Source organism: Limnohabitans lacus, from assembly GCF_030053395.1.
GTDB lineage: Bacteria > Pseudomonadota > Gammaproteobacteria > Burkholderiales > Burkholderiaceae_C > Limnohabitans_A > Limnohabitans_A lacus.
Genome location: NZ_JASGBH010000001.1, coordinates 1 through 54,770 on the forward strand (window position 1 = coordinate 1; position 54,770 = coordinate 54,770).

Genomic DNA, 54,770 nt, shown 5'->3' on the forward strand with positions numbered 1-54,770 from the left:
TTGGGAGACGAACTGGGCCGCCAAGCGCATCCACGGCACCGAGCGCCAACAGGTGCAGGCCATGTTCGAAGCCGAGCGCCCACACCTCAAACCCTTGCCCCTGCTGGGCATGCAGTACTTCACCCAAGGGGTGCGCACCGTGTGCGATGACAGCTGCGTGCGGGTCGATCACAGCAGCTACGCGGCCCGGCCTGCGGCCATTGGAGCCAAAGTGCTGGTGCGCATCTTTGAGCGGCGCATCGAGATTCGGGATCTGCAAGGCGCTTTGCTACGCACCCATGCCAAGGCCGATCGGCCCGGCTCGGTGGTGCTGCCCGCAGACGAGCGGGTGTTCAACCCATCGCGTGAGACACGGCAAATCTTGCGCCAGGCCAAAGAAATCGGCCAGCATGCCAGCCGCCTGTGTGAGCTGATGTTTGCAGCAGAGGGCCGGGTGGGCCAAAGAAAGCTCTGGGGCATCGTGGGATTGACCAAACGCTACCCGGCTGTCTGCATTGACAGCGCCTGCGCCCAGGCCTTGGAGCAAGGGGTCTACAGCTACAACCATGTCAAGACTTTGGCCGAGCGTTTGTTTGCCCAAGCCATGGAGGCCATGGACGAGGCCGCAAACGATGGCCATGCAGACCGGGTTGCCAGTGACCTCGTTCATGAAGACCCTCTGGCCCAGCAGCATGAGCTCATTCGCCAGGCTGACGAGTATGCGGATTTGTTCACCCATGCGGCCATGCTCGCCGGTGCGGCCGCGAGCCGGGCCATGGATACAGCCCAAGGAGGTCAGGCATGAACATGACCGAGATCGACAACGCTTTGCGTCAGCTGCGCCTGTCGGGCATGCAGCAAACGCTGAGCACACGCGCCATGCAGGCCCAGGCCAGCCAGGAGTCATTCCTGGAGACCTTTGCCGCCTTGCTGCAAGACGAGCTGGAGCGGCGCAGATCGGTGCTGCTCGATCGCCGCTACAAGCGCTCGGGGCTCGATGAGAAGGCCTCCTTGGTGGACTTGGACTGGCGCTTTAACCCCAAGATACCCCGGGCTGCGTGCTTTGAGTTGCACACCTTGAAGTTCATCACCGAAGGGGCCAATGCGCTCATTGTGGGCAAACCGGGCACGGGCAAGAGCCATGTGGCCAAGGCACTGGCGTACCAGGCCACGCTGCAGGGCTATGACGTACGGTATTTGGAGGCGGACACCGAGTTTGCGCGTTATGCGCTGGCGGGCAGCCAGGACAGAGCGAGTTTGCTCAGGGAGTGGGTCAAGCCGGATTTGTTGATCGTGGACGATCTGTTTCTGGCCAGGCGGATCACGGCGGAGGCGGCAGAAGTGTTGCAAGCGATTGTTCACCAGCGCTACAAGCTCAGGCGAGCAATGGTGGTGACCTCCAACAGGGTGGTGCAGGATTGGGGCAAGTATCTGGGGGATGTGACGATGGCCAGCACGATCTTGGACAGGTTGATGCACCGCTGCGTGATGCTGGAGTTTGAGGGCAAGAGCTATAGGCTCAAGGAGGCGGCGGCGCGCTTGGTCATCCAAGCTGACGCGTCATAATCTGAGGGCGCTGCCTGGGGGAATTTGGGGTGGCCACGGGTGGGGGAATTTGGACTGACCATCAGGGGAACTTGCAGGTTCCATTGGCAAATACATTCTTGCCGCTGATACGGTGAGCTTGGATCTGTCGGCTTTGCACAGTAGCAGCCCGCAAGTGGGTGATGTGGTGGCCATCAACCACATCAGCCTGTCGGGCGGCGGCTCCGTTCGGGATGCTGCTCATGTTCTGAATTTGACAACGAGCGATGTACTGGCGCTGGGTGTGAAGAACAGTTTCATCTCCAATGGACATGTGCAAATGCGCATTGATGGGGATGCGGCGGACAAAGTGGTGCTGGACGATTTGTTGGGGGGCTCAACCTATGCCTGGACCGCATCAAAACAAACAATCAATGGTTCGGCATACCATGTCTACAGCAATGCTGATCTTGGCTTGGATCTTTTGGTTCAACAAGCCGTTACAGTGACGCTGGTTTGACGCGTGCAGTGTGGACGGCATCAGATGGCTGTTCATTTGTGACTGTTGAGCGCACCCCAAAACCCTGTTTCAGCTGGGTTTATGGGGTCGTTCGGTTGGTCAGCACACTCAAATAGAATCGCCCGCACCGACACAGCTTTGAGAGTCAGTAACACGCAATAGGATCATGGGTGACTGGATTGGTTTTTACAACCACCAGTTTCCACGCCTGCCTTGTGGATTTTTCGCTGGACCAATACAAAGGTGCGCGAGATGCTGGGCGACGCGCCTCAATTGCAGGATAGGCGCGTATTCAATAGATGAAAATCAACGCCAGCGTATAAGGGCTATGAAGACACTCGCGATGCCGAATGAATGTCATTGCAGTCTGATTGATTAATTGAGATTTTGAAAGCCAGTTGACCTGCAGAATCACGGTAAACGTTCAAAAAATCTATCCCTGCTGCTAGCATGTTTTTCCGGATGGGGTCGAAGCAGGCTTGCTCTTTCAATACAAGAGCCATTTTTTGCAATATTTTTTCTTCAGAAAATTTATTTTTTTGATATTTTTTAAGCTCATACAAGTGGATAATTTTTTCATCCTTGTATTCGACGTTCAACAAAATTGTTTTGTCGTCAATGACATAAGGTAATTTTTTGTTGATATCGGGAAGCTCGGCCAAAAAACTGTTTAGAAGGTAGTCCTTGAGACTCAGTGTCACCGTTGTGCTCTTGAATTCGGTTTTTTCTTCTTTGTATTTAAAGAAAAGCAAGCAGGAGGTAATTGCCAGAAGGATTGCAACGGCTGTAAAGTGCTTTTTCATAAAAATCAGGCCGATGCCTTGAGATGAATGGGAGGAATTCATCTCAAGTTACTCATGTGCTTAGTTTGAGCCTTCTTTGATTGTTTTATCTTCACCCATAATCATCTTGATCACTGGTGGATATTGGTAGGCGCTTCCATTGTTGTGATCGATGATCGCGCCAATCCCACCGCCAAAAATGATGTTTCCAAACATATTGGCTTTTGTTTTGGAGACAACGTTGGCTCGGGCGTCAGAAAATCCGGATTTTGTACATTTGACGATCAAATCTTTGTTTGAACGATGAACCATCACGGTAGCCGGTGTAACAGCTGTCCAACTGCCTTCATCATTTTTCAATTCGCAGGCAGCGCCAACCAAGTCGTTGTTATCTGCTGAATAAGTCATCAGTGAAAGATTTTGACTGGTGCCTTCGGACGTGAGGGTCGAGCATCCTGAAGCTAAGACAGTCAGTGCAACAATGCTTGGAACAACAATTTTTAGCATATTAAAAACCCCTTTTGATTAAAAAAAGGAGTTCATTGTAACTAATTTGATGCTCCGGTTGAGCATTTGATGCCTGTTGCTGCTCGTTATTCCTGCACGTGGCGCAGCGCCGGGAACAAGATCACGTCTCGGATGCTGGCGCTGTCGGTCAGCAGCATCATCAGGCGGTCGATGCCGATACCGCAGCCGCCCGCAGGGGGCATGCCGTATTCGAGGGCGCGCACGAAGTCGTGGTCGTAGTACATGGCTTCGTCGTCGCCGTCGTCTTTGGCGGCCACTTGCGCGTGAAAGCGTGCGGCCTGGTCTTCGGCGTCGTTCAGCTCGGAAAAGCCGTTGCCAAACTCGCGGCCGGTGATGTACAGCTCAAAGCGCTCGGTCACTTCGGGGCGGGTGTCATTGGCGCGGGCCAGCGGGCTGATCTCGGTCGGGTGCTCCATGATGAAGGTCGGCTCCCAGAGCTTGTCCTCCACGGTTTCCTCGAAGTAGAACACCTGCAGGCTGGCCAAGCTGCGGGTGGACAGCTTGTTTTTCTCTTCGTTCATGCCCAGCTTTTTCAGGGCATTGATCAGCCACTCGGCGTTGTCCACGTTGTCGCCCGCTTCGGTGTGTTTCACGATGGCTTCGCGGATGGTCATGCGGGCGAAAGGCTTGTTCAGGTCCACTGGTTGGCCGTTGTAGGTCAAGTCCAGCGTGCCTGCTGCGGTCATGGCCGCGTCGCGGATCAGGCTTTCGGTGAAACCCATCAGGTCCTGGTAGTTCCAGTAGGCCGCGTAGAACTCCATCATGGTGAACTCGGGGTTGTGGCGCACCGAGATGCCTTCGTTGCGGAAGTTGCGGTTGATCTCGAACACGCGCTCAAACCCACCCACCAGCAGGCGCTTGAGGTACAGCTCGGGCGCGATGCGCAAGAACATTTCTTGTTCGAGCGCGTTGTGGTGTGTGATGAACGGCTTGGCATTGGCACCGCCGGGAATGGGGTGCAGCATGGGCGTTTCGACTTCGAGAAAGCCGTGCTGGACCATGAACTCGCGGATGCCGCTGACGGCTTTGCTGCGGGCCATGAAACGCTTGCGGGCGGCTTCGTCGGTCATCAGGTCCACATAGCGTTGGCGGTATTTGACTTCCTGGTCGGCCACGCCGTGGAACTTGTCAGGCATGGGGCGCAGGCTCTTGGTGAGCATGCGGATCGATGTGGCATGGATCGACAGCTCGCCGGTGCGGGTTTTGAACAAATGGCCTTCCACGCCCACGATGTCGCCCAGGTCCCAGTGCTTGAACAGGGCGTACAGGTCTTCACCCACGTCGTCGCGGGTCACATAGACCTGGATGCGGCCGGTGGCGTCTTGCAGCGTGGCAAAGCTGGCCTTGCCCATCACGCGCTTGAGCATCATGCGGCCAGCGACTTTGGCCGTGGTCTTGGCCACGCCTTCGCCGTTCAGTTCTTCGGCGGCTTTGTCGCCATGGGCCTGGTGCAGGTTGGCGGCGTGGTGCTCGGGCTTGAAGTCGTTGGGGAATGCCACGCCTTTGCCTTCAGCCTGCGCCTGGCGCATGGCCTTGAGTTTTTCGCGGCGCTCGGCGATCAGCTGGTTTTCATCCTGTGGGGCAGGGCTTGGGGCGGCAGCGGCGTTGGCGGTCGTGTCAGACATGGCGAGGAGCAGTTGGGACGCGGCGCAGGGGGCGCCAGATCCGGGGTTGGAATGTGCGCGAAGGCGCAAAGCCCTCTATTTTAAGAGTTTGCGGGCGGTTTCCCGTCCGAAACAGCATCAGAAGTTGGCGCGACCAGATCGCCGATCAATTCCAGCCGCATCAAGGGCTCTTGCAAGGCGAACAGTCGGTATTTCATGGCCAGGGGCAAAGGCAGCAATTCGCCATAGCGGTCAGACAGCCAGCTGCAGTCTTGCAGGCGCCAGGCTTCGTTCCAGTGCGGCACCACGCTTTGCTGGGCGCTCAGGCTTTGCAGGGCCCCGTGCATCTGGTCGGACAGGTGCTGAAGGTGCTCCGGGACGGCCACCTGAGGCTCAGGCGGCAGCGCTTGCACCTGACCTTGCCACAGACCGTCGCTGCGTTGCGCGGTGCTGTGAATCTTGAACCTTTCCAGACCTCTGCACCAGACCCGCACCAAGCCCGCTTGGGGCCGCTCGATGCGCTCAATTTGCACCCGCGTGCCGATGGGCTCGAACTGCTCGGCCGCCTGCCCGGGGCGGTGCACCTCGCGGCCCTGGGTCAATGTCACGACCCCAAAGCCGGTGCCTTGGCGCTCGCACTCGCCAATCATTTGCAAATAGCGCAGCTCAAACAGCTGCAAGGGCAAGAGGGCGCCCGGAAACAGCACCGTGCCCAAGGGGAACAGGGGCAATGCCGTCAAGGATTCAGGGGAGAGGACGTGGTTTTCAGGCATCTGGGTATCATCGCACGAGCAGGAGAAAAAGCGATGTGGTTGCAGATGGTGAACATGGTTTTGGAAGTGGTGGCCGGCCTGGTGGCGGGCACCTGTTTGTTGCGCTTTGTCATGCAGTGGCAGCGCATTTCGTTTCAGCAGCCGCTGGGCCGCTTTGTGTTTACCGTGACCGACTGGCTGGTCCTGCCCTTGCGCAAGGTCATTCCAACTGGGTCTGGTTGGGATTTGTCGAGCTTGCTGGGGGCTTGGTTGGTCAAACTCGCGCAATTCGGCGTGCTGTGGTTTTTGGCGGGCGGACGCGGTCAGCTTGGCCTCTTGCCCTTGGTCGGCTTGGTCGGCCTGGCGCAGTTGGTGGTGTCGGCGCTGGGCGCTTTGGTGTTGGTCTTGGCGCTCATGTCCTGGGTCAATCCGGGCTCGCCCATGCACACGTTGAGTGAGCGTTTGTGCAGTCCCTTTTTACGGCCATTTCGCCGTTGGATTCCTCTTGTCGGCGGTGTGGATTTGTCGCCCATCGCGCTGCTGCTGGTTTTGCAGCTGCTGGGCATCGTGCTGGCCCAGTTGCAAATGAGTTGGATGTATTGAACAGCATCGCCCCCGAAGCAAAAGGCCCTCATGCGAGGGCCTTTTGCTTCGGAGATCGCTGCGTGATCAGCTCACCGCATCGGCCGGCTGCCGCTGCAGCATGGCCAAGGTGCTGGCCACGGTTTTGCGCAGTTCGCGGCGGTCGCAGATGAAGTCCACCGCGCCCTTGGTCTGCAGGAACTCGGCCCGCTGGAAGCCCTCGGGCAGCGTCACGCGCACGGTGGTCTCGATCACGCGGGGGCCCGCAAAGCCGATCAGGGCTTTGGGCTCGGCAATCACCACGTCACCCACGAAAGCAAAACCTGCGGACACGCCGCCCATGGTGGGGTCGGTCAGCACGCTGATGTAGGGAAGGCCTTTTTTGGCCAGACGGGTCAGCGCGGCATTGGTCTTGGCCATTTGCATCAGGGACAGCAGACCTTCTTGCATGCGGGCGCCGCCGGTGGCAGTGAAGCACACAAAGGGGACTTTTTGCGCGATGGCGGTTTCCACGCCGCGCACAAAACGCTCACCCACCACCGAGCCCATGGAGCCGCCCATGAAGTCGAATTCAAAGCAGGCCACCACCAGCTCGATGTTGTGCACCGAGCCGCCCATGACCACCAGGGCATCGGTCTCGCCCGTGTTGTCCATGGCTTCTTTGAGGCGCTCGGGGTACTTGCGGCTGTCTTTGAACTTCAAAGCGTCCACGGGCACCACTTCCTGGCCAATTTCGTAGCGGCCTTCACCGTCCAGGAATGCGTTCAGACGGGCGCGTGCGCCAATGCGCAGGTGGTGCGAGCAGCTGGGGCAGACGTTTTGGTTTTCTTCGAGGTCGGTCTTGTAGAGCACGGTCTCGCAGCTGGGGCATTTGATCCACAAGCCTTCAGGCACTTGTCGGCGATCGGCCGGGTCGGTGTGCTGAATTTTTGGGGGGAGCAGTTTTTCTAGCCAACTCATGAGGGTTCTCCTTCAGGGGCGGATTATCGTTGAAACGCGGTCAGCGACTTCAGACGGGATCAGGCGTCCAGCGCTTGGCGGATGCCGCTCAAGAACTCGTAGGCCACAGCGTTGATGCGATCGGACGGTTCGGCATCGATCAACTGGATCAGGCGGCTGCCAATGACCACCGCATCGGCCACGCGGCTGATGGCTTTGGCCGTGGCGGCGTCGCGGATGCCAAAGCCCACGCCCACCGGCACACTCACGTGTTGGCGGATGCGCGGCAGCATGGTTTCCACCGCATCGATGTCCAAGGCGCCAGAGCCTGTCACGCCTTTGAGTGACACGTAATAGACATAGCCGCTGGCAACCTGGGCCACTTGCTGCATGCGCTCGTCGGTGCTGGTGGGGGCCAGCAAGAAGATCAGGTCCATGCTGTGGGCGCGCAGTTTGGCGGCAAATTCCACACACTCTTCGGGCGGGTAGTCCACGATCAGCACGCCATCCACACCCGCAGCCGAGGCGTCGCGGATGAAGCTGTCAGCACCGAATTTTTGGTCATAGCGCTCCACCGGGTTGGCGTAGCCCATCAGCACCACGGGGGTGCTGGTGTTGGTTTGGCGAAACTCGCGCACCATGGCCAGCACCTGCACCAATCCAATGCCATAGGCCAGGGCGCGGTCGCCCGCCTTTTGGATCACAGGGCCGTCGGCGGAGGGGTCCGAAAACGGAACGCCCAACTCGATGATGTCGGCACCGGCACCGGCCATGGCGTGCATCAGCGAAGGGGTGCTGTCGGCAAAGGGAAAGCCTGCCGTCACAAACGGGATCAGGGCCTTGCGGCCTTGGGCTTTGAGTTGGGAGAGGGTGGTGTCTATGCGGCTCATGGGGGATTCAGTGTGGCTGTTGTGGGAGCCAGCCCTGCTGGCGAAGGATGATCGCTTGCAGGCAAGCTCCTACAGGGGTCATTTCATGAGGATCACGGGCTGATCGCCGCCTTTGACCGATTGGCCACGGCAGCTGGGGCGGCAGTAGAAGTCGGCTTGGCTCAGGTCGGCCACGGTGCCGATGTCTTTGTCGCCACGGCCCGACAGGTTGACCAGGATCGACTGGTCAGCGCGCATGGTTTTGGCCAGCTGCATGGCGTAGGCCACGGCGTGACTCGACTCGAGCGCGGGGATGATGCCCTCGGTGCGGCACAGGTAGTGGAAGGCTTCGAGCGCTTCCTTGTCGGTGATGCCCACGTATTCGGCGCGGCCGATGTCCTTCAAGAAGGCGTGCTCGGGGCCGACGCCGGGGTAGTCCAGGCCCGCGCTCACGCTGTGGGTTTCGGTGATTTGGCCGTTGTCGTCTTGCAAGATGTAGGTGCGGTTGCCATGCAGCACGCCAGGACTGCCGAGCTGCAGCGAGCACGAGTGCTTGCCCGAATCCATGCCTTCGCCGGCGGCTTCCACACCGATCAAGCGGGTGTTCTCATGGGCAATGTAGGGGTAGAAGATGCCCATGGCGTTGCTGCCGCCGCCCACGCAGGCAATGACCGCGTCGGGTTGCTGCTCGGCCATTTGCAGGCTCTTGAACATCTCGGGCATTTGCGTGAGGCACTCTTCGCCGATCACGCTTTGGAAGTCGCGAACCATCATGGGGTAGGGGTGCGGGCCCGCCACGGTGCCGATGATGTAGAAGGTGTTGTCCACATTGGCCACCCAGTCGCGCATGGCTTCGTTCAGGGCGTCTTTGAGTGTCTTGCTGCCTGACTCGACCGGGATCACGGTCGCGCCCAAGAGCTTCATGCGGTAGACGTTGGGGCTTTGGCGCTTGACGTCTTCGCTGCCCATGTAGACCACGCACTCCAGGCCATAGCGGGCGCAGATGGTGGCGGTGGCCACGCCGTGCTGGCCCGCGCCGGTCTCGGCAATGATGCGGGTTTTGCCCATGCGCTTGGCCAGCATGGCTTGGCCGATGGTGTTGTTGATCTTGTGGGCGCCGGTGTGGTTGAGGTCTTCGCGCTTCAAGAAGATTTGCGCTCCACCCATTTCACGGCTCATGCGGGCCGCGTGGTAGACGGGGGAGGGGCGACCCACAAAGTGCGCCAACTCCGACTTGAATTCGGCGATGAACGCAGGATCGTGCTGGTACTTGGCGTAGGCCGCTTTGAGTTCGTTGATGGCGTGCGTCAGGGTTTCTGACACAAAGCTGCCGCCATAAATGCCGAAGTGCCCCTTGGCATCGGGCTGTTGGTAGTCGTACATGGTGACCTTGGAAAACGGATTTCAGGAGGCGTTGTCTGCGGCGCGGACCGCCAAGACAAACTGCCGGATTTGGTCGGCATCTTTCAGGCCCTTGCCTGCTTCGATGCCGGAGCTCACGTCAACGGCCAAAGACCGTGCCCGTGGCCGCAAGGCGCGAATGCCATCGGCCACGTTTGCAGGTGTGAGTCCACCAGACAAAACGAGGTGAGCATTGACGCTTGGTGGCAGCAGTGACCAATTGAATGTTTTTCCGCCGCCGCCGTACCCGTCGACGTGCGCGTCGAGCAAGATGGCTTGGGCTTTTTGGTGAATTTCAGCGAATTTTACCAAGTCAAAGCGGGCCGCTTCGGTCAAGGGGATTCGGGCGGCCTTCAGGTGGGGGCGGCCCGTGGCTTGGCTCATGGCCTCGCAAAACTCGGGCGTTTCGTCGCCATGGAACTGCAAAACAGCGCCTGGCACCGCTGCGCAAGCTTGGCGGATGCGCTCGGCAGAATCGTTCACGAACAGCAAGACTGGCGATACAAAGGCGGGCAGCAGCTGCGCCAGCTCGGCAGCGCGCTCGATGCTCACATGGCGGGGGCTGGGCGGGTACAGCACAAAGCCCACCGCATCAGCGCCAGCCAGGGCTGCGGCTTGAACATCGGCTTCGCGGGTGAAGCCGCACATTTTGATGCGGGTGCGCTGCACGGTCATGGCAACCAGTCAAAGGGTGGGGTGGTGTCGGGCAGGCCCCATTCTGCGCTGTAAATCGGTCCGGCAAAGTAAAGGCCATTGGGCGAGAAGGTGGGGGCCGCTGCGTCGCGGTCTTTGGCATGCAGGACCTGCAGCATCCAGTCGGGACTTTGCTGGCCTTGGCCCACCTGGACCATGCAGCCCATGATGTTGCGGATCATGTGGTGCAAGAAGGCATTGCCTTCGAACTCAAAACGCCAGTAGTGGCCTTTTTGGGAGATGTCGATTGTGCGGAGTGTTTTGACCGGTGACAGCGCTTGGCAGCTGCTGGCCCGAAACGAGGAGAAATCATGCTCACCCAGCAAATGCAAACTGGCTTGGCGCATGGGCTCCTCGGCCAGTGGGCGGTAGGACCAACCCACGCGGCCGGCATCGAGGCTGGGGCGCACGGGTGAATCGAGCAACACGTACACATAACGCCGACCCGTGGCGCTGGCGCGGCAATGGAAGCTGTCGGGGACATACTGCGCCCATTGCACGGCAATGTCGTCGGGCAAGAAGCGGTTGGTGCCACGCACCCATGAGTAAGGCGTGCGGTCGAGGTTGGTGTCAAAGTGCACCACCTGCATCAGGCCATGCACCCCCGCATCGGTGCGTCCAGCGCACAAGGTGCTCACGCGGGGGACATCCGCAAAGGCCGCGAGGGCCTTTTCGAGTTTGTCTTGGATGGTCAGTCCGGAAGACTGACTTTGCCAGCCTTGGTAGGCCGTGCCGGAGTAGCTGACACCGAGCGCCAGTCTCACGCGATTTGACCGAGCATCTGGAGCGCGCGGGCCTTGAGGTCACCGCTGGCTGTGGATGCCACAGACATGATCAGCGTGCGGGCCAACTCCTTGTCGCCGGTGTCAAGCAATTGACTGGCCAAAGCCAGTTTGTTTTGTTCGGTCACTTCGTTGACTGTGGGTGCTGTGGTCGCGTCGTTCACCGTGGGTGCCGAGGTCGCTGAAGTGTTATTCAGGTTCAAATCAATCCCAGCCATTTGTGGAGGGATTTGCCCTGTGCCTTCTGCAGCTGGCTCGGCGGGGGACGGTATGTCGTCGTAAGAAGGGGCGAAAACCGCTTGCGACTGAGCGCTCTTATTGCGGATCCAGTAGACCATGGCCATCAAACCCAACAGCGCCCCAATGACCCACATCCACATCGACTTGTTTTGGCTCAGTTGATCGAGCAGTGAGGGCTGGGGCTGGGCTGCCCCAGTGAGCGCTGGAGAGGGGTGCTTGTCTGCGTCTGGCTTTTTGTTCTTGGACAGAGCCTCAAGATCCTGAAGGTTTTGATGGAGCGCTTGAAGCTGCTCGGCCGTGTCTTTGGCTTCACGTTCCGTGGCCAGTTTGGCTTCAGCCTTGCCCTCACCCGCCTGGGCTTTGGACAATGTCAGTTTGTCTTGAGGATTGCTTGAGACGGGCTCGCTCGGTGTGGCGTTGGTCACGCTGCCAGACATCTCACGACTTTGGCCAGTAGTCACCAGCAATGGTGACTGGGCCACGCGAAGCGCGTAGGCCGCAAAGTCACGGTTTTGCGCCAGCACCATTTGACGCGCTTCTGAGCGAGAAATTTGGGTGGCTTCATTGGCCGTTGGAATGCGCAATACTGTGCCCGCGCGCACCAAGTTCACGTTGCCTTCAATGAAGGCATTGGGGTTCGCGCGTGCAAGGGCCAGCAGCATTTGATCGAGCGAGACGTTCGGTGGCAACCTCTGTGCAAGCAAATTGGAAGCTGTATCGCCAGATCTGACCGTGAGGGCATCACCACCGGCAAAAGAGGTGACGGGCGCTGACGGATGGGTCACAACGGGTACTGCGTTCACAGTGACAGGGGTAGAAGCTGTCGCCGTGGGAGCAGGCGTTGTAGGGGCAGAGCCCACGGATTCGTACCGGTAAACCGGCACCTGGTTGGCATTCAGTTCGACACTGGTGGGTTTGAGACCGCCGTCGTTTGATGGGGGGGGCGAGATCGTTGGGGTTGAACGATTTGGACTGACTGGGGACGTGATGACATCACTTGGATTGCGCTGAGTCAGTGGCGCACTGGTCTGCCGGACATCTGCGTTGAGCAACAAAGCGTAGTTTTTCACGACGCGACCCGTCGGCCACTGGGCTTCAAGGATCAGGTCGATGAACGATTCTTGAACCGGGACTCGTCCGCTCAAGACGATGAAGGGGCGACCATCACTTCGGTGATCAATTCGCGTCGCCAGATCGACCAAGGCAGGGTTGTACTCCATCCCGGCTTGTCGAAAACTGGCGACCGAACCCAATTGCGCGCGAAGGCCACGCAGCTCATCGGGTGTGAATTGTGTGATTTCCACCTCTGCCCGCAAGGGCTCGCCAATCCCTGACAAAGACTGGAATTTGCCCAAGGTCAAAGCGTGGGAAGGCAGACTCCAAGCGAGCACGGTTGCAGCAGTTAATGCTTTGAGTGTGGAGACTCTTGCTTCGATAGGTGTCATTTTTCCCATATCTCGTACCTAATTAGTTGGTAATCGAAGATATCACAACTTAGGCATCCAACAAGATGCGCAGCATGCGGCGCAGCGGCTCGGCCGCGCCCCACAGCAGTTGGTCACCGATGGTGAAGGCGCCGACGTACTCTGGGCCCATGGCCAGCTTGCGCACGCGGCCCACTGGGATGGTCATGGTGCCGGTCACTGCCACTGGGGTCAGGTCGTGGATGGTGGCTTCGCGGGTGTTGGGCACCACTTTGACCCACTCGTTGTCTGCGGCGATCATGGCTTCGATGTCGGCCACGGGCACGTCTTTTTTGAGCTTGAAGGTCAAGGCCTGGCTGTGGCAGCGCATCGCGCCCACACGCACACAGAAACCGTCCACGGGAATTGCGGAAGAGCCAAAACCCTCGCCCATGCCCAAAATCTTGTTGGTTTCGGCCATGCCTTTCCACTCTTCCTTGGACATGCCGTTGCCCAGGTCCTTGTCGATCCAGGGGATCAAGGAGCCACCCAGGGGCACGCCAAAGTTGGCGGTCTCGGCACCGGTCAGGGCGCGTTGCTTGGCGACCACCATGCGGTCGATTTCCAGAATTGCGCTCTTGGGGTCGTCCAGCAGGGCTTTGACTTCGGCGTTCAGGGTGCCGTATTGGGTCAACAGCTCACGCATGTGTTGTGCACCGCCGCCCGAAGCGGCTTGGTAAGTCTGGGTGCTCATCCACTCGACCAGCCCGGCTTTGTAAAGAGCGCCCACGCCCATCAACATGCACGAGACGGTGCAGTTGCCGCCCACCCAGTTGTTGCCGCCGTGGGCCAGGGCGTTTTTGATCACGGGCATGTTGACCGGATCCAGGATGATCACGGCGTCTTTTTCCATGCGCAGGGTCGATGCGGCATCGATCCAGTGACCGTTCCAGCCCGCAGCGCGCAGCTTGGGGAAGACTTCGGAGGTGTAGTCGCCGCCCTGGGCGGTGATGATGATCTCGCAGCGCTTGAGCTGCTCAATGTTGAAAGCGTCTTGCAGGGTGGTTTCGTTCTTGGCCATCGAGGGGGCTTTGCCGCCCGCGTTCGATGTGGAGAAGAACAATGGCTCGATCAGGTCAAAGTCTTTTTCCTGAATCATGCGGTCCATCAGAACCGAGCCGACCATGCCGCGCCAGCCGACCAAACCTACTAACTTGCTCATTTCAACGCCCTTTCAGTTTTTAAAACAGTGTCAGACCAGACTGTTTGCCCGGCTCGTCTGGCCGGGAGGGCGCACGACGAACCAGGCCGGATCAGCCCTTAATGGTCGTGGTTTTTGTGGTGATTGCACGCTCGCCAGCCGCTGCCGTGGCGGCAGTGGCGAAGTTCAAGGAGAACAGGCGGGCGTTAAACATGCGAGGTATTGTAATGGATGCTGTCTGAGCACTTCCTGACAGCATCCATGCGGGATTCAGGCCAGCGCCTTGACCACCGCATCACCCATTTCGCGGGTGCTGACCTTGGTGGTACCTTCGCTGTAGATGTCGCCGGTGCGCAGGCCTTGGGCCAACACTTTTTGCACGGCCGCTTCGATGCGCTGAGCCGCTTTTTCCTGGTTCAAGGAAAAGCGCAGCATCATGGCCGCCGACAAGATGGTGGCCAGGGGGTTGGCAATGCCTTTGCCTGCGATGTCGGGGGCGCTGCCGTGGCTGGGCTCGTACAAGCCCTGATTCTTGGTGTTCAGGCTGGCCGAAGGCAGCATGCCGATTGAGCCGGTCAGCATCGAGGCTTCGTCGCTCAGGATGTCGCCAAACATATTGCCCGTGACCACCACGTCAAAGCGCTTGGGTTCCTTGACCAATTGCATGGCCGCGTTGTCCACGTACATGTGGTCCAGCGCCACATCGGGGTACTGCTGGCCGACTTCGGTGACCACGTCTTTCCAGAGCTGGAAGGTCTCCAGCACGTTGGCTTTGTCCACGCTGGTGAGGCGCTTGTTGCGCTTGCGGGCGGCTTGGAAGGCCACATGGGCAATGCGCTCGATCTCGGGCTTGGAGTAGCGCATGGTGTCAAACGCTTCTTCAGCACCAGGGAAGTGGCCATCGGTCGCGATGCGGCGACCACGGGGCTGACCAAAGTAAATGTCGCCGGTCAGCTCGCGGATGATCAGGATGTCCAGACCCGCGATCAGTTCTGGCTTGAGGCTGGACGCGCCGACCAGCTGCTCGTAGCAAATCGCGGGGCGGAAGTTGGCGAACAGGCCCATGTTTTTGCGCAGGCCCAAAATGGCTTGCTCGGGGCGCAAGGGGCGGTCGAGCTTGTCGTATTTCCAATCGCCGACCGCGCCGAACAGCACGGCGTCACTGTCCATGGCCAGCTTGAGCGTGGCTTCGGGCAGAGGGTGGCCATAGGCGTCGTAAGCGGCGCCGCCGACCAAGGCGGTTTCCATCTCGAACTTCAGGTCGAGCGTGTTCAGGACTTTGACGGCTTCGGCGACGATTTCGGTGCCGATGCCATCACCGGGAAGGACTGCGATTTTCATGGGGGTTCTCGGGTTTTTTATGCGTTGACGGCGGTGTGTGCGAGCCAGGGCTTGGTGGCCAAGCGCTCGGCTTCATAGGCTTTGATCTTGTCGGCGTGGCGCAGGGTCAGGCCAATGTCGTCCAGGCCATTGAGCAGGCAGTACTTGCGGAAAGCCTGCACCTCAAAGGGGATCTCTTCGCCTTGGGGGCGCACCACCACTTGGCGCTCCAAGTCCACGGTGAGCTCATAGCCCGGGAAGGCGGCCACTTCGTTGAACAGCAGGTCCACAGCGGCTTCGGGCAGCACGATGGGCAGCAGGCCGTTTTTGAAGCAGTTGTTGAAGAAGATGTCGGCAAAGCTGGGGGCGATCACGCAGCGAAAGCCGTACTGGTCGATGGCCCAGGGTGCGTGCTCACGTGAGGAGCCGCAGCCGAAGTTTTTGCGTGCCAAGAGCACCGACGCGCCTTTGTAACGCGGTTGGTTCAGCACGAAATCGGGGTTGGGCTTGCGGTCAGACTCGGGCACGCCGGGTTGACCCACATCCAGGTAACGCCATTCGTCGAACAGGTTGGGGCCAAAGCCCGTCTTGCGGATCGACTTGAGGAATTGTTTGGGGATGATGGCGTCGGTGTCCACGTTGGCGCGGTCCATCGGGGCCACGATGCCTTTGAGGAGGGTGAATTTCTGCATGTTGTGATTCCTCGATCGCTTCAGGCGAATTTGCGAACGTCAACGAAGTGGCCGTGGATGGCTGCCGCTGCGGCCATGGCAGGGCTGACCAAGTGGGTTCGACCTCCCGCGCCTTGACGGCCTTCAAAGTTGCGGTTGGAGGTCGATGCGCAGCGTTCGCCGGGCTCCAAACGGTCGGCGTTCATGGCCAAGCACATGGAGCAGCCGGGCTCGCGCCATTCAAAGCCCGCAGCGGTGAAGATCTCATGCAGACCTTCGCGCTCGGCTTGTTCTTTGACCAAGCCCGAGCCGGGCACGACCATGGCCAACTTGACGTTTTTGGCCACTTTTTGGCCAAGCTTCTTGACCACGGCGGCGGCTTCGCGCATGTCTTCGATGCGGCTGTTGGTGCACGAGCCGATGAAGACTTTGTCGATGGTGATGTCGGCCAAAGCTTTGCCTGGCTGCAGGCCCATGTAAGTCAGAGCGCGTTCGATGGCGTCGCGCTTGACGTCGTCTTTTTCTTTGTCGGGGTCGGGCGTGTGGCCGTCGATGCCCAGCACCATTTCGGGCGAGGTGCCCCAGGTGACTTGCGGCACGATGGTGCTGGCATCCAGTTCCACCACGGCGTCAAAGTGCGCGTCAGCGTCCGAGTGCAAGGTCTTCCAGTAAGCCACGGCGTGGTCCCACTCCACACCCGTGGGTGAGAGCAAACGGCCTTTGACGTACTCGATGGTCTTGTCGTCCACTGCCACCAGGCCTGCGCGTGCGCCGCCTTCGATGGCCATGTTGCAGACCGTCATGCGGCCTTCCATGCTCAAGCTGCGGATAGCCGAGCCTGCGAATTCGATGGTGTAGCCGGTGCCGCCAGCGGTACCGATTTTGCCGATGATGGCGAGCACGATGTCTTTGCCGGTGAGACCTTTGGCCAAGGTGCCCTCGACCTTGATGAGCATGTTCTTGGCTTTTTTGGCCAGCAAGGTCTGGGTGGCCATGACGTGTTCGACCTCGGAGGTGCCGATGCCGTGGGCCAGTGCACCAAATGCGCCGTGGGTGGAGGTGTGCGAGTCGCCGCAGACCACGGTCATGCCGGGCAAGGTGGCGCCGTTTTCAGGGCCAATGACGTGCACGATGCCTTGGCGCTTGGACATGAAGGGGAAAAAGGCTGCAGCGCCGTATTCCTTGATGTTCGAGTCCAGCGTGGTGATTTGTTCTTTGCTGATCGGGTCGGTGATGCCGTCGTAGCCCAGTTCCCAGCCAGTGGTGGGGGTGTTGTGGTCGGCGGTGGCCACGATGGAGCTGACGCGCCAGACTTTGCGGCCAGCTTGGCGCAGGCCTTCAAAGGCTTGTGGGCTGGTGACTTCGTGCACCAGATGGCGATCGATGTACAGGACGGAGGTACCGTCTTCTTCGGTGTGGACGACATGTTCGTCCCAGATCTTGTCGTAAAGCGTGCGTGCCATGGAGCTTCCTTGCTGTGCAACCTGCCATTTTATGCGGATAGGCGGCCTTCATCTGACCGTCTGCCAAGGCCTTTTGGTCGCTGCGGGGACTTGAGCGGCCGGGGCCCGGGGCTGCCAGGCCTCATCAGTCGCTTCGCGCCCGCAAATCGGCCTAACAGTCCCGGGCCACTGCGACTCAAGTCGTCGGGACGTGACGCATCAGTGGGCTGAATTCTGCGGTCGAATGGGGGCTTGGCTGGGCCATGAAAAAAGCCCGCACTTGGCGGGCTTTTGGGGTTCGGCTGAAAACCGATCAACGCTGCACGTCGCGGCGTGGGGAGCCTGTGAACAACTGACGTGGGCGGCCGATTTTGTACTCGGGGTCGCTGATCATTTCGTTCAGTTGGGCAATCCAGCCAACGGTGCGGGCCAGAGCGAACACGCCGGTGAACAGGTTCACGGGAATGCCGATGGCGCGCTGCACGATGCCAGAGTAGAAGTCCACGTTGGGGTAGAGCTTGCGGCTGACGAAGTAGTCGTCTTCCAGGGCGATCTTTTCCAGGGCCTTGGCCAGCTTGAACAGGGGGTCGTTTTCCAGGCCCAGCTCTTTGAGCACTTCGTCGCAAGTTTCTTGCATCAACTTGGCGCGTGGGTCGTAGTTTTTGTAAACGCGGTGACCGAAGCCCATCAGCTTGACGCCGGAGTTCTTGTCCTTGACCTTTTCCATGAACTCGCCGACTTTGGAGATGCCACCCATTTTCTGGATGTCTTCCAGCATGTTCAGGCAAGCTTCGTTGGCGCCGCCGTGGGCAGGGCCCCAGAGGCATGCCACGCCCGCAGCAATGGCTGCGAAGGGGTTGGTGCCGGACGAGCCGCACAGACGCACGGTGGAGGTCGACGCGTTTTGCTCGTGGTCTGCGTGCAATGTGAAGATGCGGTCCATGGCGCGCTCGAGCACGGGGTTGACCACGTACTCTTCGCAAGGTGTGCCGAACATCATGCGCAGGAAGTTGCCCGCGTAGGACAGTTCGTTGCGGGGGTACATGTAAGGCTGACCCACGCCGTATTTGTAAGCCATGGCGACCAAGGTAGGCATCTTGGCGATCAAGCGGATCGCGGCAATGTGGCGGTGCTCAGGGTTGTTGATGTCGGTGCTGTCGTGGTAGAAGGCCGACAGGGCGCCGATCAAGCCAGTCAACACGGCCATGGGGTGAGCGTCACGGCGGAAGCCGCGCAGGAAAAACTGCATCTGCTCGTTGACCATGGTGTGCTGGTTTACCAGCTTGTGGAAGTCTTTGCTTTGCTGGCCCACGGGCAATTCGCCGTTCAAGAGCAGGTAGCAGGTGTCCAGGTAGTCGGCCTTGTTGGCCAGCTGTTCGATAGGGTAACCGCGGTACAGCAACTCGCCTTTGTCGCCATCGATGTAGGTGATGGCCGATTGGCAGGAAGCCGTGGACAAGAAGCCGGGGTCGTAAGTGAACATGCCGGTCTGTGCGTACAGCTTGCGGATGTCGATCACGTCGGGGCCGATGTTGCCTGAGTAGACGGGCATATCGACGCTGGGGCTGCCGTTGGAGAACGACAGGGTGGCTTTGTTATCGGCGAGTTTCATGGCGGGTTTCCTCAAAAATTCAGGTGTGATCCAGTTTGGATCACGCTCTCAACATGTCCAGGACTTCACGCACCTCTTCGGTGCTGATCTCGGGCTGCAGTTCCTTGCGGCGCAACAGCAAGTCCATGAGATCGTTGTCTGACAGGTCCATCAGCACATACATGCCTCGGGCTTGGCCAACGGTCAAGCGAGAATCATGCCGGTCGAAGAAGCGTTCGATGAACAGGTCGTTCTCGAGCAAGCCGCGGCGGCTGCGCCAGCGCAATTTGCTCAAGGACCGCTCGCTCAAGGGGGCGTAGCGGTCAGCGTCGAACAAGGACGCGTCTTCGAGGAGTGCTGTGGAATTCATCAGACGGCGCGACGGACCATCATTTCTTTGATCTTGCCGATGGCCTTGGTGGGGTTCAGACCCTTGGGGCAAACATCGACGCAGTTCATGATGGTGTGGCAGCGGAACAAGCGGTAGGGGTCTTCCAGATTGTCCAGGCGCTCCGAAGTGGCTTGGTCGCGGCTGTCGGCGATGAAGCGGTAGGCTTGCAACAGACCGGCTGGGCCCACGAACTTGTCGGGGTTCCACCAGAAGCTGGGGCAGCTGGTCGAGCAGCTGGCGCACAAGATGCACTCGTACAAACCGTTCAACTCGTCACGCTCTTCAGGCGATTGCAGGCGCTCTGTCTGAGGAGGGGGTGTTTCGTTGATCAGGTAAGGCTTGATCGAGTGGTACTGCTTGAAGAACTGGGTCATGTCCACGATCAGATCGCGCACGACGGGCAGGCCTGGCAGAGGCTTCAAGACGATGTCGCCTTTGAGCGTATTCAGATTGGTCAGGCAAGCCAGACCGTTTTTGCCGTTGATGTTCATGGCGTCGGAGCCGCAAACACCTTCACGGCAAGAGCGGCGGAAGGACAAAGTGGGGTCCACCGCTTTGAGCTTGACCAGTGCGTCCAGCAGCATGCGCTCGGAGCCGTCGAGCTCCACGTCGATGGATTGCATGTACGGCTTGGCGTCGGTGTCCGGGTCGTAGCGGTAGATCTTGAAGGTACGTTTTGCCATTTTTCAGATTCCTTGTGTTCGTGCGGGCCGCTCAGAAAGTGCGTGGCTTGGGAGGCACGGTTTCGGCTGTCAGGGGCTTCATGCGCACGGGCTTGTAGGTCAGGCTGTTGTCGGCGCTGTGCCACAGGGTGTGCTTCATCCACTCGGCGTCGTTGCGGCCCAGTGGGCAAGTGGGGTGGGTCACATCGTGTTCGTAGTCGCGCACCAAGTGAGCGCCACGGCACTCTTGACGGGCGGCGGCGCTCTCGATGGTCGCTTGTGCAGCTTCCATCAAGTTTTCCACTTCCAGCGCTTCGATGCGGGCGGTGTTGAACACTTTGGAGGTGTCCTTCAGACCGATGTTGGCCACGCGTGCGCGCAGTTCAGCGATCTTCTTGACGCCTTCGTCCATGACTTCTTGGCTGCGGAACACGCCAGCGTGGGCTTGCATGATGGCGCGCATGTCGTTGGCCACGTCTTGGGCGTATTCGCCGCTTTGAGCGCTTTCGAGGCGGTTCAGGCGGGCCAGCGTCAAGTCGGTGGCGTTGGCAGGCAGGTCCTGCACAGGGGTGCCGGGCTTGTTGTTGGCGATGATGTGGTCGCCAGCGGCCTTGCCGAAGACCAGCAGGTCCAGCAGCGAGTTGGTGCCCAGGCGGTTGGCGCCGTGCACCGACACGCAAGAGCATTCGCCCACAGCGTAAAGACCATTCACAGGACGGTCTTCACCGTTCACGGTGTGCACCACTTGGCCGTTGATGTTGGTCGGGATGCCGCCCATCTGGTAGTGGATGGTGGGCACAACGGGGATGGGCTCGCGGGTCACGTCCACGTTGGCGAAGTTCACGCCAATTTCGTACACGGAAGGCAGACGTTTGTGGATGGTGTCGGCACCCAGGTGGTCCAGCTTCATGTGGATGTAGTCTTTGTTCGGACCGCAGCCGCGACCTTCCAGGATTTCTTGGCCCATGCAGCGGGACACGAAGTCACGTGGAGCCAAGTCTTTCAGTGTGGGCGCATAGCGCTCCATGAAGCGTTCGCCATTGCTGTTGAGCAAGATTGCGCCTTCGCCACGGCAGCCTTCGGTCAGCAGCACGCCAGCGCCGGCCACGCCGGTGGGGTGGAACTGCCAGAATTCCATGTCTTGCAAGGCGATGCCCGCGCGGGCCGCCATGCCCAAGCCGTCACCGGTGTTGATGAAGGCGTTGGTGGACGATTGGTAAATGCGACCTGCACCGCCAGTGGCCAGCAAAACCGTCTTGGCTTGCAAGGTGTAGACCTCACCGGTCTCCATTTCGAGGGCGGTCACGCCCACGCAGTCGCCGGCTTCGTTGCGGATCAGGTCCAGTGCCATCCATTCCACAAAGAAGGTGGTGCGGGCGGCGACGTTGGCCTGGTACAAGGTGTGCAGCATGGCGTGACCGGTGCGGTCAGCGGCCGCGCAAGCGCGTTGCACCGGCTTTTCGCCGAAGTTGGCGGTGTGGCCGCCAAACGGACGTTGGTAAATGGTGCCGTCGGGATTGCGGTCGAAAGGCATGCCCATGTGCTCCAGGTCGTACACGACCTTGGGGGCTTCACGGCACATGAATTCAATGGCGTCCTGGTCGCCGAGCCAGTCGGAGCCCTTGACGGTGTCGTAGAAGTGGTATTCCCAGCTGTCTTCGCTCATGTTGCCCAGCGAAGCGGACACGCCGCCTTGCGCTGCCACGGTGTGCGAGCGGGTGGGGAATACTTTGGACAGGACGGCCACGTTCAGGCCTGCGCGGGCCAGTTGCAGCGAGGCACGCATGCCCGAACCACCGGCGCCGACGATCACGACGTCGAACTTGCGGTTGGAGATTTGATCTTTGGTGTAGCTCATGTTTATCTATCTTTGTGTGAGGTCAACGCAAACGCAGGCGCATTACACGCGCCACAGGGCTTGAACAGCCCAGCCAGCGCAGCCGATCAGCCAAACCAGTGTGAAGACGTGCAAGACCAGGCGAACGGCCACGGGTTTGATGTAGTCCATCCAAATGTCGCGCATGCCCACCCACACGTGGTAGAGCAAAGCAACGATGACCGCTAAGGTCAAGAACTTCATCCATTGACTGGCAAACATGCCAGCCCATTGTTCGTAGCCAATGGGGCCGGAGGTGAAAATCACCTGGGCCAACAAGATCACAGTGAACAGGGCCATCAGGCCGCCTGTCACGCGCTGGGCCAGCCAGTCGCGAAAGCCATAACCAGCACCGGTGACGATGCGTTTGGAGCCGTAATTCACGGACATAGGTCAGTTTCCTTTGGAGTAATGGGGGCTGATCAGTACAGGCCGAACATCTTGGCGCCGAGGACGGCGGTCAAGGCGATGCTCAGGGCCAGAGTGACGATGGCGGAAGACTTGCCGAACTCTTTGGTCACGGCATGGCACACGTCCATGTACAAGTGGCGCAGGCCAGCGATGAAGTGGTGCAGGTAGGCCCAGATCAGGGCCAGGGCCACGAGCTTCATGAACCAGCCAGGCACAAAGCCGACGCCGATGTTGAAGGCGGCCGAGAACTTGGCGAAGGAGATTTCAGAAGTGATGGAGTTGTCAAACATCCAAATGATGAGGGGCATCAACAAAAACATCAGGAAACCGCTGATGCGGTGCAAGATCGAGACGATGCCAGCCACCGGCAAGCGGTAAGTGGGCAGGTCTTTCAGGGCGTTGATGTTGCGGAATTCAGGCCGCTTTCTGGCGAGTTCAGTCATGTTGGCACTTTCTGGGAGGTAACTCGGTTGTAATTTTGAATGACAAGCCGAAGGATTCTATTGCAACGCAGCAAACTGACATGATCATTGCAGGGTCATTGCTTGAAAAAAAGTTCGAACGTGCTTTTTTCAATTCAAAGCGTTGTGATAGTGGTGGCTGTCGGTGCGGTAAAAACCGCGGCGCAGCTCCATCGGGGTGTCGTTGTAGGTGTAGGCCACGCGTTCGACGCTTAAGAGCGGTGTGCTGCCTGGAACCTTGAGCAATTCGCTCTGGCTGGCATCGGGGAGCACCGCCCGAATTTTTTCATCAGCGCGGACCATGCGCACACCAAATTCGGTTTCAAACAAGGCGTACATCGGGCCGTGGTAGTCGGCCAGCCGTTCGGCGGTCAGGCCTTTGAAAGGGCCGCCGGGCAACCACAGGTCTTCCAAAATGGTCGGCACGCCGCCAAACGACAACACGCGGCGCACCTGCAGCACGGCGTCGCCCGTGCGCAAGGCCAAGGCGCGGGCGACCTCTGCGGTGGCGCGCAGCCGCTTGCAGTCGACGATTTCACGCTGGGCTGGGCCCTCGGTGTCCAGGTCACCTTGGTCAGGCACCAGTTTGAGGAAGCGGTACTGCACGTGCTGCTCGGCGTGGGTGGCCACAAAGGTGCCTTTGCCCTGACGGCGCACCAACAGGTTGTCGCTGGCCAGCTCGTCGATGGCTTTGCGCACAGTGCCTTGGCTCACCCGGTAGCGGGCGGCCAGTTCCATCTCGCTGGGGATGGATTCGCCAGGCTTCCATTCGCCCGATTGCAGGCTTTGCAAAATCAAGCCTTTGATTTGTTGATACAGGGGGCTGAACGCGGGCGTGAGCGCCGGCGCATCGGAGGAGGGTGTATCGGCCAAGGGCGAGGTGTTGTTCATGGGGGTGAATCCGGCACGTGGTCAGCATCGTGTCAGACGCGCAATCATATCTTATATAAGACATAAGACAAATTGACGAATCAGGGTTTTCGCGGGTACACTTGAAAGCTGTTTGCTTGCCCAGAGGTTGCGCGTGCGTGAGACCGAAGGGCGGGTCCGGTGTCCCGGACAGACCTGCTGGCAACGACTGCTGGCTCAGGACTGCGACCACTTGTTTTCAACCTTCTGGAGTTATCCACCATGAAAAAGCCCGTCCGCGTTGCCGTTACCGGCGCAGCAGGTCAAATCGGTTATGCATTGTTGTTCCGCATCGCTTCTGGCGAAATGTTGGGCAAAGACCAGCCCGTCATTCTGCAATTGCTGGAAGTGCCTGTCGAAGGCCCTCAAAAAGCGCTCAAGGGCGTGATGATGGAATTGGAAGATTGCGCATTCCCATTGTTGGTGGGCATGGAAGCCCATGGCGACCCCATGACCGCATTCAAGGATGTGGACTACGCTTTGTTGGTCGGTTCGCGTCCCCGTGGCCCCGGCATGGAGCGTGCTGAATTGCTCGCCATCAACGGCGCCATCTTCACGGCTCAAGGCAAGGCCCTGAACGCCGTGGCTTCGCGCGACGTGAAAGTTTTGGTCGTGGGCAACCCCGCCAACACCAACGCCTACATCGCCATGAAGGCCGCGCCTGACCTCAAGCCCGGCAACTTCACCGCCATGCTGCGTTTGGACCACAACCGCGCTGCTTCGCAAATCGCCGCCAAGACCGGCAAAGCCGTGGCCGACATCGAAAAACTGTGCGTATGGGGCAACCACTCGCCCACCATGTACGCCGACTACCGTTTCGCCACCATCAAGGGCGAATCCGTCAAGGCCATGATCAACGACCAGGAATGGAACGCCAACGTGTTCCTGCCCACCGTCGGCAAGCGTGGCGCGGCCATCATCGAAGCCCGTGGCCTGTCCTCGGCTGCTTCGGCTGCCAATGCGGCCATCGACCACATGCGCGACTGGGCCTTGGGTACCAACGGCAAGTGGGTCACCATGGGTATCCCATCGCAAGGCTGGTATGGCATTCCTAAAGATGTCATGTTCGGCTTCCCCGTCACCTGCGAAAACGGCGAATACAAAGTCGTGGAAGGTCTGGAAATCGACGCCTTCAGCCAAGGCTGCATCGACAAGACTCTGAAAGAGTTGACCGATGAGCAAGCGGGCGTTGCCCACTTGATCTGATTCTCGAGACGAGTAACTCAGTGAGCCATCCTCGCGACGTTCTGTTGGGTGCGCAAGCCGGTCGCATTTTGCTGCCGGTTTGTGACCACTACAGCGGTGTCGAAGCGAGGATGCGCAAAAGCCTGCAGCTGCAGGCCGAGATGGCGCAGGAGTTCGGTACCTGCGTCTTCGATGTCACCCTGGACTGCGAAGATGGCGCCCCAGTCGGTGGCGAAGCCGAACACGCTGCACTGGTCACCGAATTGGCGCTGACCACGACCGCAGCGCGACCCGACGCCCGCGTGGCCGTGCGCGTCCACCCCGTAGATCACCCCAGCTTTGAGGCCGACATGGCGCTCATTGCCGGCCAGGCCGGTTCATGCTTGTCGCACATCATGGTGCCCAAGGTGGAGACCGTGGCCGATGTCGAGCGCGCCCAAGCCGCATTGCTGCAAGCGGGCGCGGCCGATCTGCCCTTGCATGTCCTGATCGAGTCGCCCGGTGCCGTGCACCGCGCTTTTGACATCGCTGCCCATCCGCGTGTGCAGTCGATCAGTTTTGGCCTGATGGACTTTGTCTCAGCCCACGCCGGCGCGATTCCTGCCGAGGGCATGGGGATCGAAGGCCAATTCACGCATCCCTTGGTCTTGCGCGCCAAGATGGACATCGCCAGCGCCTGTCATGCTTATGGCAAGGTGCCCTCGCATTGCGTGGTCACCGAATTCAAGAACACCGATGCGATCCGCATGGCGGCTCAAAAAGCCGCCCGTGAGCTGGGCTACACCCGCATGTGGAGCATCCACCCCGATCAGATCCGCCCCATCTTGGAGGCCATGGCCCCCAGCGAAGCGCAGATCGATCAGGCCAGCACCATCATCTTGGCGGCCCATGCGGCCCAATGGGCGCCCATCAGCCATGCCGGTCAATTGCATGACCGCGCCAGTTACCGTTTCTTTTGGCAGTTGCTCGAGCGTGCGCACCAGACCGGTCGCCGCTTGCCAGCGCAAATCCAGTTGTTTTTGGCAGAGGCGGGTGCATCGACCCGGTGGCCGGCATGAAGCGCTGGACACGCTCTTTCGCAATCCACATCTTGGGTGGCGTGATCGCCTGTTTGTCGCTGTCTTTGCAGGCGGCGCAGCCCCAGCCTGCGGTTAAACCGCAACCCAAGAAAGTGGCCAAACCCCAGCCACAGCTGCACAAAGCGGCAAGCCTGAAGGTTCAGGCCGCCAAACCAGCCCCTGCCAAGTCAGCGGCCTGGGTCAAGCCGGCTGCCGTGGCCTTGCCTTTGATGGCCGCGCCTGCTGCGTTGGCGGCCATGCCGTCCTTGGACAACTCTTTGACCGATGAAGCGCTGGCCATTGCCGAGCGCGTTCACAAAGGTCACTTGGCCTGCGAGTTGGGCGCCTTTGTGCGTTTGGAGTCCGACGAATCACGCCCAGGCTTTTTTCACCTCCATGGCAAAGGCTTTCGCTACCACATGCACCCCGTGAGCACTTCGACCGGCGCCATTCGCCTGGAAGACAAGAAGGCCGGTGCCGTGTGGCTGCAACTGGCCAACAAGTCCATGCTGATGGACCAAAAAAGAGGGCGCCGCATGGCCGATGAATGTGCGCACCCTGAGCAAATGGCCTTTGCGCAAGACATGAAACACAACCCACCCCCCAAGCTGTTCGATACGACCGGCATGGGCCGATAACCCTTTGATTTTGTTTGACCGGAGAAAAAACCATGTTGAAAGCCTACCGTGAACACGCAGCCGAACGCGCTGCAATGGGCATCCCAGCCTTGCCGCTGGACGCCAAGCAAGTTGCCGACTTGATCGAGCTGATCAAGAACCCGCCTGCTGGCGAAGATGCGTTCTTGATGGATTTGTTGACCCACCGCGTGCCCCCTGGTGTGGACGATGCTGCCAAGGTCAAAGCTTCTTTCCTGGCCGCTGTGGCGCACGGTGAAGTCCAAGTGGGCTTGATCTCCAAGTCCAAAGCCACCGAGCTCTTGGGCACCATGGTGGGTGGCTACAACGTGCACCCCCTGATCGAGTTGCTGGACGACGCTGAAGTCGCTGGCGTGGCCGCTGAAGCCCTCAAAAAGACTTTGTTGATGTTCGACTTCTTCAACGATGTCGCTGAAAAAGCCAAGGCCGGCAATGCCAAAGCCAAGGACGTCATGCAAAGCTGGGCCAATGCCGAGTGGTTCACCACCCGTCCTGAAGTCGAGAAAAAAATCACCGTCACCGTGTTCAAGGTGCCTGGCGAGACCAACACCGACGACCTGTCGCCAGCGCCCGACGCCTGGAGCCGTCCTGACATCCCATTGCACTACCTGGCGATGTTGAAAAACACCCGCGAAGGCGCAGCGTTCAAGCCCGAAGAAGACGGCAAGCGCGGCCCGATGCAGTTCATCGACGACCTGAAGAAAAAAGGCAATCTGGTGGCTTACGTTGGTGACGTGGTCGGTACAGGTTCCAGCCGCAAGTCGGCCACCAACAGCGTGATCTGGGCCACAGGCCAGGACATCCCCTTTGTGCCCAACAAGCGCTTCGGTGGCGTGACTTTGGGTGGCAAGATCGCCCCGATCTTCTTCAACACGCAAGAAGACTCTGGCTCTTTGCCAATCGAAGTCGATGTGTCCAAGCTCGAAATGGGCGACGTGATCGACATCCTGCCCTACGACGGCAAGATCGTGAAAGACGGCGCGACCGTGGCCGAGTTCAAACTCAAGAGCGACGTGTTGTTTGACGAAGTGCGTGCCGGTGGCCGTATCAACCTGATCATCGGCCGCAGCTTGACCGCCAAGGCCCGCGAATTCCTGGGTCTGCCAGCATCGACCCTGTTCCGTCTGCCCACAGCACCTGCTTCCTCCAAAGCCGGTTTCACGCTGGCCCAGAAGATGGTTGGCCGTGCGGTCGGTTTGCCAGAAGGCCAGGGCGTTCGTCCCGGCACTTACTGCGAACCCAAGATGACCACCGTGGGCTCGCAAGACACCACCGGCCCCATGACCCGTGACGAACTGAAAGACCTGGCCTGCCTGGGCTTCTCGGCCGACATGGTCATGCAGTCCTTCTGCCACACCGCCGCTTACCCCAAGCCCGTGGACGTCAAGACCCACCGCGAACTGCCTGCTTTCATCAGCAACCGTGGTGGCGTGGCCCTGCGTCCTGGCGATGGCGTGATCCACTCTTGGTTGAACCGTTTGTTGTTGCCTGACACCGTCGGTACTGGTGGCGACTCGCACACCCGTTTCCCCATCGGTATCAGCTTCCCTGCTGGCTCCGGTCTGGTGGCTTTTGGTGCGGCCACAGGCGTGATGCCTTTGGACATGCCCGAGTCCATCCTGGTTCGCTTCAAAGGCGAAATGCAGCCTGGCGTGACATTGCGCGACTTGGTACACGCGATTCCTTTGTACGCCATCAAGCAAGGTTTGTTGACGGTGGCCAAGGCCGGCAAGATCAACGAATTCTCTGGCCGCATCTTGGAAATCGAAGGCCTGCCCAACCTCAAGGTCGAGCAAGCGTTTGAGTTGTCTGACGCTTCGGCCGAGCGCTCTGCCGCGGGTTGCACGATCAAGCTCAACAAAGAGCCCGTGCAGGAATACCTGAAGTCGAACGTGGTTCTGATGAAGAACATGATCGCCGACGGCTACGCCGACGCACGCACTTTGGCGCGCCGCATCGAGAAGGTCGAAGCTTGGTTGGCCGCGCCCAATTTGCTCGAAGCCGACAAAGACGCCGAGTACGCCCACATCATCGAGATCGATTTGGCCGACATCAAAGAGCCGATCGTGTGCTGCCCCAACGATCCCGATGACGCCAAGTTCCTGTCGGAAGTGGCGGGCACCAAGATCGACGAAGCCTTCATCGGTTCTTGCATGACCAACATCGGTCACTTCCGCGCCGCAGCCAAGCTGCTGGGCGGCCAGCGCGACATCCCCGTCAAGCTGTGGGTGGCACCTCCAACGAAGATGGACGAGAGCGAGTTGATCAAAGAAGGTCACTACGCTGCATTCGGCACGGCCGGTGCCCGCACCGAAATGCCCGGCTGCTCGCTGTGCATGGGCAACCAAGCCCAAGTGCGCGAAGGCGCGACGGTGGTGTCCACTTCGACCCGTAACTTCCCCAACCGTCTGGGCAAGAACACCAACGTGTTCCTCGCCTCGGCCGAGTTGGCCGCCATCACCTCCAAGATGGGCCAATTCCCCACCGTGGCCGAGTACCACCAAGCCATGGGCGTGGTGAACAAGGACGGCGAAGCCATCTACAAGTACCTCAACTTCAACCAGATTGATGAGTACGTGGAAACCGCCAAAGGCGTGACCGCCTGATCAACCCCGTGTTGAATCAAGCCCTGCCGGTGCAAGCCGGCAGGGCTTTTTTCTTGTCCGCGCAGGTGACAAGCCAGTCAGGGCTTTGGGTTTAGGCTTGTGCCATCACCACATGGAAGGCCGGTCATGCAATACGCCAATCTGGGCAAGAGCCCACTCAAAGTCTCCCGCCTGTGTTTGGGCACCATGATGTTTGCCGATCAAACGCCTTTGGACGAGGCGCGCAGCATCGTGGACCACGCCCTGGACATGGGCTGCAACTTCATCGACACCGCCGACGTCTACAGCCTGGGCCAATCCGAGGCGATGCTGGGGCAGTTGTTGCCAAGCCAGCGGCACCGCTGGGTGCTGGCCAGCAAAGTGGGCAATGCCATGTCGTCCTTGCCCAACGAAGGGCAGTACTCACGCAGCTGGGTGATGCGGGCCTGTGAGGGAAGCCTGCAGCGTTTGGGCACCGATCACCTGGACATTTATTACCTGCACCGTGACTTCAACGGCATGCACCTGGAAGAGCCTTTGCGGGCCATCGAGGCCTTGCTGCGTGCAGGCAAGATCCGTTATTGGGGTGTTTCCAATTTCAGGGGCTGGCGCATCGCCGAGATGGTCCACATGGCCAAGCAGATGAACATGCCCGGGCCTGTGGTGTGCCAGCCTTATTACAACCTGCTCAACCGCATGCCCGAGGTGGAAATTCTGGAAGCCTGCGGGCATCATGGTTTGGGCGTGGTGCCCTACAGTCCCATCGCCCGGGGCGTGTTGACGGGTAAATACGCCCCCGGCCAAGCGCCCCAAGAGGGCAGCCGCGCCGCTCGGGCGGACAAGCGCATTCTGGAGACCGAATTCCGGGAAGAGTCCTTGCAGATTGCACAAACCCTGCGCCAGCACTGCGAGGGCAAAGGCGTCTCGCTGGCCCATTTCGCCACCGCTTGGGTGCTGGCCAATCGCCATGTGAGCGCCGTCATCGCCGGCCCGCGCACGCTGGCGCAGTGGCAAGACTATGCCGGTGCGCTGGACGTGGTGATCACGCCGGAAGACGAGGCGCTCGTCAACCGTCTGGTGGCGCCAGGCCATCCCTCGACACCGGGCTACAACGACCCGTCTTATCCTTTGAATGGGCGTTGATCGCCTTAAAACATCCGTGCAATCAAAGCCCCATTGGCCGGGCCATCCATCGGGATCCACACTTTGTGCGGGCTGCCCGGTGCGACTTCGATGGTTTCGCCTTTTTCATTCTTCATCTGGGCCAGGGGCACTTTGCGGTTGCCGCTGGGGTGAATGATCTCGATCGTGTCGCCCACCGAAAATTTGTTCTTGGTCTCGACCAGCGCCCAGCCGTCTTGAGCGCTGCGCACCTCGCCCACGAACTGGCTGCGGTGGCCGACCGAGTGGCCGGTTTCGTAGTTTTGGTAGTCCTGCGCGGGGCGGCGCTCCAAAAAGCCCGAGGTGTAGCCGCGTGAAGCCAGGCCGTCGAGTTCGCTGATGAGTTCGGGGTTGAAGGGGCGACCGGCCACCGCGTCGTCGATGGCGCGGCGGTAGACCTGCGCGGTGCGGCTGACGTAATACAGGCTCTTGGTGCGGCCTTCGATCTTGAGCGAATCCACACCGATCTTGACCAGGCGCTCGATCAGCTCGACCGCACGCAGGTCCTTGCTGTTCATGATGTAGGTGCCGTGCTCGTCTTCCATGATGGGCATGAGCGCACCGGGCCTGCCGGCTTCTTCGATCATGTAGACCTTGTCTGCGGCCGGGTGGCGCTGGCCGTCGCCGCAGGCCGAGAAGTTTTTCTCGGCGGCTTCTTGCTCTTGCTCGAAGCTGAAATCGCCGTCCATCTTGATGGGTTTGACTTCGCCGGAATCGGTCTCGTCGGTGGCCTCTTGTGTGCCGTAGGTCCAGCGGCAGGCATTGGTGCAGGTGCCTTGGTTGGGGTCTCGGCGGTTGAAGTAGCCCGAGAGCAGACAACGGCCCGAGTAGGCAATGCACAGGGCGCCGTGCACGAACACTTCGAGCTCCATGTCGGGGCATTCCTGGCGGATTTTTTCAACCTCGTCGAGACTCAACTCGCGTGACAAGATGATGCGGGCTACGCCCATTTTTTGCCAGAACTTCACGGCCGCCCAATTGACGGTGTTGGCTTGTACCGAGAGGTGAATCGGCATCTCGGGCCACTTTTCGCGCACCATCATGATCAGGCCGGGGTCGGCCATGATCAGCGCATCGGGCTTCATGGCGATCACCGGCTCGATGTCGCGCAAATAGGTGCGCACCTTGTCGTTGTGCGGCAGCAAGTTGCTGGTGACAAAAAACTTTTTGCCACGGGCATGCGCCTCGGCAATGCCGATACCGATCTGTTCGAGCTTGAATTCGTTGTTGCGTGCCCGCAGGCTGTAGCGCGGCTGGCCTGCATAGATGGCATCGGCGCCAAAGTCGTAGGCGGCGCGCATTTTGTCGAGGGACCCGGCAGGCAATAAAAGTTCAGGAGATTTGATCGTTGTCATAGCCTTGGATTGTCCAATTTTTCAAGCCCGATCCGGTCGGGGCACAATTGACGCATGACAAGAAATGAGCCCAAACAGGTGGTGATCGCAGGCGGTGGCATCGGCGGCTTGGCTGCGGCTTTGGCCTGTGCCCGCCAGGGCCTGCCTGTGCAGTTGCTCGAGCGCGCAGCGCAGCTGAGCGAGGTGGGCGCAGGCATCCAGATCGGCCCGAATGTGACGCGCATTTTGCAGGCCTGGGGGTTAACAGAGGCTTTGAGCCGTGTGGCGGCATTCCCCGAGCGTTTGCAAGCCCGCGATGCCCAGACCGGGCGGGTGCTGGGCAGCTTGCGCCTTGGTGAGCGTGCCCAGACCCTGTACGGTGCGCCTTATGCCACCATCCACCGCGCCGATCTGCATGGCTTGCTGCTGCACGCCGCTCAGGCGGCGGGTGCTGGCGTGGCCTTGGGGCAGTCGGTCCATGGTTGGACCGAGTCAGGTGAGGGCCTGGTTGTGCAAAGCGCCAGCGGTCAGGCTTGGCAGGCCGATGCCCTGATCGGTGCCGACGGCGTTTGGAGCGCGCTGCGCCAACAATTGCTGGGCGATGCGCCGGCCCGTTTCACGGGGCACTTGGCTTTCAGGGCCTTGGTGCCGCAGGCCGATCTGCCATCGGCCTTGCGCACACAAGAGGTGACGGTTTGGATGGGGCCGCGCTTGCACGTGGTGCATTACCCGGTGCGGGCTGGGCAAGCGCTCAACATCATCGTCATCGTGCATGGTGACAAACCCACCGATCCCAAGGATTGGGACCACGCCGGACACGCCGACACCTTGATGCAGGCCATGGGCCCTGTGGGCGCCGATTTGCGACAGCGTTTGGAGGCCATCCCCGCGTGGCGTTTGTGGGCCTTGCACGACCGTGCGCCCGTGAGCGCGGCCAGCCAGATGGCGCAAGGCCGTGTGGCCTTGCTGGGCGACGCCGCGCACCCGATGCGGCCCTATCTGGCGCAAGGCGCAGGCATGGCCATCGAAGACGCGCAGGTCCTGGCGCAATGCCTAGCGCAGGGCGCAGGCAGCGTGTCGCAGCGTTTGCATTCCTATGCCGATCAGCGTTGGACCCGTAACGCCCGCGTGCAGGCCCGGGCGATCCGCAATGGGCAAATTTTCCACGCTACCGGCCCCGTGGCTTGGGGACGCAACCTGTCGATGCGGCTCATGGGTGAACGCTTGATGGATGTGCCTTGGCTCTACAGCGGCAAGGTATAGGTCGGCACTCACAGAGTCCGACATGGGCTTTTAAACCACCAGCGGCAAAGCCCTTAGCCGTTTGCCCGTCAACGCAAACAAGGCATTGCTCACGGCAGGTGCAAGCGGCGGCACGGCCGGTTCGCCCACGCCTGCGGGCGCACGCTCGCTGGGCACGATGTGGGTTTCCACTTGCGGGGCCTGGCTGAGCGTGACCATGGGGTAGCTGGAGAAGTTGCTTTGCTTGACCACGCCGCCCACGATGTCGATTTGGCCGTACAGGGCGGCACTCAGGCCATAGAGCACGCTGCTTTCCACTTGCTGGGCCACGGTGTCGGGGTTGACCACGGTGCCGCAGTCGATGGCGCAGACCACGCGGTGCACGCGAATCTGGCCTTTGTCCAGAGACACCTCGGCCACTTGGGCGGTGATCGAGCCAAAGGACTCGTGCAGCGCGATGCCCCGCGCACGACCTGCAGGCAGCGGCTGGCCCCAGCCGGCTTTGTCAGCGGCCAGTTTCAACACCGCAGCGTAGCGCGGCGCGTCTTTGAGCCAGTTCAGGCGGAAGGCCAGCGGGTCCTGTTGGGTGGCCGCGGCCATTTCGTCGATGAAGCTTTCCGAGAAGAAGGCATTGTGCGAATGGCCCACTGAGCGCCAGAAGCCCACGGGCACGCCGGACTTCGTGAACACATGGCTCATGTGCTGGCTGGCAAAGCCGTAGGGCAGGTCGAACAGGCCTTCGGAGGCGGTCTTGTCGGGCATGTCGATGGGGCCCGACAGCATGGGCACGGCACGGGCCATCCAGCGCGGGGTGATGGCGTCACCGGCGGACTTGATGCGCAAGCTGGTGACTTCGCCTTTGTCCAGCGAGGCCTGGAACTTGGCCAGGTGCATGGGGCGGTAAAAGTCGTGCGTCATGTCTTCTTCGCGCGACCAGCTCAGCTGCACCGGGCTGCCTTCGCAGGCTTTGGCCACTTGCACGGCCTGGCCCACAAAGTCGACTTCGAGCCTGCGGCCAAAACCGCCGCCCAAAAGCGTCACGTGCACCGTCACTTGGTCGGTTTTGACACCGGCCACTTTGGCCGCCATGTCACGCGCCATTTGCGGCACCTGGGTGGGGGCCCAGAGTTCCACGCGCCCGTCTTTGAAGAGCGCCGTGCAGTTCATCGGCTCCATCGTGGCGTGGGCCAGATAGGGGGCTTGGTAGAGCGCGTCCATGCGGGTGGTGGCCGCTTTTTCGGCCTGAACGGGCACACCTTGCTCGTGGAAGGTGAAGCCGCTTTCGGTGTTCAGTGCCTTGAGCAAATTGGCTTGGATGGTGGCGGTCTCGAGCGCGCCAGAACTGGGCGCTTGCCACTGCACTTGCACCGCTTCTGCGCCCTGGCGTGCATGCCAGGTGCTTTGGCCCACCACCGCCAGACCGGCGGTGCCGCCGCCCCAAGCGTCAAGCGGTACCACTTTGGACACGCCCTTGAGGGCCAATGCCGCTTTCGTGTCCGTGGATGCGGCGCTGCCGCCCAAGATCGGGCTCATCTTCACAGCGGCAAACAGCATGCCGGGCAAGCGCACATCCAGCCCAAACTGGGCTTGACCTGTGACTTTGGCCGGGATGTCGGTGCGGGCGGTGGCTTGGCCGATCAGCTTCCAGTCCTTGCGGGCTTTGGGTGTGATGTTTGGGGGCGTGCTGCCTGCAGCACCTGAGGCCATCTCGCCAAAGTGAGCGGTTTTGCCCGAAGCGTGTTTCAGCACGCCTTGGCTGATGCCGATCTCGCTGGCGGGCACTTTCCAAGCGCCAGCGGCCGCTTGCAGCAAGCTGGCGCGGGCTGTGGCTGCGGCCATGCGCAGCGGGTCCCACAGGTCGGCGATGGTGGACGAGCCGCCGGTGGCGTTCAGACCCAATTCGCGGGCCAGCTTGCCCACGACCCATTCGGCCATTTTGATTTGGGTGGGCTTGTGCTCGCCTTCGCTGTCCAGCGGGTGGAAGGGCAGGCTGGCCACCAGCATGGCCACGTTGCCGTAAATGCTGTCGGCACCGGCTTGCTCCAAGCGCACTTTGGCCAGAGGCACATCCAGTTCTTCGGCCACCAGCATGGCCAAAGCCGTGTGGATGCCCTGGCCCATTTCGCTGCGCGGCATGGCCAAGACCACAGCGCCGTCTTTGGCGATTTTGATCCAGCCGTTCAGGGCCACATCGCCTTCGGTTTTGAGCATCAGCTCGGGCGAGCCCATGCGCGAGCGGGCGGGCATCACGCCCCAGCCTACCACCAAGGCACCGGTGGCGCCCAAGGCGCTCAAGATCCAGGTACGGCGTTTCATGCGGCACCGCCTTTCTTCATGGCAGCTGCACGGTGGATGGCGGCGCGCACGCGCTGGTACGTGCCGCAGCGGCACAGATTGCTCATGGCCGCATCGATGTCGGCATCGGTCGGCTGGGGTTTTTTGTCCAGCAAGGCGGCAGCGGCCATCAGCATGCCGCTTTGGCAGTAGCCGCATTGCGGCACTTGCTCGGCGATCCACGCCGCTTGCAAGGGGTGGGGTTGATCGGCGGTGCCCAAAGACTCGATGGTTTTGATTTTTTGATTCGCCACGGCAGACACCGGCATCACGCACGAGCGCACAGGCTGGCCGTCCACATGCACCGTGCAGGCACCGCAAGCGGCCACGCCGCAGCCGAATTTGGTGCCTGTCAGGTTCAGTTCATCGCGCAGCACCCACAGCAAAGGCATGCTGGGGTCGGCGTTGGTGCTTCGGCTTTGGCCGTTGATGTGCAGTTCCACGGGGTCTCCTCAAAAAGATTTCAGGCGATGGTAGTGCAAAAGGTCACAACGGCTTTGTCACCCCCGTGTGCGCAGGATCACACCGTGGTGTTCAGCGGCGGCAGGCCTTGGCGCTGTCGTGCCCGCTGGCAGGCATCGCTGCCTTCTTCAAACTCCCGGCAAGGGGAGGGGCGCCACTCGTAAATGCCGCAGGTGGCCTTCTCGCCAATGCGCCCGTAAAGCGCGGCGCAGCGCGGCGGGCTATGGTCGGTGCCGCGCATGCGGCAGGTGTGCTCGGTGATGGGCGAGGCCAAGCCCGCAGGCACCGAGCCGCCACCTTCTTCGTACTCGTACACAGAAAAGTCCACGCGGAAACTCGCGCAGCAAGCGCCGCAGCTGGTGCAGGCGGACATGTCAGGCGTTCACACGGCCCAGCAGCAAGAACTCCATCAGCGCTTTTTGCACATGCATGCGGTTCTCGGCTTCGTCCCACACGACCGATTGCGGACCGTCGATGACTTCGGCGCTGACTTCTTCGCCGCGATGGGCGGGAAGGCAGTGCATGAACAGGGCATCGGGCTTGGCCACTTGCATCATGGCCTCGTCCACGCACCAGTTGGCGAAGGCTTTCTTGCGTGCTTCGTTTTCGGCTTCGTAACCCATGCTGGTCCACACGTCGGTGGTGACCAGGTCGGCACCACGGCAAGCTTCCAGCGGGTCGTTGAAGACCTTGAAGTTGCCCGTTCCCTTGAGGGCGGCCACGCTTTCATTGACTTCGTAGCCGCTGGGCGTGCTCAGGTGCACGGTGAAGCCCAGCAGCTCGGCCGCTTGCAGCCAGGTGTTGGCCATGTTGTTGCCATCGCCCACCCAGGCGACCACTTTGCCCTGGATGGAGCCACGGTGCTCGATGAAGGTGAAGATGTCGGCCAGGATCTGGCAGGGGTGGAACTCATTGGTCAGGCCGTTGATGACGGGCACGCGCGAGTGCGCGGCAAAACGGTCGATCTTGTCTTGCCCATACGTGCGGATCATCACAAGGTCGGTCATGCGGCTGATGACGCGGGCGCTGTCTTCGATGGGCTCGGAGCGGCCCAACTGGCTGTCGCCGGTGGTCAGATGCACCACCGAGCCGCCCAGTTGGTACATGCCCGCTTCAAAGCTCACACGCGTGCGTGTGCTGGCTTTTTCAAAAATCATCGCCAGCGTTCGGTCGGCCAGCGGGTGGTACTTTTCGTAGGCTTTGAACTTGCGCTTGATTTCGGCCGCGCGTGCAAACAGGTGCGCGTATTCGTCTGCGCTCAGGTCGGTGAACTGCAGGTAATGCCGGATGGCGTTGGGCTGGGGCGTGCTCATGCTTGTTCTGCTAAAAACGCTTGGATCAGCGGCAAGAGGATGGCCAGCACCTCGTCCGCTTCGGCGGTGGTCATGATCAGCGGAGGCAAGAGGCGCACCACGGTGTCGGCGGTCACGTTGATGATCAGACCCGCGTCGGCCGCTTGCTTGAGCAAAACACCGCAGGGGCGATCGAATTCGATACCGATCATCAGGCCTTGGCCACGGATCTCCTTGACGCCCTTTCGGCCGCCCAAGGCAGCGCTCAGTTTCTCGTGGAAGTGGGCGCCAAGGCGTGCCGCGTTGTCCAGCAGGCCATCTTTTTCCATGATGCGGATGGTTTCCACGCCCGCACGCATGGCCAGCGGGTTGCCGCCAAAGGTGGTGCCATGGTTGCCGGGCTGGAAGATGTTGGCGGCCTTGGGGCCAGCTACCACAGCGCCAATCGGCACGCCCGAGCCCAGACCTTTGGCCAAGGGCATGACGTCGGGCACGATGCCGGCCCACTGGTGTGCAAACCACTTGCCCGTGCGTCCAATGCCGCACTGCACTTCGTCGATCATCAAGAGCCAGTCTTGCTGGTCGCACAGGGCGCGCACTTCGCGCAGGTAATCGGCACGCATCGGGTTGATGCCGCCTTCGCCTTGGATCGTTTCAAAAAACACGGCCACGACATCGGGGTCGTTGAGGGTGGCTTTCTTCAAAGCCTCGATGTCGTTGAGGGGCACCCGCACAAAACCTTCGAGCATGGGGCCAAAGCCCTGCTGCAGTTTCACATTGGCCGTGGCGCTGAGTGTGGCGATGCTGCGGCCGTGGAAGGCTTTTTCGTACACGACGATTTTGGGGTTGGTGATGCCCTTGTCGTGGCCGAACTTGCGCGCCAGCTTGATGGCCGCTTCGTTGGCTTCCAGACCCGAGTTGCAAAAGAACACGTTCGTCATGCCCGACAGCTCCACCAACTTGGCCGCAAGCACTTCGGCATTGGGCACGTGGAAGTAGTTGCAGGTGTGGATGATCTTGCCGATCTGGTCTTGCAGCGCTGGCGCGAATTCGGGGTGGTTGTGCCCCAGCGTGTTCACGGCGATGCCGGCCAAAGCATCCAGGTACTCCTTGCCATTGACGTCCCAGACTCGGCAACCCTGGCCATGGCTGAGTGCGATCGGCAGTCGGCCATAGGTGTTCATGAGGTGCGGTGAGGCGGCTTCAATGAAAGCGGGCATGCGTGAACTCCAAAAATAAAAATCGGCCCAACGAAGAGGGCCGCTGAAACGAGATTTTAGAGGCAGTTTCATGACGGACCGAAGACGGCTGTCACAGCTTTAAAGTCTTATATAAGATACAATACTCGGGTAAACCAGTGCTCGGCGATCCCGGTCACTGGAAAGTCTTCATTCACACCTCTATCCGATGGTTTCCAACAACGCCAAAGAAGTGTTCATCCAGGGCATCACCCAGGATGGCAGAACATTCAGGCCCAGCGACTGGGCCGAACGATTGGCAGGCGTCATGAGCCCATTTCGCCCCGGCGGCGCCAGCCCCGGCAGCCACCTGAGCTATTCCCCCTGGTGCATCCCCACCACATTGGGCGGCGTCAAATGCGTCGTGGTGCACAGCGACTTGCGCGACTACGACGTCATGGCCTGGGACTTCGTCATGAACTTCGCCCGCGACAATGGCCTGCAACTGGCCGAAGCCTGCTTGCTGCCCGATCCGCCGCCGGCCAAATAATCCCACCTACGAAACCAAACCGCCTTCGGGCGGTTTTTGTTTGCGTACCGTTGAGCAGGAGGGGCGTGTTGGCGGGCGACGATTTTATGAGCTTGCGAATCATGAGGAGCCCGCCAACACGCCCCTCCTGCGGTGCTTGAATAGCCCATAAAAAAACCGCCCGAAGGCGGTTTGGTTTCGCTGACAGCGCACCCGTTTCAAACGGCGGCCAGAAGCTTCCAGCCGGGCTGTTGATCTTTAAAAGCGGATCAGGCTGCAGCCAGGGCCAAGGCCTTGACTTTGGCGCTCAGGCGGCTCTTGTCGCGAGCAGCCTTGTTCTTGTGGAAGATGCCCTTGTCGGCGATCGTGTCCACAACGGCTTGCATCTTGGCAAACAGTTCGGTGGCTTTGGTCTTGTCGCCAGTCAGAACAGCTTTTTCAACGTTCTTGACAGCGGTACGGTATTTGGAACGCAGCGAAGAATTGGCGGCGTTGATCTTGATGTCTTGACGGACGCGTTTACGGCCGGAGGCAAGACGGGGGTTCTTTTTCTTTGGCTTAGCTGATGCCATGATGATTTCCTTTGGGGTCTGAGGATGTTGTCGGCGAACCCAGCATTATAGCGGATGAGAAAACGCCCCCCGCACCCTGGAGGGCCCGCGCTGAAAGTTCTCACCTGGGCCGCTACACTCCCTCGGGTGAGCCTCCTTCGTTCTGCCTCTGTTGTTTCCATTTTCACCCTGGCCTCCCGGGTCACGGGTTTGGTGCGCGAGCTCTTGATCGCCTCGGCCTTTGGTGCCAGCGCCTTGACCGACGCCTTCAACGTCGCCTTTCGCATTCCCAACCTGTTTCGCCGCCTGTTTGCCGAAGGGGCGTTCAGCCAAGCCTTTGTGCCGGTGCTGGCGGCCAACCGTGCCCAATTTGGCGACAAGGCCACCCAAGAAGTGATTGACAGCGTGGCCACGGCACTGGCTTGGTCGGTTTTGGCCCTGTCGGTGCTCGGGGTGCTGGTGGCTCCTTGGCTGGTCTGGGCCCTGGCCAGCGGTTTGCAGCAAGACCCCAAGGGCTACCAGTCGGCGGTGCTGATGACCCGCTGGATGTTTCCCTACATCGCCTTCATGTCGATGGTGGCCTTGTCGGCCGGCATCTTGAACACTTGGAAACGCTTTGCCGTGCCCGCAGCCACGCCCGTGCTGCTCAATGTGAGCGTGATCGCCGCCGCCTTGGGCCTGTCGCCTTGGCTGGCCCAACAAGGCATCGAAGCGGTGTATGCCTTGCCAGCTGGTGTCATGCTGGGCGGGGTGCTGCAGCTTTTGGTGCAGATCCCGGCGCTCAAGCGTTTGGGCTTGTTGCCGCGCATCGGCATCCGACCCTCGGCCCTGCGCCAGGCCTGGACCAATCCGGCCACCCGCAACATCTTGCGCCTGATGGCGCCTGCCTTGCTGGGCGTGGGCGTGGCGCAAATTTCCTTGCTCATCAACACCCAGATCGCCTCGCACCTGGCGCCTGGCAGTGTGAGCTGGCTCAGCTATGCCGACCGTTTGATGGAGTTCCCAACCGCCATGCTGGGCGTGGCGCTTGGCGCGGTCTTGATGCCGCAACTGGCCGCGGCCAAAGCCACCGGCGATTCGGAGCGCTACGCCGCGATGTTGGACTGGGGCCTGCGCTTGGTGCTTTTGCTGGCCTTGCCGTGTGCGGCGGCCTTGTTGGTGTTTTCTCAGCCGCTGGTGGCCGTGCTCTACCACTATGGCGCATTCACCGACCGCGATGTGCAGCAAACCACGCTGTCGCTCACCGGCTACGGCATTGGCCTGTTGGGCCTGGTGGCCATCAAGGTGTTGGCCCCGGGTTACTACGCCAGCCAAGACATCCGCACGCCGGTCAAGATCGCGGTGGTCGTGCTGGTCATCACGCAGCTGTTCAACCTGGCCTTTGTCCCTTGGTTGCAACACGCCGGTCTGGCTTTGTCGATTGGTTTGGGCGCACTGGTCAATGCCTTGTGGTTGTTGATCGGCTTGCTGCGCCGGGGCAGTTACAAGCCGCAGCCGGGCTGGTTGCGTTTTGCCTTGCAGGTGGTGCTGGCTACAGGTTTGCTCACCACGCTCTTGTGGGTGGCGGCCAAGGGCCTGCCTTGGGTGGATTTGCGCCAAACCCCTTGGCTGCGCATCGGTTGGATGCTGGCGGTGCTGAGCGCTTCGGCCCTCTTGTACTTTGGCGCGTTGTGGGCCACCGGCCTGCGCTTGAAGGCATTCCTCAAGCGTTGAAAGGACGCTGGCCAAAGCATGGATCTGAAATTCGAACCCGTCTCGCCGCTCGACTACTTTGCCAGCTTGGTGCAAAGCGATGAGCACTTCCCCTTGCTGGAAGCCGCTGCCAGCTTGGCGCAAGACGAAGAGCCCGAGATGGATGTGCAGCATGTGCTCGACGATGTGGAGCGCTTGCTGAAAAAAGTCACGCAGCGCATGCCTGCGGGCTCCGATGACCTGAGCAAATTGGCCATCTTGAACCAGGTGTTCTACAAAGACCTGGGCTTTGGCGTGAACGCCAACGATTACTACGCCCCCGAAAACAGCTACCTGCAAGAGGTGCTGCGCACCCGCCGGGGTTTGCCGATTTCATTGGCCGTCATTTGGCTGGAGTTGGCGCAGGCACTGGGCTTGAATGCCCAGGGCATTTCGTTTCCGGGACATTTTCTGGTCAAGGTCGCCTTGGACGATGGCTTGGTGGTGCTGGACCCCTTGACGGGGGAGTCCCTGGGTGTGGACAACCTGGCCGACCGATTGGGGCCCTACCGCGACGATGTGGACTGGGCCGCTGGGGCCGATCTGGACGGCGGCGAGACGCCTTTGGGCTTGTATCTGCAGGCCTGCCCGCCGCGCGATTTGTTGGCCCGCATGCTGCGCAACCTCAAGGAAGTGTTCCGCGCCCAAGAGGATTGGCCGCGCATGCTGGCCGTGCTCAACCGTTTGGTGGTGCTGTTGCCCGAAGCGTGGGACGAGCGGCGCGACCGGGGCCTGGTGCACGCCGAACTGGGCCACACGCAAGACGCCTTGCACGACTTGCGGGTGTATCTCGGCGCAGAGCCCGAGGCCCACGACCAAGCGGCGCTGCAAGTTCGGCTGAGCGAACTGTCAGGCGACGCCTGAGCCGGATTTAAGCGACGACGACTTGCGCGCCGCTGCCCTGGGGGGCGATGGTGCCGATGGTGTAGACCGACTCGCCCAACTCGCGCAGGGTGGCCGCGCAGGACTCAGCCTCGGCGGCGTCCACCACCACCACCATGCCGATGCCGTTGTTGAAGGTGCGGTTCATCTCGATGTCGTCGATGCCAGCGGTCTTTTGCAACCAGGCGAACAGCTCGGTCTGCGGCCAGCTGCCTTTTTGCAGGTGGGCCGCCAGGCCGTCGGGCAAGACGCGGGGAATGTTTTCGAGCAGGCCACCACCGGTGATGTGGGCCAGGGCCTTGATGCCTGAAGTCTCTGCCGTGCTCGGGTGTTTGGCCAAGGCCGCCAGCACGTTCAGCACATACAAGCGGGTGGGCGCCATCAAGGCTTGCTTGAAGGGCTTGCCGTCAAGCGTGGCAGGCGCGTCGGCACCTGCGCGCTCGATGCACTTGCGCACCAGGCTGAAGCCATTGGAGTGCACACCGCTGGACGCCAAGCCCAGCACCACGTCACCGGCTTTGACGTTTTGGCCGGTGAGGATTTTCGATTTTTCAACCGCACCGACCGCAAAGCCGGCCAAGTCATATTCGCCCGCCGGGTACATGCCCGGCATCTCGGCGGTTTCGCCGCCGATCAGGGCGCAGCCGGACAACTCGCAACCCTTGGCAATGCCGCCGACCACGGCCGCTGCCGTGTCCACGTCCAGCTTGCCGCAGGCAAAGTAGTCGAGAAAGAACAGTGGCTCAGCGCCTTGCACCAGCACGTCGTTCACGCTCATGGCCACCAAGTCGATGCCCACCGTGTCGTGCATGTTCCATTCAAAAGCCAGCTTGAGCTTGGTGCCCACGCCGTCGGTGCCGCTCACCAGAACGGGTTCTTTGTAGCGCTTGGGCACTTCAAACAAGGCGCCAAAGCCGCCAATGCCGGCCAGCACGCCTTCGCGCATGGTTTTCTTGGCCAGGGGCTTGATGCGTTCGACCAGCGCGTCGCCAGCAACGATGTCAACGCCGGCGTCTTTGTACGAAAGGGGGGTGTGGCTCATGGTTTCGGCCCAGCAAGGGCAAGTAAATGGGGTAAGGGGGCCAATAAACGGGCTGGCAGACTAAAATCAAGGCTTATTTTAAGGGTTCACCCTGACCGCTCTTTCAACCCTCCGACAAAAGACGAGACCGCCTTGCAAGCTAGCCCCCCCTTATTGACACCGCGTCTGCTCGGCTGGGCGGCTGTGGCGCTGCTGGTCGCGCTGGCATTTTGGTTGCTTGCCCCTGTGTTGGCACCTTTCATTGTGGCGGCCGTGTTGGCCTATGTGCTGCACCCCTTGGTATTGAGATTGATCCGACTCACTGGTGGTCGTCTGCCCAAAGTCCTGGCGGTGGTCGTGGTCGAGACCTTGGCCTTGGCGGCCTTGCTGGGCATTGTGCTCTTGCTGGTGCCGATTTTGGTGCGTGAATGGCCCATGCTCAAGCAGCAAATCCCGGCCATGTTGGATGGCCTCAACACAACCCTCAAGCCCTGGTTGGTCCAACTGGGCGTGCCCGTTTCGTTGGACCTGGCCGACTTGAAAAGCCAGGTCATGGATTACCTCAGTGCCAACCGTGAAGATTGGTGGACGCCTGTGATGGCGTCGCTCAAGCTGGGCGGCAGCGCGGCTTTGGCCTTTGCCGGCTTTGTGGTGCTGGTACCGGTGGCCTTGTTCTATCTGCTGATGGACTGGACGGGCTTGATGCGCTCCACCGTTGCTTTGGTGCCGCCCGATTGGCGTGAAGTCTTTGACGGTTTCATCGCCGAGTGCGATGCCGTTTTGGGCGAGTACCTGCGCGGGCAGTTGCTGGTCATGCTGTGCCTGGCGGTGTTTTACGCCGTTGGTCTGTCCTTGTTTGGCCTGGACCTGGCCTTGCCGATCGGCATCTTCACGGGCTTGGCGGTCTTTGTGCCTTACCTCGGCTTTGGCTTGGGTCTGGTGCTGGCTTTGTTGGCCGGTTTGCTGCAGTTTGCCTCTGGCCAGGCGCTGGTCATGGTGGCGGTCGTGTTTGGCCTGGGTCAGTTGATCGAGAGCATCGTGCTCACCCCCCGCTTGGTGGGCGAGCGCATTGGCTTGCATCCCTTGGCGGTCATTTTGGCTTTGATGGCCTTCGGTCAGCTGCTGGGCTTTGTGGGGGTGTTGATCGCCTTGCCGGCCAGCGCCGTCCTTTTGGTGGCCTTGCGCCGCCTGCGTGCGCGTTATCTGAGCAGTGCGCTGTACCAATCCGACAGTGACGCAGGGTCTGACCGCGCATGAAGCAGCTGGCGCTGGACATCGGCTTGGCCTGCCTGCCAACCCTGGACAATTTTTTTGCAGGTCCCAATGAGGCGGCGGTGAGCCACCTGCGCTTGTGGACGGCCGGCGGCACCCGCGCGCCTGTGCCCAGCTACCTGTGGGGTGAGAGCGGCTCGGGTAAAACCCATTTGCTGCAAGCGGTGCACCACGCTTTGCAAGAGCAGGGCGCTCGCGTGGGTTGGCTCGATGCGCACACCATGAACCCGCCCGAGTTCAAAGACGATTGGGCCGCGGTGCTGATGGACGATGTGCACCTGTACAACTCGGAACAACAGCACACCGCCTTCAATTGGTTTGTCAATGCACTGACACCCCGCATGGGCACGCCGCGCTGGGTGTTGGCGGCGGGCGCTTTGCCGCCAGCAGACCTCAAGCTGCGCGACGACCTGCGCACCCGTTTGGGCTGGGGTCATATCCATGCCTTGCAGGTGCTCGATGAACCCGAGCGCCGCGCGGTGCTGCGCCAAGCGGCCGATGCCCGTGGCCTGTTTTTGAGCGATGAAGTCATGTCCTACATGCTCAACCGCTTTTCGCGTGATCTGGGCAGCTTGATGCAGTTGCTCGATCACCTGGACCAATATGCTTTGCAAACGCAACGTGCGCTGACCATTCCCTTGGTGCGTGCGATGCTGGAGAACGAATGAAACTCGCGCTGTTTGACCTCGATCACACGCTTTTGCCCATCGATTCTGACCATTCCTGGGGCGTCTTCACGACCGAGCTGGGCTGGAACGATCCGGTGGTTTTCGCACAGCGCAACGACGATTTTTATGCGCACTACCAGGCCGGCACGCTCGATATCCACGACTACGTGCGCTTTGCCACCCAGGCAGCGCGTGAGCGCGGCGCGGCTGCTGCGGCCCGTGCGCACGACCGCTACATGGACGAGGTGATTCGCCCCCGCATCACGACCGAGGCCTTGGCACTGGTACGATCGCACCAACAGGCGGGCGACACGGTGATGATCGTGACGGCCACCAACGAATTTGTGACCCGCCCAATCGCCCAGGCCTTTGGCGTGCACGAATTGATCGCGGTGGAGCTCGAACGCGATGCGTCTGGCTGGATCACCGGCGAGATCCAAGGCACCCCCTCCTTCAGAGAAGGCAAAGTCACCCGTGTGGCCCAATGGTTGGCCCAACAAGGCTTGAGCTGGGACGATGTGGAGATGAGCTTTTACTCGGACTCCATGAACGACCTGCCGCTTCTGGAAAAAGCCCACCATCCGGTGGCAACGAACCCTGACGCTCGGTTGCGTCAACTGGCCACAGAGCGTGGCTGGCGCATCCTCGAACTGTTTCAAGAATGATCAAAAAATTCATCGACAAGCTGCTGGGCAAACCCGCTGGTGGCAGCAAGGCCCGTTTTGGCCGCCGCACCGAAGTGCCCGCCTCGGTGCACCGCATCGACCCCAACTTGGTGGACGAACGCGCCATCAACGTGACGCGCACTTTGCAACAAGCCGGTTTTGAAGCCTACATCGTGGGCGGTGCTGTGCGCGATTTGCTGCTGGGCCTGCGCCCCAAGGACTTTGACGTGGCCACCGATGCCACGCCCGAGCAGGTCAAGAACCTGTTTCGCCGCGCTTTCATCATTGGCCGACGTTTTCGCATCGTGCACGTGGTCTATGGCCGTGGCCGCGAACACGAAGTGATCGAAGTCTCCACTTTCCGCGCCTATCTTGACAACGCCGCTGCCGAGCAGGTCAAGGGCAACGAGCGCACCAGCAAACGCCAGCTCGAAGGCATCCAGCACGCGGTGGATTCGAGTGGCCGTGTGCTGCGCGACAACGTCTGGGGCCCGCAAGACGAAGACGCCACGCGCCGTGACTTCACCGTCAACGCGATGTATTACGACCCTGAAACCCAGATCGTGGTCGACTACCACGGCGGCATTCAGGACGCGAAAAAACACACTTTGCGCATGATCGGCGATCCGGCCACGCGCTACCGCGAAGATCCGGTGCGCATCATCCGCGCCGTGCGTTTCGCCGCCAAGCTCAACCCCTTGGGTTTCAAGCTCGAATCGAAAACCGCCAAGCCCTTGGTGGAAGCCGCCACCTTGCTGGCCGATGTGCCGCAAAGCCGCTTGTTCGATGAAATGCTCAAGCTCTTGCAGACGGGCCATGCGCTCGCCTCGATCGCGCAGCTCAAGCACCTGGGCTTGGCCAAAGGCATTTACCCGCTGCTGGACGTGGTGGTCGAGCGTGCCGACAGCGACTTCGTCAAAGCCGCATTGGCCGACACCGACCGCCGCGTGGGCGAGGGCAAGCCCGTGGCGCCCAGCTTCTTGCTCGCTTGCGTGCTGTGGGCCGATGTGCGCGATGGCTGGGCCGCCCGCTTGGCCCGCAAAGAGCACCCTTATCCAGCCTTGCAAGACGCCATCGACGAAGTCTTCGATGCCCGCATTGGCGATGTGTCCGGCCGCGGCAAGCTGGCTGCTGACATGCGCGAAATTTGGATGATGCAGCCGCGCTTTGAAAAACGCGTGGGCGCCACGCCTTTCAGCTTGGTTGAACAAGCCCGCTTTCGTGCCGGCTTTGACTTTTTGCGCTTGCGTGCCGACGCCCAAGAGGTGGAAGACACCCTGGCCGACTGGTGGCAAGAGTTCAGCATGGCCAGCGATGCCGAGCGTGAAGACCTGGTGCAAGCGGCCAAAGCCGAACAGCAAGCCAAGCCCCGTGTGCGCCGAGCCCCCAGGCCGGAAGGCGAGGGCGCTGCCCCTCGCGCCGCCAAGGCCGTACCCGAAGCCATGAGCGAAGAAACGGCCGCTGAGGGCGATGCGCCCAAAAAACGCCGCCGTCGTCGCCGCAAACCGGGTGGCGGTGAGGGTTCTGGCAGCGTCGAGTAAAGACGCCCCGCCATGATCGCCCGTGAGCCCGTGACCGCTTATGTGGCGGTGGGCGCCAATTTGGGGGACGCCTTGCAGACCGTGCTGTCCAGCATGGCCGCCTTGGACCCATTGCCGGGCAGCTGCGGCTCGCAGCGCTCGCGCCTATACCGCACAGCGCCTTTTGAGGCCCACGGCCCGGATTTCATCAACGCGGTTGTTCGCCTGGAAACACGCCTGAGTGCGCCCGATTTGCTCGACGCCCTGCAAGCGCTGGAGACCCAGGCTGGCCGTTTGCGGCCTTATCCCAACGCGCCTCGCACCTTGGACTTGGACCTGCTCATGTACGGCCATGCCCGCATGGACAGCCCGCGCCTGACCTTGCCCCACCCGCGCCTTTGGGAGCGGGCCTTTGTTGTGCACCCTTTGGCCGATCTGGCCCCCGAGTTGGTCACGCCTGCCGACTGGGCCCGTGTGGCCGGTCAAAGCATCCAAGTCATCACGCACAGCTGACATTGCCCTTGCGCGTTAGGCCTGCGCAGCATTTGATTTTCAGCCCTTGGGACGACTTGTCACCGGTTAAACTTCTGTGTGTCATCAAAACGTCATGTTTTCAGATCAACCCATCAGGAGCCTCCCCCATGCTGTTTGGCAAGTTGCTGCCCAAAGAAGGCAATTTCTTCGAACTCTTCAACCAACATGCTGAACGCATCGTCGAAGCGGCGCGGGCCTTCTCGAACCTGGTTGCCAATTACAACGATGTGCACCTGCGCGAGAAATACAACCGCGATGTGGACAACGCCGAGCACGCCGCTGACCGCGTGACCCAAGAAGTCAACCGTCTGATCCACACCACCTTCATCACCCCGATCGACCGCGAGCAAATCCACGCCCTGATCAATCTGATGGACGATGTGGCCGACTTGATCCAGGACTCGGCCGAGACCATGGCCCTGTACGACGTGCGCCACATGACCGAAGAAATCACCCGCTTGACCGATTTGTCGGTGCGTTGCTGCGAACGTGTGCAAGACGCGGTCAAGCTGCTGGCCCGCATTGGCGAGCCCGCTGTGGCCGAATCGGCGCTCAAGACCTGCGAAGAGATCGACCGCCTCGAGTCTGACGCCGACCGCGTGATGCGCAGCGCCATGAGCAAGCTGTTCCGCGACGAGCCCGATGTGCGCGAGATCATCAAGCTCAAAGCCATTTACGAATTGCTGGAAACCATCACCGACAAGTGTGAAGACGTGGCCAACCAGATCGAGGGCATCGTCCTCGAAAACTCCTGATCTGAACCGGGAATCTGACGTATGGAAACCGTACAAGCCGCCTTGTGGGTGGTGATCCTGTTGGTCGCCCTGGCGCTCATTTTTGACTTCATGAACGGGTTTCATGATGCGGCCAACTCGATCGCGACCGTGGTCTCCACGGGCGTACTCAAACCCACCCAAGCGGTGGTGTTTGCCGCTTTCTTCAACTTCATTGCCATTTTCATCTTCCACCTGAGCGTGGCCGCCACGGTGGGCAAGGGCATTGTTCAGCCCGGTGTGGTCGATACGCATGTGGTGTTCGGTGCGCTGGTGGGGGCCATCACCTGGAACGTGATCACTTGGTACTACGGCATTCCCAGCAGCTCTTCGCACGCTTTGATTGGCGGCATCGTGGGCGCGGTCATTGCCAAGTCGGGTGCAGGTTCATTGGTGTCCACGGGCATCCTCAAGACCGTCTCGTTCATCTTCGTGTCGCCGGTGCTCGGCTTTTTGCTGGGCTCTTTGATGATGGTTCTGGTGGCCAACATCTTCCGCCGCACACGCCCCTCCAAAGTGGACAAGTGGTTCCGCCGTCTGCAGTTGGTGTCGGCCGGTGCCTACAGCTTGGGCCACGGCGGCAACGATGCCCAAAAAACCATCGGCATCATCTGGATGATGTTGATCGCCACCGGCTATGCAGCCGCGGGAGACAAGGCGCCGCCCACTTGGACGGTGATCAGCTGCTATGCAGCCATTGGCCTGGGCACCATGTTCGGCGGCTGGCGCATCGTCAAGACCATGGGGCAGAAGATCACCAAGCTCAAGCCTGTGGGCGGTTTTTGTGCCGAGACCGGTGGTGCCATGACCTTGTTCTTGGCCACCTCTTTGGGCATTCCGGTGTCGACCACACACACCATCACCGGTGCCATCGTAGGGGTGGGCTCCACTCAACGCGCCAGTGCCGTGCGTTGGGGCGTGGCGGGCAACATCGTGTGGGCTTGGGTTTTGACCATTCCGGCCAGCGCTTTTGTGGCTGCTGTCGCTTACTGGATCAGCTTTCGGGTTTTCGACTGAGCCTGCCGTGATCGCATGAAAAAAGCCGGACACTGTCCGGCTTTTTTGTTTTATTGGCTGATCAGCCGGGCTTGTTCAATTTGGTATTCGAAATACATCTGAAAGCTGAAAGCCAGGCTGGACATCAGAACCGCAGTACCGATCAGCAAAGACGTTGCAATGCCAAAGACGGTGAGCCAGTTGGTTTGACCGGCAGCGGCATCGGCAGCGCCTTGCGGGTTGAATTTGGCGTTCCACTTTTCCGCAGGCATCAGGCCGTAGACGATGGCGGTGAGCGCGCAGCCTGCGATGTTGAAACCCAAAAACGGGATCAAGACCCAGCTCAGTTGGTCGTCCAGGCCAAAGGCCTGCACCCGTTGGATGCCGTAGATGCCCAATGCGGTCGGCATCGGCAAGAGCCAAGCCAGCATGTCGCCAAAGCCCTTGAGGTAAAAGCGGTGCAAGCCCAAAGGACCGCCCCAAAAGGTGAGCCAGGTGGTCAGTGTTTTGTTTTTCATGGTCGCGATTATTGCGGAGATGTGCGGTCACCCGCGCCCAAGGTCTTTTCCATCATCACCACATCCAGCCAACGGTCGAACTTCCAGCCACAAGACCGGATGATTCCCACGTGGGTAAAGCCGACCGACCGGTGCACCCCGATCGAGCCGGCATTGTCCGAGTCGCCAATGACCGCCAAAAATTTGCGCACACTGGCCCGTTCGGCTTGAGCACACAGCTCGGCCAACAAGGCCTTGCCCAAGCCTTTGTGGTGGGCATCGGCAGCCATGTAAATCGAGTCCTCGGCCGAAAAGCGGTAGGCCGGCCTGGGCTTGAACCAGTTGCAGTAGGCAAAGCCCAAGACCTGACCAGCGTCTTCTACCACCAGATAGGGCAGGCCCTTGGCCAGCACGTCGGCCCGGCGGGTCAGCATGTCGGCCTCGGATGGCGGATCGATCTCAAAAGTGCCTGTGCCGGTCAGCACATGGTGTCGGTAAATGGCCGTGATGGCCGGGATGTCTTCATCACGGCTTGGGCGGATCAATGGCATTGGGGCTCCCGTTGTATAATGGTGGGCTTTTCAGTGTGTCACTGGCCGGGTGGCCAGTTGCGTGTCTCAAACGCTGGAAGAAATCGGGTCTCGGTATTTGTGCCGCCAGACCCAACCACCCAAGGATAAATCATGGTTGTTATTCGTCTGAACCGCGGCGGCTCTAAAGCACGTCCTTTCTTCAACATCGTCGTCGCCGACAAGCGCGTGCGTCGCGATGGCCGCTTCCTGGAGCGCATCGGTTTTTACAACCCCACAGCCCGCGGTGGCGAGGAAGGTCTGCGCATTGCACAAGACCGTCTGACCTACTGGAAGAGCGTTGGCGCTCAGGCTTCCCCCACCGTGGAACGCCTGATCCGTCAAGCTGGCAAAGCAGCAGCCTGATCGGCTGATGTCGGTCATGCGCCCACCTTTGGAGACGGCGGCACTGCCCGCTGACGCCATCGAAGTCGGGCGCATTGCCGATGCCTGGGGCATCAAAGGCTGGTTCAAGGTCTTGCCCCACAGCGCCTCGCCCGAGGCGCTTTTTTCTTCCAAGCGCTGGTTTTTGTTGCCGCCCGATCGGCCCATGAAACCCAAGCGCCCCACGGAAGCCGCAGCCGCCAAGTCTGAAGCCGCTGCATGGACAGAACCTTTGCTCTTGCGCATCAAGGAGTCCAAAGACCATTCCGACACCATCGTGGCCACGGCCCACGACATCGACGACCGCAATGCCGCCGAAGCCTTGCGGGGTGCCCGCATTTTTGTGCCGCGCTCCAGCTTTCCCAGTGCCGCCGAAGGCGAGTATTACTGGGTGGACCTCATCGGCCTGCAAGTGGTCAACCGCGAAGGTGTGGCCCTGGGCGAGGTGCGTGACCTCATGTCCACCGGCCCCCAAACCGTGCTGGTGATCGAAGCGGCCCCCGAAGCGGAGGGTGGCAAGCCTGTCGAGCGCATGATCCCCTTTGTGAGCGCATTTGTGGACGGCGTCGATTTGCCGGCCAAGCGCATCACCGTAGACTGGCAGCCCGACTACTGATCGGCCCCGGCCGTGGAGGGCCACATCCATGCGCTTTGACATCATCACGCTGTTCCCCGAATTGTTTGCACCGCTGCTCACCAGCGGCATCACCCGCCGTGCCTACGAAGGCGGCTTGGTCGATGTGCGCTTGTGGAACCCACGCGACCACGCCGAAGGCAACTACCGTCGGGTGGACGACCGCTCTTTTGGCGGTGGCCCCGGCATGGTCATGCTGGCCGAGCCCTTGTTCAAAACCCTCAGCGCCATCCGTGCCGATCGCAACGAGGCCGAGCCTGCGCCCTTGGTGCTGTTCTCGCCCATTGGGCAGGCCCTGAACCACAACGCTGTGGCGACATGGTCGCAAAGCGCAGGCGCAGTGCTGCTGTGCGGCCGCTACGAAGGCGTGGACCAACGCTTCATTGACCAGCATGTGGATCAGCAAATCAGCCTGGGCGACTTTGTGCTCTCGGGTGGCGAAATCGCGGCCATGGCGCTGCTCGATGCCGTCGCCCGTTTGCAGCCCGGCGTGCTGAACGACGAAGGTAGCCACCAGCTCGACAGCTTCAACCCCGCGCTGGACGGTTTGCTCGACAGCCCGCACTACACGCGACCCGAAGTGTGGCAAGGCCACGCCGTGCCCCCCGAGCTGATGTCGGGGCACCACGCCCACATCGAGCGCTGGCGACGCGAGCAAAGCCTGCGCCTGACGGCCTTGCATCGCCCCGAATTGCTGGCACAGGCCCGGGCTGAAGGCCGCCTGACTCGGCAGGACGAGACCTTTTTGCAAAAAAAGCTATAATCAAGGGCTTTTCGATCCTCTACCCGCCGCGGTTTGGCTCCAGTTGTGCACTTGATGCACAGCGTTCACAGCGCAAAACGCCCCTTGTGTAGCGAGGCATGATCGGACGGAGTTCAAAAAATGAATTTGATTCAAACTCTTGAGCAGGAAGAAATTGCCCGTTTGGGTAAAGTGATTCCTGAATTTGCCCCCGGCGACACCGTGATTGTCAGCGTGAATGTGGTTGAAGGTACCCGCAAACGCGTCCAGGCTTACGAAGGCGTCGTGATTGCCAAGCGCAATCGTGGTCTGAACAGCGGCTTCACAGTGCGCAAGATCTCCAGCGGTGAAGGCGTGGAACGTACGTTCCAAACCTACAGCCCTTTGATCGCCAGCATCGAAGTCAAGCGTCGTGGTGATGTTCGCCGCGCCAAGCTGTACTACCTGCGCGATCGCAGCGGCAAGTCGGCACGTATCAAGGAAAAGTTGCCTCAGCGCAAAGCAGCCCCCGTGGCCGCCGCGTAAAGCCTTTTTCGAAGGTACAAAAAACCGCCCGGGTTCGCCCGAGGCGGTTTTTTTGCGCCTGTAGTTCAGGCCCCAAGGCCCACCCCCATGAAAAAAGGCCTTGCCGGTGAGGGCAAGGCCTTAGAAGGGGCAGGGCCGACAAGGGCCCTGAAGCGGTGTTTAGCCGCGTGTGATTTTCAGCACGCGGGTGCCACCGCGTTTGCCGTCACCACCGCCTGCGCCGCCTGCGTTGTGGGGCTTGAAGTTGCCGGCACCGAACTGCTTGGGGCCGCGGGCGAATTTGTCGCCAGCTGCACCGCGAGGTGCCGCGCCGCGTGGGGCATTGCGGCTGTCGCCACGGTCTTCCCAACGACCGCCTTGGCCACCTTGACGGCCTTCACCGCCACGTGCGTCCTGGCGTGGGGCGCCACGGTTCTCGCGGTCCCAAGGGTGTGCTGGGGCCGCTGCGCGCTGCTCGAAGCGGTCACCGCCACGGGGTGCATCGAATCGGGCATCGTTACGGCCATCTTTACGTGGGTCAAAGCGGGGCTCGAAACGGGGTTGCTCATCGCGGAAGTTGCCGCGTGGTGCCCGGTTGTCAAAGCCGCCGCCATCACGGTCACGGTTGCCGCCAAAGTCACGGCCACCGCCGCCAGAGCGGCCACGGAAACCACCGCCGGCGTTGGCGTAGTTGCGCTCGCCACCAAAGCGGTCACCGCCTCGGCCCATGGGCTTGCGTGCTTCGGGCATGCGAGCTTTAGGCTCCATGCCTGGGATCACTTCGGCCTTGAAAGGCTGGCGTGTGTAGGACTCGATGTCACCAATCTTGCGGCGGTCACGGATTTCGGCAAAGGTCACGGCCAAACCATCGCGACCCGCACGGCCTGTACGGCCGATGCGGTGGGTGTAGTCCTCTGCCTTCATCGGCAAGCCGAAGTTGAATACGTGGGTGATGGTGGGCACGTCAATGCCGCGTGCAGCCACGTCGGTGGCCACCAGAATTTGAACTTGACCGTTGCGCAAGGCCATCAGGCGGCGGTTGCGCATGCCTTGGCTCAGGGCGCCGTGCAGAGCGACAGCGGAGAAGCCGTCTTGCTGCAGGTCGGTGGCCAGGCCATCGCACTCGATTTGGGTGCTGGCAAACACGATCGCTTGGTCGATGGTGGTATCACGCAGCCAGTGGTCGAGCAGCTGGCGCTTGTGTTGCGCGTTGTCCGCCCAGAACAGCACCTGCTTGATGTTGTTGTGCTTTTCTTGTGGGTTGTCGATCTGGATTTTCTGGACCGAAGAACCACCGTCGTGCATCACGCGCATGGCCAGTTGCTGAATGCGCGGTGCAAAGGTGGCACTGAACATCATGGTCTGGCGACGCTGGCTGGTCATGTCGTTGATGTCGGCCAAGTCGTCCGAGAAGCCCAGGTCGAGCATGCGGTCGGCTTCGTCCACCACCAGGAACTGCACTTGGTCCAGCTTGATTTGCATGGAGCGCTGCAGGTCCAGCAAACGGCCAGGGGTGGCCACCACCAAGTTGGCGTTTTGCAACTTGGCAATTTGCAACTGGTAAGGAATGCCACCGACCACGTTGGCCACGCGCAGACCGCGTGTGTGCTTGACCAGCTCAATGGCGTCGTGCGCCACTTGCTGGGCCAGCTCGCGTGTAGGGCACAGGATCAGGGCGCCGGGTACAGCCGCCTTGAAGTTGCGTGGGTTGGTGGGGTCTTTGCGTTTGGCACGCTTGGGAGCGGGTTCGCCCTTGGCGGCGGCATCGGCGCAAGCTTGTTCGAACTCGGCTCGCTCAGCGGCTTCTTGCTCGGCCATTTGCTGGATCAAGGTGTGCAGCACAGGCAGCAAGAAGGCGGCGGTTTTGCCACTGCCGGTTTGGCTGGAGACCATCAGGTCGCTGTAGCCGTTGGACAAGCCGTCTTTGGAGCCGCCTGCTGTGGGCAGTGCCAAAGGAATGGCGCGCAATTGCACCGCGGTCGGTTGGGTGTAGCCCAGGTCGGCCACGGCTTGCACCAGCTCAGGGGCCAGGCCCAGCTCCACGAAACCGTTGGGCACATCGGCGACGGCTTCTTCTTGGGCCTCTTCAGTTGTGGCTTCAAGCGCCACTTCAGGGGTAATTTCGGCCGCAGCAGCGACCATGATTTCAGTGGCCAAATTGCTCGATGCGGTCTGGGCAGACGATTCGGCGGAAATGGATGTGTTTTCGGCAGACGACAAGTCGTTCTGCACTGTGTTCAAAGTGTCAGTCATTTTTTGTAGATAAAACTCGCACGGA

56 protein-coding genes are annotated in these 54,770 nt (G+C 60.6%); 24 read left to right on the forward strand and 32 right to left on the reverse strand.

Annotated elements, in window-relative coordinates:
- The 3 genes from QLQ16_RS00005 to QLQ16_RS00015 all read left to right on the forward strand — a co-directional run.
- The coding region (locus QLQ16_RS00005; RefSeq protein ID WP_431310359.1) for a Mu transposase domain-containing protein at positions 1-784 on the forward strand (784 nt) is incomplete at its 5' end.
- Positions 781-1,545: an IS21-like element helper ATPase IstB gene (istB, locus tag QLQ16_RS00010; RefSeq protein WP_283222643.1), complete on the forward strand. Its 765-nt coding sequence runs from the start codon at positions 781-783 to the stop codon at positions 1,543-1,545. The genes QLQ16_RS00005 and istB, both read left to right, overlap by 4 nt.
- Before the next feature lie 166 nt (positions 1,546-1,711).
- The gene (locus QLQ16_RS00015; protein WP_283222644.1) at positions 1,712-2,023 is read left to right on the forward strand and encodes a hypothetical protein; all 312 of its coding nucleotides are present in this window, start codon (positions 1,712-1,714) and stop codon (positions 2,021-2,023) included.
- 326 nt (positions 2,024-2,349) lie between these two features.
- On the opposite strand, the gene QLQ16_RS00020 is transcribed toward QLQ16_RS00015, so the two are convergent.
- The 4 genes from QLQ16_RS00020 to QLQ16_RS00035 all read right to left on the reverse strand — a co-directional run bounded on the left by QLQ16_RS00020 (position 2,350) and on the right by QLQ16_RS00035 (position 5,710).
- The gene (locus QLQ16_RS00020; RefSeq protein WP_283222645.1) at positions 2,350-2,868 is read right to left on the reverse strand and encodes a hypothetical protein; all 519 of its coding nucleotides are present in this window, start codon (positions 2,866-2,868) and stop codon (positions 2,350-2,352) included.
- A gap of 18 nt (positions 2,869-2,886) precedes the next feature.
- Complete coding sequence (locus QLQ16_RS00025; RefSeq protein ID WP_283222646.1) at positions 2,887-3,312, reverse strand: hypothetical protein; 426 nt, start codon at positions 3,310-3,312, stop codon at positions 2,887-2,889.
- Positions 3,313-3,398: 86 nt separating this feature from the next.
- Entirely contained in the window at positions 3,399-4,958 is a 1,560-nt protein-coding gene (gene lysS / locus QLQ16_RS00030) for a lysine--tRNA ligase (protein WP_283222647.1), read from the reverse strand.
- An 80-nt stretch (positions 4,959-5,038) separates the two neighbouring features.
- A complete protein-coding gene (locus tag QLQ16_RS00035; RefSeq protein ID WP_283222648.1) occupies positions 5,039-5,710 on the reverse strand; it encodes an LON peptidase substrate-binding domain-containing protein in 672 nt (223 codons plus the stop codon).
- A 33-nt stretch (positions 5,711-5,743) separates the two neighbouring features.
- Between QLQ16_RS00035 and QLQ16_RS00040 the strand changes: the two genes are divergently transcribed.
- Entirely contained in the window at positions 5,744-6,292 is a 549-nt protein-coding gene (locus QLQ16_RS00040) for a YggT family protein (RefSeq protein ID WP_283222649.1), read from the forward strand.
- 66 nt (positions 6,293-6,358) lie between these two features.
- Here QLQ16_RS00040 and accD read toward each other — a convergent pair whose 3' ends face one another.
- The 17 genes from accD to QLQ16_RS00125 form a co-directional block, all read right to left on the reverse strand.
- Entirely contained in the window at positions 6,359-7,231 is an 873-nt protein-coding gene (accD, locus tag QLQ16_RS00045; protein ID WP_283222650.1) for an acetyl-CoA carboxylase, carboxyltransferase subunit beta, read from the reverse strand.
- A gap of 59 nt (positions 7,232-7,290) precedes the next feature.
- Complete coding sequence (trpA, locus tag QLQ16_RS00050) at positions 7,291-8,100, reverse strand: tryptophan synthase subunit alpha (RefSeq protein ID WP_283222651.1); 810 nt, start codon at positions 8,098-8,100, stop codon at positions 7,291-7,293.
- Positions 8,101-8,178: 78 nt separating this feature from the next.
- Positions 8,179-9,462 carry a tryptophan synthase subunit beta gene (gene trpB / locus QLQ16_RS00055; RefSeq protein ID WP_283222652.1) on the reverse strand — a complete coding sequence of 428 codons (1,284 nt, stop codon included), beginning with the start codon at positions 9,460-9,462 and terminating at the stop codon, positions 8,179-8,181.
- Positions 9,463-9,483: 21 nt separating this feature from the next.
- Positions 9,484-10,155 (reverse strand): phosphoribosylanthranilate isomerase, encoded by a 672-nt coding sequence (locus QLQ16_RS00060; protein ID WP_283222653.1) that lies wholly within the window; start codon positions 10,153-10,155, stop codon positions 9,484-9,486.
- Complete coding sequence (gene truA, locus QLQ16_RS00065) at positions 10,152-10,937, reverse strand: tRNA pseudouridine(38-40) synthase TruA (RefSeq protein WP_283222654.1); 786 nt, start codon at positions 10,935-10,937, stop codon at positions 10,152-10,154. Before truA ends, QLQ16_RS00060 begins: the two co-directional genes overlap by 4 nt.
- Positions 10,934-12,586 carry a type IV pilus assembly protein FimV gene (locus QLQ16_RS00070; RefSeq protein WP_283222655.1) on the reverse strand — a complete coding sequence of 551 codons (1,653 nt, stop codon included), beginning with the start codon at positions 12,584-12,586 and terminating at the stop codon, positions 10,934-10,936. Before QLQ16_RS00070 ends, truA begins: the two co-directional genes overlap by 4 nt.
- A gap of 103 nt (positions 12,587-12,689) precedes the next feature.
- Complete coding sequence (gene asd, locus QLQ16_RS00075; protein WP_283222656.1) at positions 12,690-13,820, reverse strand: aspartate-semialdehyde dehydrogenase; 1,131 nt, start codon at positions 13,818-13,820, stop codon at positions 12,690-12,692.
- Positions 13,821-14,069: 249 nt separating this feature from the next.
- A complete protein-coding gene (gene leuB / locus QLQ16_RS00080; protein ID WP_283222657.1) occupies positions 14,070-15,140 on the reverse strand; it encodes a 3-isopropylmalate dehydrogenase in 1,071 nt (356 codons plus the stop codon).
- A gap of 17 nt (positions 15,141-15,157) precedes the next feature.
- Positions 15,158-15,811, reverse strand: a complete 654-nt coding sequence (leuD, locus tag QLQ16_RS00085) for a 3-isopropylmalate dehydratase small subunit (protein WP_283222658.1) — start codon at positions 15,809-15,811, stop codon at positions 15,158-15,160.
- A 20-nt stretch (positions 15,812-15,831) separates the two neighbouring features.
- A complete protein-coding gene (leuC, locus tag QLQ16_RS00090; RefSeq protein WP_283222659.1) occupies positions 15,832-17,253 on the reverse strand; it encodes a 3-isopropylmalate dehydratase large subunit in 1,422 nt (473 codons plus the stop codon).
- Positions 17,254-17,545: 292 nt separating this feature from the next.
- A complete protein-coding gene (locus QLQ16_RS00095) occupies positions 17,546-18,844 on the reverse strand; it encodes a citrate synthase (protein WP_283222660.1) in 1,299 nt (432 codons plus the stop codon).
- 40 nt (positions 18,845-18,884) lie between these two features.
- Complete coding sequence (locus QLQ16_RS00100) at positions 18,885-19,193, reverse strand: FAD assembly factor SdhE (RefSeq protein ID WP_283222661.1); 309 nt, start codon at positions 19,191-19,193, stop codon at positions 18,885-18,887.
- The gene (locus QLQ16_RS00105; RefSeq protein WP_108371714.1) at positions 19,193-19,897 is read right to left on the reverse strand and encodes a succinate dehydrogenase iron-sulfur subunit; all 705 of its coding nucleotides are present in this window, start codon (positions 19,895-19,897) and stop codon (positions 19,193-19,195) included. Before QLQ16_RS00105 ends, QLQ16_RS00100 begins: the two co-directional genes overlap by 1 nt.
- A gap of 31 nt (positions 19,898-19,928) precedes the next feature.
- Complete coding sequence (sdhA, locus tag QLQ16_RS00110; protein ID WP_283222662.1) at positions 19,929-21,734, reverse strand: succinate dehydrogenase flavoprotein subunit; 1,806 nt, start codon at positions 21,732-21,734, stop codon at positions 19,929-19,931.
- A gap of 42 nt (positions 21,735-21,776) precedes the next feature.
- Positions 21,777-22,142, reverse strand: a complete 366-nt coding sequence (sdhD, locus tag QLQ16_RS00115; RefSeq protein WP_283222663.1) for a succinate dehydrogenase, hydrophobic membrane anchor protein — start codon at positions 22,140-22,142, stop codon at positions 21,777-21,779.
- Positions 22,143-22,174: 32 nt separating this feature from the next.
- Entirely contained in the window at positions 22,175-22,606 is a 432-nt protein-coding gene (sdhC, locus tag QLQ16_RS00120; RefSeq protein WP_283222664.1) for a succinate dehydrogenase, cytochrome b556 subunit, read from the reverse strand.
- Positions 22,607-22,735: 129 nt separating this feature from the next.
- The gene (locus QLQ16_RS00125) at positions 22,736-23,515 is read right to left on the reverse strand and encodes a GntR family transcriptional regulator (protein ID WP_283222665.1); all 780 of its coding nucleotides are present in this window, start codon (positions 23,513-23,515) and stop codon (positions 22,736-22,738) included.
- Positions 23,516-23,755: 240 nt separating this feature from the next.
- On the opposite strand from QLQ16_RS00125, the gene QLQ16_RS00130 reads away from it, so the two are divergent.
- From QLQ16_RS00130 to QLQ16_RS00150, 5 genes are all read left to right on the forward strand, one after another.
- Complete coding sequence (locus QLQ16_RS00130) at positions 23,756-24,739, forward strand: malate dehydrogenase (RefSeq protein ID WP_283222666.1); 984 nt, start codon at positions 23,756-23,758, stop codon at positions 24,737-24,739.
- A 110-nt stretch (positions 24,740-24,849) separates the two neighbouring features.
- On the forward strand, positions 24,850-25,776 hold the full coding sequence (locus tag QLQ16_RS00135) for an HpcH/HpaI aldolase/citrate lyase family protein (protein ID WP_283223107.1): 927 nt from the start codon (positions 24,850-24,852) through the stop codon (positions 25,774-25,776).
- Positions 25,773-26,414 (forward strand): hypothetical protein, encoded by a 642-nt coding sequence (locus tag QLQ16_RS00140; protein WP_283222667.1) that lies wholly within the window; start codon positions 25,773-25,775, stop codon positions 26,412-26,414. The genes QLQ16_RS00135 and QLQ16_RS00140 overlap by 4 nt, the downstream gene beginning before the upstream one ends.
- Before the next feature lie 32 nt (positions 26,415-26,446).
- Positions 26,447-29,038: a bifunctional aconitate hydratase 2/2-methylisocitrate dehydratase gene (acnB, locus tag QLQ16_RS00145; RefSeq protein ID WP_283222668.1), complete on the forward strand. Its 2,592-nt coding sequence runs from the start codon at positions 26,447-26,449 to the stop codon at positions 29,036-29,038.
- A 126-nt stretch (positions 29,039-29,164) separates the two neighbouring features.
- Complete coding sequence (locus tag QLQ16_RS00150; protein WP_283222669.1) at positions 29,165-30,160, forward strand: aldo/keto reductase; 996 nt, start codon at positions 29,165-29,167, stop codon at positions 30,158-30,160.
- A 5-nt stretch (positions 30,161-30,165) separates the two neighbouring features.
- Here QLQ16_RS00150 and trhP read toward each other — a convergent pair whose 3' ends face one another.
- Positions 30,166-31,533, reverse strand: a complete 1,368-nt coding sequence (gene trhP, locus QLQ16_RS00155; RefSeq protein WP_283222670.1) for a prephenate-dependent tRNA uridine(34) hydroxylase TrhP — start codon at positions 31,531-31,533, stop codon at positions 30,166-30,168.
- A gap of 54 nt (positions 31,534-31,587) precedes the next feature.
- On the opposite strand from trhP, the gene QLQ16_RS00160 reads away from it, so the two are divergent.
- Complete coding sequence (locus QLQ16_RS00160) at positions 31,588-32,775, forward strand: FAD-dependent monooxygenase (RefSeq protein WP_283222671.1); 1,188 nt, start codon at positions 31,588-31,590, stop codon at positions 32,773-32,775.
- Positions 32,776-32,805: 30 nt separating this feature from the next.
- Here QLQ16_RS00160 and QLQ16_RS00165 read toward each other — a convergent pair whose 3' ends face one another.
- The 5 genes from QLQ16_RS00165 to QLQ16_RS00185 all read right to left on the reverse strand — a co-directional run bounded on the left by QLQ16_RS00165 (position 32,806) and on the right by QLQ16_RS00185 (position 38,062).
- On the reverse strand, positions 32,806-35,070 hold the full coding sequence (locus QLQ16_RS00165) for a xanthine dehydrogenase family protein molybdopterin-binding subunit (protein WP_283222672.1): 2,265 nt from the start codon (positions 35,068-35,070) through the stop codon (positions 32,806-32,808).
- Positions 35,067-35,531 (reverse strand): (2Fe-2S)-binding protein, encoded by a 465-nt coding sequence (locus QLQ16_RS00170; protein WP_283222673.1) that lies wholly within the window; start codon positions 35,529-35,531, stop codon positions 35,067-35,069. The genes QLQ16_RS00165 and QLQ16_RS00170 overlap by 4 nt, the downstream gene beginning before the upstream one ends.
- A gap of 77 nt (positions 35,532-35,608) precedes the next feature.
- Entirely contained in the window at positions 35,609-35,923 is a 315-nt protein-coding gene (locus tag QLQ16_RS00175) for a YkgJ family cysteine cluster protein (RefSeq protein ID WP_283222674.1), read from the reverse strand.
- A 1-nt stretch (position 35,924) separates the two neighbouring features.
- Positions 35,925-36,863, reverse strand: coding sequence for an ornithine carbamoyltransferase (gene argF / locus QLQ16_RS00180; RefSeq protein ID WP_283222675.1), 939 nt, complete (start codon positions 36,861-36,863; stop codon positions 35,925-35,927).
- Positions 36,860-38,062, reverse strand: coding sequence for an aspartate aminotransferase family protein (locus tag QLQ16_RS00185; protein WP_283222676.1), 1,203 nt, complete (start codon positions 38,060-38,062; stop codon positions 36,860-36,862). The genes argF and QLQ16_RS00185 overlap by 4 nt, the downstream gene beginning before the upstream one ends.
- Positions 38,063-38,249: 187 nt before the next feature.
- On the opposite strand from QLQ16_RS00185, the gene QLQ16_RS00190 reads away from it, so the two are divergent.
- Positions 38,250-38,570 carry a DUF3579 domain-containing protein gene (locus QLQ16_RS00190; protein WP_283222677.1) on the forward strand — a complete coding sequence of 107 codons (321 nt, stop codon included), beginning with the start codon at positions 38,250-38,252 and terminating at the stop codon, positions 38,568-38,570.
- Between the two features lie 248 nt (positions 38,571-38,818).
- Here the strand turns inward: QLQ16_RS00190 and rpsT are convergent, their stop codons facing one another.
- Entirely contained in the window at positions 38,819-39,121 is a 303-nt protein-coding gene (gene rpsT / locus QLQ16_RS00195; protein WP_108322206.1) for a 30S ribosomal protein S20, read from the reverse strand.
- 126 nt (positions 39,122-39,247) lie between these two features.
- Here rpsT and murJ point away from each other — a divergent pair, with 126 nt between their 5' ends.
- Both murJ and QLQ16_RS00205 read left to right on the forward strand, forming a co-directional pair.
- Positions 39,248-40,813, forward strand: a complete 1,566-nt coding sequence (gene murJ, locus QLQ16_RS00200) for a murein biosynthesis integral membrane protein MurJ (protein ID WP_283222678.1) — start codon at positions 39,248-39,250, stop codon at positions 40,811-40,813.
- A gap of 18 nt (positions 40,814-40,831) precedes the next feature.
- On the forward strand, positions 40,832-41,695 hold the full coding sequence (locus tag QLQ16_RS00205; RefSeq protein WP_283222679.1) for a SirB1 family protein: 864 nt from the start codon (positions 40,832-40,834) through the stop codon (positions 41,693-41,695).
- Between the two features lie 7 nt (positions 41,696-41,702).
- On the opposite strand, the gene purM is transcribed toward QLQ16_RS00205, so the two are convergent.
- Positions 41,703-42,755 carry a phosphoribosylformylglycinamidine cyclo-ligase gene (gene purM / locus QLQ16_RS00210; protein WP_283222680.1) on the reverse strand — a complete coding sequence of 351 codons (1,053 nt, stop codon included), beginning with the start codon at positions 42,753-42,755 and terminating at the stop codon, positions 41,703-41,705.
- Positions 42,756-42,887: 132 nt separating this feature from the next.
- Between purM and QLQ16_RS00215 the strand changes: the two genes are divergently transcribed.
- The 7 genes from QLQ16_RS00215 to QLQ16_RS00245 all read left to right on the forward strand — a co-directional run bounded on the left by QLQ16_RS00215 (position 42,888) and on the right by QLQ16_RS00245 (position 49,183).
- Positions 42,888-43,991, forward strand: a complete 1,104-nt coding sequence (locus QLQ16_RS00215; RefSeq protein ID WP_283222681.1) for an AI-2E family transporter — start codon at positions 42,888-42,890, stop codon at positions 43,989-43,991.
- Positions 43,988-44,674 (forward strand): DnaA regulatory inactivator Hda, encoded by a 687-nt coding sequence (gene hda / locus QLQ16_RS00220; protein ID WP_283222682.1) that lies wholly within the window; start codon positions 43,988-43,990, stop codon positions 44,672-44,674. Before QLQ16_RS00215 ends, hda begins: the two co-directional genes overlap by 4 nt.
- The gene (locus QLQ16_RS00225) at positions 44,671-45,339 is read left to right on the forward strand and encodes a histidinol-phosphatase (RefSeq protein WP_283222683.1); all 669 of its coding nucleotides are present in this window, start codon (positions 44,671-44,673) and stop codon (positions 45,337-45,339) included. The genes hda and QLQ16_RS00225 overlap by 4 nt, the downstream gene beginning before the upstream one ends.
- On the forward strand, positions 45,336-46,880 hold the full coding sequence (gene pcnB / locus QLQ16_RS00230) for a polynucleotide adenylyltransferase PcnB (protein ID WP_283222684.1): 1,545 nt from the start codon (positions 45,336-45,338) through the stop codon (positions 46,878-46,880). The genes QLQ16_RS00225 and pcnB overlap by 4 nt, the downstream gene beginning before the upstream one ends.
- A 12-nt stretch (positions 46,881-46,892) precedes the next feature.
- Entirely contained in the window at positions 46,893-47,372 is a 480-nt protein-coding gene (gene folK / locus QLQ16_RS00235; RefSeq protein WP_283222685.1) for a 2-amino-4-hydroxy-6-hydroxymethyldihydropteridine diphosphokinase, read from the forward strand.
- Between the two features lie 128 nt (positions 47,373-47,500).
- On the forward strand, positions 47,501-48,148 hold the full coding sequence (locus QLQ16_RS00240) for a DUF47 domain-containing protein (RefSeq protein WP_108312848.1): 648 nt from the start codon (positions 47,501-47,503) through the stop codon (positions 48,146-48,148).
- Between the two features lie 21 nt (positions 48,149-48,169).
- The gene (locus QLQ16_RS00245) at positions 48,170-49,183 is read left to right on the forward strand and encodes an inorganic phosphate transporter (RefSeq protein ID WP_283222686.1); all 1,014 of its coding nucleotides are present in this window, start codon (positions 48,170-48,172) and stop codon (positions 49,181-49,183) included.
- 50 nt (positions 49,184-49,233) lie between these two features.
- On the opposite strand, the gene QLQ16_RS00250 is transcribed toward QLQ16_RS00245, so the two are convergent.
- On the reverse strand, positions 49,234-49,680 hold the full coding sequence (locus tag QLQ16_RS00250; protein ID WP_283222687.1) for a TM2 domain-containing protein: 447 nt from the start codon (positions 49,678-49,680) through the stop codon (positions 49,234-49,236).
- Positions 49,681-49,688: 8 nt separating this feature from the next.
- Positions 49,689-50,210: a GNAT family N-acetyltransferase gene (locus QLQ16_RS00255; protein ID WP_283222688.1), complete on the reverse strand. Its 522-nt coding sequence runs from the start codon at positions 50,208-50,210 to the stop codon at positions 49,689-49,691.
- A 132-nt stretch (positions 50,211-50,342) separates the two neighbouring features.
- Here QLQ16_RS00255 and rpsP point away from each other — a divergent pair, with 132 nt between their 5' ends.
- From rpsP to rplS, 4 genes are all read left to right on the forward strand, one after another.
- Complete coding sequence (gene rpsP, locus QLQ16_RS00260) at positions 50,343-50,594, forward strand: 30S ribosomal protein S16 (protein ID WP_108322193.1); 252 nt, start codon at positions 50,343-50,345, stop codon at positions 50,592-50,594.
- Positions 50,595-50,610: 16 nt separating this feature from the next.
- On the forward strand, positions 50,611-51,228 hold the full coding sequence (gene rimM / locus QLQ16_RS00265; protein ID WP_283222689.1) for a ribosome maturation factor RimM: 618 nt from the start codon (positions 50,611-50,613) through the stop codon (positions 51,226-51,228).
- A gap of 28 nt (positions 51,229-51,256) precedes the next feature.
- Complete coding sequence (gene trmD / locus QLQ16_RS00270; RefSeq protein ID WP_283222690.1) at positions 51,257-52,009, forward strand: tRNA (guanosine(37)-N1)-methyltransferase TrmD; 753 nt, start codon at positions 51,257-51,259, stop codon at positions 52,007-52,009.
- 120 nt (positions 52,010-52,129) lie between these two features.
- Positions 52,130-52,513 (forward strand): 50S ribosomal protein L19, encoded by a 384-nt coding sequence (rplS, locus tag QLQ16_RS00275; protein ID WP_053174072.1) that lies wholly within the window; start codon positions 52,130-52,132, stop codon positions 52,511-52,513.
- A gap of 159 nt (positions 52,514-52,672) precedes the next feature.
- On the opposite strand, the gene QLQ16_RS00280 is transcribed toward rplS, so the two are convergent.
- Positions 52,673-54,745, reverse strand: a complete 2,073-nt coding sequence (locus QLQ16_RS00280) for a DEAD/DEAH box helicase (protein WP_283222691.1) — start codon at positions 54,743-54,745, stop codon at positions 52,673-52,675.
- Between the last annotated feature and the right edge of the window lie 25 nt (positions 54,746-54,770).

Excerpts from the sequence above, each read along its gene's own strand:
- istB (WP_283222643.1), top strand. The coding sequence starts at position 781 with ATGAACATGACCGAGATCGACAACGCTTTGCGTCAGCTGCGCCTGTCG.
- QLQ16_RS00020 (WP_283222645.1), bottom strand. The coding sequence starts at position 2,868 with ATGAATTCCTCCCATTCATCTCAAGGCATCGGCCTGATTTTTATGAAA.
- QLQ16_RS00025 (WP_283222646.1), bottom strand. The coding sequence starts at position 3,312 with ATGCTAAAAATTGTTGTTCCAAGCATTGTTGCACTGACTGTCTTAGCT.
- lysS (WP_283222647.1), bottom strand. The coding sequence starts at position 4,958 with ATGTCTGACACGACCGCCAACGCCGCTGCCGCCCCAAGCCCTGCCCCA.
- QLQ16_RS00035 (WP_283222648.1), bottom strand. The coding sequence starts at position 5,710 with ATGCCTGAAAACCACGTCCTCTCCCCTGAATCCTTGACGGCATTGCCC.
- QLQ16_RS00040 (WP_283222649.1), top strand. The coding sequence starts at position 5,744 with ATGTGGTTGCAGATGGTGAACATGGTTTTGGAAGTGGTGGCCGGCCTG.
- accD (WP_283222650.1), bottom strand. The coding sequence starts at position 7,231 with ATGAGTTGGCTAGAAAAACTGCTCCCCCCAAAAATTCAGCACACCGAC.
- trpA (WP_283222651.1), bottom strand. The coding sequence starts at position 8,100 with ATGAGCCGCATAGACACCACCCTCTCCCAACTCAAAGCCCAAGGCCGC.
- trpB (WP_283222652.1), bottom strand. The coding sequence starts at position 9,462 with ATGTACGACTACCAACAGCCCGATGCCAAGGGGCACTTCGGCATTTAT.
- QLQ16_RS00060 (WP_283222653.1), bottom strand. The coding sequence starts at position 10,155 with ATGACCGTGCAGCGCACCCGCATCAAAATGTGCGGCTTCACCCGCGAA.
- asd (WP_283222656.1), bottom strand. The coding sequence starts at position 13,820 with ATGAGCAAGTTAGTAGGTTTGGTCGGCTGGCGCGGCATGGTCGGCTCG.
- leuB (WP_283222657.1), bottom strand. The coding sequence starts at position 15,140 with ATGAAAATCGCAGTCCTTCCCGGTGATGGCATCGGCACCGAAATCGTC.
- leuD (WP_283222658.1), bottom strand. The coding sequence starts at position 15,811 with ATGCAGAAATTCACCCTCCTCAAAGGCATCGTGGCCCCGATGGACCGC.
- leuC (WP_283222659.1), bottom strand. The coding sequence starts at position 17,253 with ATGGCACGCACGCTTTACGACAAGATCTGGGACGAACATGTCGTCCAC.
- QLQ16_RS00095 (WP_283222660.1), bottom strand. The coding sequence starts at position 18,844 with ATGAAACTCGCCGATAACAAAGCCACCCTGTCGTTCTCCAACGGCAGC.
- QLQ16_RS00100 (WP_283222661.1), bottom strand. The coding sequence starts at position 19,193 with ATGAATTCCACAGCACTCCTCGAAGACGCGTCCTTGTTCGACGCTGAC.
- QLQ16_RS00105 (WP_108371714.1), bottom strand. The coding sequence starts at position 19,897 with ATGGCAAAACGTACCTTCAAGATCTACCGCTACGACCCGGACACCGAC.
- sdhA (WP_283222662.1), bottom strand. The coding sequence starts at position 21,734 with ATGAGCTACACCAAAGATCAAATCTCCAACCGCAAGTTCGACGTCGTG.
- sdhD (WP_283222663.1), bottom strand. The coding sequence starts at position 22,142 with ATGTCCGTGAATTACGGCTCCAAACGCATCGTCACCGGTGCTGGTTAT.
- sdhC (WP_283222664.1), bottom strand. The coding sequence starts at position 22,606 with ATGACTGAACTCGCCAGAAAGCGGCCTGAATTCCGCAACATCAACGCC.
- QLQ16_RS00125 (WP_283222665.1), bottom strand. The coding sequence starts at position 23,515 with ATGAACAACACCTCGCCCTTGGCCGATACACCCTCCTCCGATGCGCCG.
- QLQ16_RS00130 (WP_283222666.1), top strand. The coding sequence starts at position 23,756 with ATGAAAAAGCCCGTCCGCGTTGCCGTTACCGGCGCAGCAGGTCAAATC.
- QLQ16_RS00135 (WP_283223107.1), top strand. The coding sequence starts at position 24,850 with ATGCGCAAAAGCCTGCAGCTGCAGGCCGAGATGGCGCAGGAGTTCGGT.
- QLQ16_RS00140 (WP_283222667.1), top strand. The coding sequence starts at position 25,773 with ATGAAGCGCTGGACACGCTCTTTCGCAATCCACATCTTGGGTGGCGTG.
- acnB (WP_283222668.1), top strand. The coding sequence starts at position 26,447 with ATGTTGAAAGCCTACCGTGAACACGCAGCCGAACGCGCTGCAATGGGC.
- QLQ16_RS00150 (WP_283222669.1), top strand. The coding sequence starts at position 29,165 with ATGCAATACGCCAATCTGGGCAAGAGCCCACTCAAAGTCTCCCGCCTG.
- trhP (WP_283222670.1), bottom strand. The coding sequence starts at position 31,533 with ATGACAACGATCAAATCTCCTGAACTTTTATTGCCTGCCGGGTCCCTC.
- QLQ16_RS00160 (WP_283222671.1), top strand. The coding sequence starts at position 31,588 with ATGACAAGAAATGAGCCCAAACAGGTGGTGATCGCAGGCGGTGGCATC.
- QLQ16_RS00165 (WP_283222672.1), bottom strand. The coding sequence starts at position 35,070 with ATGAAACGCCGTACCTGGATCTTGAGCGCCTTGGGCGCCACCGGTGCC.
- QLQ16_RS00175 (WP_283222674.1), bottom strand. The coding sequence starts at position 35,923 with ATGTCCGCCTGCACCAGCTGCGGCGCTTGCTGCGCGAGTTTCCGCGTG.
- argF (WP_283222675.1), bottom strand. The coding sequence starts at position 36,863 with ATGAGCACGCCCCAGCCCAACGCCATCCGGCATTACCTGCAGTTCACC.
- QLQ16_RS00185 (WP_283222676.1), bottom strand. The coding sequence starts at position 38,062 with ATGCCCGCTTTCATTGAAGCCGCCTCACCGCACCTCATGAACACCTAT.
- QLQ16_RS00190 (WP_283222677.1), top strand. The coding sequence starts at position 38,250 with ATGGTTTCCAACAACGCCAAAGAAGTGTTCATCCAGGGCATCACCCAG.
- rpsT (WP_108322206.1), bottom strand. The coding sequence starts at position 39,121 with ATGGCATCAGCTAAGCCAAAGAAAAAGAACCCCCGTCTTGCCTCCGGC.
- QLQ16_RS00205 (WP_283222679.1), top strand. The coding sequence starts at position 40,832 with ATGGATCTGAAATTCGAACCCGTCTCGCCGCTCGACTACTTTGCCAGC.
- purM (WP_283222680.1), bottom strand. The coding sequence starts at position 42,755 with ATGAGCCACACCCCCCTTTCGTACAAAGACGCCGGCGTTGACATCGTT.
- hda (WP_283222682.1), top strand. The coding sequence starts at position 43,988 with ATGAAGCAGCTGGCGCTGGACATCGGCTTGGCCTGCCTGCCAACCCTG.
- QLQ16_RS00225 (WP_283222683.1), top strand. The coding sequence starts at position 44,671 with ATGAAACTCGCGCTGTTTGACCTCGATCACACGCTTTTGCCCATCGAT.
- pcnB (WP_283222684.1), top strand. The coding sequence starts at position 45,336 with ATGATCAAAAAATTCATCGACAAGCTGCTGGGCAAACCCGCTGGTGGC.
- folK (WP_283222685.1), top strand. The coding sequence starts at position 46,893 with ATGATCGCCCGTGAGCCCGTGACCGCTTATGTGGCGGTGGGCGCCAAT.
- QLQ16_RS00240 (WP_108312848.1), top strand. The coding sequence starts at position 47,501 with ATGCTGTTTGGCAAGTTGCTGCCCAAAGAAGGCAATTTCTTCGAACTC.
- QLQ16_RS00245 (WP_283222686.1), top strand. The coding sequence starts at position 48,170 with ATGGAAACCGTACAAGCCGCCTTGTGGGTGGTGATCCTGTTGGTCGCC.
- QLQ16_RS00250 (WP_283222687.1), bottom strand. The coding sequence starts at position 49,680 with ATGAAAAACAAAACACTGACCACCTGGCTCACCTTTTGGGGCGGTCCT.
- QLQ16_RS00255 (WP_283222688.1), bottom strand. The coding sequence starts at position 50,210 with ATGCCATTGATCCGCCCAAGCCGTGATGAAGACATCCCGGCCATCACG.
- rpsP (WP_108322193.1), top strand. The coding sequence starts at position 50,343 with ATGGTTGTTATTCGTCTGAACCGCGGCGGCTCTAAAGCACGTCCTTTC.
- rimM (WP_283222689.1), top strand. The coding sequence starts at position 50,611 with ATGCGCCCACCTTTGGAGACGGCGGCACTGCCCGCTGACGCCATCGAA.
- trmD (WP_283222690.1), top strand. The coding sequence starts at position 51,257 with ATGCGCTTTGACATCATCACGCTGTTCCCCGAATTGTTTGCACCGCTG.
- rplS (WP_053174072.1), top strand. The coding sequence starts at position 52,130 with ATGAATTTGATTCAAACTCTTGAGCAGGAAGAAATTGCCCGTTTGGGT.
- QLQ16_RS00280 (WP_283222691.1), bottom strand. The coding sequence starts at position 54,745 with ATGACTGACACTTTGAACACAGTGCAGAACGACTTGTCGTCTGCCGAA.